The organism is Acinetobacter sp. 766875, from assembly GCF_000582055.1.
GTDB classification, from domain to species: Bacteria; Pseudomonadota; Gammaproteobacteria; order Pseudomonadales; family Moraxellaceae; genus Acinetobacter; species Acinetobacter nosocomialis.
On record NZ_JEXX01000029.1, the window covers coordinates 1 to 50,803 of the forward strand.

General features: G+C 41.0%; 36 protein-coding genes and 1 pseudogene. 14 read left to right on the forward strand and 23 right to left on the reverse strand.

The window, feature by feature from the left end:
- Positions 1-254: 254 nt before the first annotated feature.
- Genes rimP through J576_RS17575 form a run of 4 tightly spaced genes read left to right on the forward strand, consistent with a single transcriptional unit; the run spans position 255 to position 5,412 of the window.
- Positions 255-779: a ribosome maturation factor RimP gene (rimP, locus tag J576_RS17560; RefSeq protein ID WP_002157009.1), complete on the forward strand. Its 525-nt coding sequence runs from the start codon at positions 255-257 to the stop codon at positions 777-779.
- A gap of 37 nt (positions 780-816) precedes the next feature.
- Positions 817-2,301 carry a transcription termination factor NusA gene (gene nusA, locus J576_RS17565; RefSeq protein WP_002156952.1) on the forward strand — a complete coding sequence of 495 codons (1,485 nt, stop codon included), beginning with the start codon at positions 817-819 and terminating at the stop codon, positions 2,299-2,301.
- Positions 2,302-2,311: 10 nt separating this feature from the next.
- Positions 2,312-5,011 (forward strand): translation initiation factor IF-2, encoded by a 2,700-nt coding sequence (infB, locus tag J576_RS17570; protein WP_002156968.1) that lies wholly within the window; start codon positions 2,312-2,314, stop codon positions 5,009-5,011.
- Positions 5,011-5,412, forward strand: a complete 402-nt coding sequence (locus J576_RS17575) for a ribosome-binding factor A (RefSeq protein ID WP_002157043.1) — start codon at positions 5,011-5,013, stop codon at positions 5,410-5,412. The genes infB and J576_RS17575 overlap by 1 nt, the downstream gene beginning before the upstream one ends.
- 56 nt (positions 5,413-5,468) lie before the next feature.
- Here J576_RS17575 and J576_RS17580 read toward each other — a convergent pair whose 3' ends face one another.
- The 14 genes from J576_RS17580 to J576_RS17645 form a co-directional block, all read right to left on the reverse strand.
- Entirely contained in the window at positions 5,469-5,873 is a 405-nt protein-coding gene (locus J576_RS17580; protein ID WP_002157026.1) for a Na+/H+ antiporter subunit G, read from the reverse strand.
- A 12-nt stretch (positions 5,874-5,885) separates the two neighbouring features.
- Entirely contained in the window at positions 5,886-6,161 is a 276-nt protein-coding gene (locus J576_RS17585; protein ID WP_033855711.1) for a monovalent cation/H+ antiporter subunit F, read from the reverse strand.
- Positions 6,158-6,685, reverse strand: a complete 528-nt coding sequence (locus J576_RS17590) for a Na+/H+ antiporter subunit E (RefSeq protein WP_002156972.1) — start codon at positions 6,683-6,685, stop codon at positions 6,158-6,160. The genes J576_RS17585 and J576_RS17590 overlap by 4 nt, the downstream gene beginning before the upstream one ends.
- 2 nt (positions 6,686-6,687) lie before the next feature.
- On the reverse strand, positions 6,688-8,499 hold the full coding sequence (locus J576_RS17595) for a monovalent cation/H+ antiporter subunit D (RefSeq protein ID WP_031959257.1): 1,812 nt from the start codon (positions 8,497-8,499) through the stop codon (positions 6,688-6,690).
- Complete coding sequence (locus J576_RS17600) at positions 8,499-8,867, reverse strand: Na+/H+ antiporter subunit C (RefSeq protein ID WP_000624229.1); 369 nt, start codon at positions 8,865-8,867, stop codon at positions 8,499-8,501. The genes J576_RS17595 and J576_RS17600 overlap by 1 nt, the downstream gene beginning before the upstream one ends.
- Entirely contained in the window at positions 8,864-11,713 is a 2,850-nt protein-coding gene (locus J576_RS17605) for a monovalent cation/H+ antiporter subunit A (RefSeq protein ID WP_033855712.1), read from the reverse strand. Before J576_RS17605 ends, J576_RS17600 begins: the two co-directional genes overlap by 4 nt.
- 314 nt (positions 11,714-12,027) lie before the next feature.
- Entirely contained in the window at positions 12,028-13,410 is a 1,383-nt protein-coding gene (locus J576_RS17610; RefSeq protein WP_002156924.1) for an AAA family ATPase, read from the reverse strand.
- Between the two features lie 23 nt (positions 13,411-13,433).
- The gene (locus J576_RS17615) at positions 13,434-14,936 is read right to left on the reverse strand and encodes a UvrD-helicase domain-containing protein (RefSeq protein WP_002156955.1); all 1,503 of its coding nucleotides are present in this window, start codon (positions 14,934-14,936) and stop codon (positions 13,434-13,436) included.
- 9 nt (positions 14,937-14,945) lie between these two features.
- Positions 14,946-15,719, reverse strand: coding sequence for a bifunctional phosphoribosyl-AMP cyclohydrolase/phosphoribosyl-ATP diphosphatase HisIE (gene hisIE, locus J576_RS17620; protein ID WP_002156965.1), 774 nt, complete (start codon positions 15,717-15,719; stop codon positions 14,946-14,948).
- A gap of 151 nt (positions 15,720-15,870) precedes the next feature.
- The gene (locus J576_RS17625; RefSeq protein ID WP_002156998.1) at positions 15,871-17,184 is read right to left on the reverse strand and encodes an FAD-dependent oxidoreductase; all 1,314 of its coding nucleotides are present in this window, start codon (positions 17,182-17,184) and stop codon (positions 15,871-15,873) included.
- 124 nt (positions 17,185-17,308) lie between these two features.
- Entirely contained in the window at positions 17,309-18,928 is a 1,620-nt protein-coding gene (locus tag J576_RS17630; protein WP_002156982.1) for an ABC1 kinase family protein, read from the reverse strand.
- 12 nt (positions 18,929-18,940) lie between these two features.
- Positions 18,941-19,609 (reverse strand): ubiquinone biosynthesis accessory factor UbiJ, encoded by a 669-nt coding sequence (locus tag J576_RS17635; RefSeq protein ID WP_002156948.1) that lies wholly within the window; start codon positions 19,607-19,609, stop codon positions 18,941-18,943.
- 11 nt (positions 19,610-19,620) lie between these two features.
- The gene (gene ubiE / locus J576_RS17640; RefSeq protein WP_002156970.1) at positions 19,621-20,568 is read right to left on the reverse strand and encodes a bifunctional demethylmenaquinone methyltransferase/2-methoxy-6-polyprenyl-1,4-benzoquinol methylase UbiE; all 948 of its coding nucleotides are present in this window, start codon (positions 20,566-20,568) and stop codon (positions 19,621-19,623) included.
- A gap of 148 nt (positions 20,569-20,716) precedes the next feature.
- Positions 20,717-21,424, reverse strand: a complete 708-nt coding sequence (locus J576_RS17645) for a DUF8198 family protein (RefSeq protein WP_002157018.1) — start codon at positions 21,422-21,424, stop codon at positions 20,717-20,719.
- A 209-nt stretch (positions 21,425-21,633) separates the two neighbouring features.
- Between J576_RS17645 and pap the strand changes: the two genes are divergently transcribed.
- Positions 21,634-23,052, forward strand: a complete 1,419-nt coding sequence (gene pap / locus J576_RS17650; protein WP_002157012.1) for a polyphosphate:AMP phosphotransferase — start codon at positions 21,634-21,636, stop codon at positions 23,050-23,052.
- Positions 23,053-23,075: 23 nt separating this feature from the next.
- Here the strand turns inward: pap and J576_RS17655 are convergent, their stop codons facing one another.
- A complete protein-coding gene (locus J576_RS17655; RefSeq protein ID WP_002157024.1) occupies positions 23,076-24,395 on the reverse strand; it encodes an MFS transporter in 1,320 nt (439 codons plus the stop codon).
- Positions 24,396-24,574: 179 nt separating this feature from the next.
- Positions 24,575-25,087 carry a hypothetical protein gene (locus tag J576_RS17660; RefSeq protein ID WP_002157034.1) on the reverse strand — a complete coding sequence of 171 codons (513 nt, stop codon included), beginning with the start codon at positions 25,085-25,087 and terminating at the stop codon, positions 24,575-24,577.
- A 170-nt stretch (positions 25,088-25,257) separates the two neighbouring features.
- On the opposite strand from J576_RS17660, the gene J576_RS17665 reads away from it, so the two are divergent.
- From J576_RS17665 to recD, 3 genes are all read left to right on the forward strand, one after another.
- Positions 25,258-28,893, forward strand: a complete 3,636-nt coding sequence (locus J576_RS17665) for an exodeoxyribonuclease V subunit gamma (RefSeq protein ID WP_002157019.1) — start codon at positions 25,258-25,260, stop codon at positions 28,891-28,893.
- Between the two features lie 3 nt (positions 28,894-28,896).
- Positions 28,897-32,595: a UvrD-helicase domain-containing protein gene (locus J576_RS17670; RefSeq protein ID WP_002156950.1), complete on the forward strand. Its 3,699-nt coding sequence runs from the start codon at positions 28,897-28,899 to the stop codon at positions 32,593-32,595.
- A 108-nt stretch (positions 32,596-32,703) separates the two neighbouring features.
- Positions 32,704-34,455: an exodeoxyribonuclease V subunit alpha gene (recD, locus tag J576_RS17675; RefSeq protein WP_002157036.1), complete on the forward strand. Its 1,752-nt coding sequence runs from the start codon at positions 32,704-32,706 to the stop codon at positions 34,453-34,455.
- 717 nt (positions 34,456-35,172) lie between these two features.
- Here recD and J576_RS17680 read toward each other — a convergent pair.
- Positions 35,173-36,471, reverse strand: coding sequence for an EstA family serine hydrolase (locus J576_RS17680; RefSeq protein WP_002156935.1), 1,299 nt, complete (start codon positions 36,469-36,471; stop codon positions 35,173-35,175).
- A gap of 212 nt (positions 36,472-36,683) precedes the next feature.
- Here J576_RS17680 and rpsO point away from each other — a divergent pair, with 212 nt between their 5' ends.
- From rpsO to J576_RS17695, 3 genes are all read left to right on the forward strand, one after another.
- Positions 36,684-36,953: a 30S ribosomal protein S15 gene (rpsO, locus tag J576_RS17685; RefSeq protein WP_001229357.1), complete on the forward strand. Its 270-nt coding sequence runs from the start codon at positions 36,684-36,686 to the stop codon at positions 36,951-36,953.
- 257 nt (positions 36,954-37,210) lie between these two features.
- Positions 37,211-39,298, forward strand: coding sequence for a polyribonucleotide nucleotidyltransferase (gene pnp / locus J576_RS17690; RefSeq protein ID WP_170318156.1), 2,088 nt, complete (start codon positions 37,211-37,213; stop codon positions 39,296-39,298).
- An 84-nt stretch (positions 39,299-39,382) separates the two neighbouring features.
- Positions 39,383-40,594, forward strand: a complete 1,212-nt coding sequence (locus J576_RS17695; protein ID WP_001198553.1) for a magnesium transporter CorA family protein — start codon at positions 39,383-39,385, stop codon at positions 40,592-40,594.
- 228 nt (positions 40,595-40,822) lie between these two features.
- Here J576_RS17695 and J576_RS17700 read toward each other — a convergent pair whose 3' ends face one another.
- From J576_RS17700 to J576_RS17725, 6 genes are all read right to left on the reverse strand, one after another.
- Complete coding sequence (locus J576_RS17700) at positions 40,823-41,152, reverse strand: chaperone modulator CbpM (protein WP_002157040.1); 330 nt, start codon at positions 41,150-41,152, stop codon at positions 40,823-40,825.
- An 11-nt stretch (positions 41,153-41,163) separates the two neighbouring features.
- A complete protein-coding gene (locus J576_RS17705) occupies positions 41,164-42,123 on the reverse strand; it encodes a DnaJ C-terminal domain-containing protein (protein WP_002156996.1) in 960 nt (319 codons plus the stop codon).
- 149 nt (positions 42,124-42,272) lie between these two features.
- Positions 42,273-42,884 (reverse strand): LysE family translocator, encoded by a 612-nt coding sequence (locus tag J576_RS17710; RefSeq protein ID WP_002157001.1) that lies wholly within the window; start codon positions 42,882-42,884, stop codon positions 42,273-42,275.
- Positions 42,885-43,020: 136 nt separating this feature from the next.
- Complete coding sequence (gene hslO / locus J576_RS17715; RefSeq protein WP_002157035.1) at positions 43,021-43,896, reverse strand: Hsp33 family molecular chaperone HslO; 876 nt, start codon at positions 43,894-43,896, stop codon at positions 43,021-43,023.
- Between the two features lie 165 nt (positions 43,897-44,061).
- Positions 44,062-45,903 carry a monovalent cation:proton antiporter-2 (CPA2) family protein gene (locus J576_RS17720; RefSeq protein WP_002156997.1) on the reverse strand — a complete coding sequence of 614 codons (1,842 nt, stop codon included), beginning with the start codon at positions 45,901-45,903 and terminating at the stop codon, positions 44,062-44,064.
- A 75-nt stretch (positions 45,904-45,978) separates the two neighbouring features.
- The gene (locus J576_RS17725) at positions 45,979-48,207 is read right to left on the reverse strand and encodes a primosomal protein N' (protein ID WP_002156988.1); all 2,229 of its coding nucleotides are present in this window, start codon (positions 48,205-48,207) and stop codon (positions 45,979-45,981) included.
- A gap of 148 nt (positions 48,208-48,355) precedes the next feature.
- Between J576_RS17725 and gspF the strand changes: the two genes are divergently transcribed.
- From gspF to J576_RS17740, 3 genes and pseudogenes are all read left to right on the forward strand, one after another.
- Positions 48,356-49,561: a type II secretion system inner membrane protein GspF gene (gene gspF / locus J576_RS17730; protein ID WP_002157042.1), complete on the forward strand. Its 1,206-nt coding sequence runs from the start codon at positions 48,356-48,358 to the stop codon at positions 49,559-49,561.
- 23 nt (positions 49,562-49,584) lie between these two features.
- A complete protein-coding gene (gene gspG, locus J576_RS17735; protein ID WP_002157033.1) occupies positions 49,585-50,166 on the forward strand; it encodes a type II secretion system major pseudopilin GspG in 582 nt (193 codons plus the stop codon).
- A 247-nt stretch (positions 50,167-50,413) separates the two neighbouring features.
- A pseudogene (locus tag J576_RS17740) lies at positions 50,414-50,803 on the forward strand (IS5-like element ISAba27 family transposase); the annotation flags it as partial.

Genomic DNA, 50,803 nt, shown 5'->3' on the forward strand with positions numbered 1-50,803 from the left:
ACCCGAAGGTCGTTGGTTCAAATCCAGCTCCCGCTACCAAGTTTCTTAAAAGAGGCTCACAGACAGGTGGGCCTTTTTGCACAGTGGACTATTGTTTTCTGTGCTACATAGGGGCGATTAACGCCCTTTTTTATTGGTTATCGTATCGCTATCGTGTAGTGTCGACATCAATTGGTCAAATAGTCATGCTTCACTATAGTAGGTCTGTGTCGGTTAAAACAACCGATTGAATCGCACGAGAATGACGAGAGTAAATGAAATTATCAAATAAATCCCAAGCATTGTATGACATGATTGCTCCAGCAGTGCAGGCATGTGGTGTTGACCTGTGGGGAATCGAATTCCTTCCACAAGGTAAACGTTCATTATTGCGTATTTATATCGATAGACCGGTTGATGAAAACGCTGAACCAGTGATTAATGAAGATGGTGAAGTAGAACAAGGTCGTGGTATTGGCGTACAAGATTGTGTACGTGTTACACAACAAGTCGGCGCGATGTTGGATGTTCATGATCCGATTTCAGGTGAATATTCTTTAGAAGTTTCTTCACCAGGTTGGGATCGCCCATTTTTTCAACTTGAACAGTTGCAAAGCTATATTGGACAACAAGTTGCTTTGCGTTTAATTGCAGCAGTAGAAAATCGCCGTAAATTTCAAGCAAAACTCCTTGCTGTAGACCTTGAAAATGAAGAGATTAAGGTTGAAGTTGAAGGAAAGCATGTGCTTGATATCGACAGCAACAATATCGATAAAGCAAACTTGATCTATCAAGATTAAATTTATTTAAATTATATAAGAAATCGGTAGGTGACTTATGGGCCGCGAAATTCTTACCGTTGTAGAAACGGTTAGTAATGAAAAAGGTGTTAGTCGTGAAGCGATCTTCGAGGCTTTAGAACAAGCTCTAGTTGCTGCAACGAAGAAAAGATTTTACGAAGGTACGCATGCTGAAGAAGCTCAGCTTCGTGTAGAGATTGATCGTAAAACTGGTGATTACCGTACATTCCGTCAATGGACTGTAGTGGCGGATGAAGATCATGAAATGCCAGCTTGCCAAGATGCGATCTCTGATGTTGATCCATCGAAATGGTCAATTGGTGATGTGCGTGAACTTGAAGTTGAATCTATCGAGTTTGGCCGTATTGCTGCGCAAATTGCAAAACAGGTTATCGTACAAAAAATCCGTGAAGCTGAGCGTGCTTTAGTTGCTGATGCATACGAATCTAAAGTGGGCGAGTTAATCTACGGTGAAGTGAAAAAACAAACCAAAGATGGTTTCATCATTGATTTAGGCGACAACGCAGAAGCTTATCTTGCTCGCGAAGAAATGATTCCTAAAGAAATTCTTCGTCCAAAGCAACGTGTAAACGCTATCTTATATAATGTTAACCGTGAAGGCCGCGGCGCTCAGTTATTGTTATCACGCGCTAAGCCTGAAATGTTAATCGCTTTAATGAAAAAAGAAATTCCTGAAATTTCTGAAGAGATTATCGAAATTAAAGCAGCGGCACGCCAACCAGGTGTCCGTGCTAAAATTGCAGTTAAAACAAATGATCACCGTATTGACCCTGTAGGTGCGTGTATTGGTATGCGTGGTACGCGTATTCAAGCTGTACAGCAGGAGTTAAATGGTGAACGTATTGATGTAGTGGTTTGGTCTGATGATCCAGCTCAATACATTGCTAGCGCATTAGAACCAGCTGATGTTTCAGGCATCGTGCTTGATGAAGATGCAAGAAGTGCCGATATTATTTTTGCAACCAGCGATCAATTAGCTCGTGCGATTGGCTCACAAGGTCAAAACGTTCGCTTAGCTTCTGATTTAACTGGCTACAAACTCGACATGATGCTTGAAGAAGAGTATCGTGCTCGTCAGCAAAATGAAGCTCAACAATATCTCGACATGTTTGTATCACGTTTAGATATTGAAGAAGATTTAGCAATGGCATTGGTAGAAATGGGCTTCACTTCTTTAGAAGAGATTGCTTATGTTCCTGCTGAAACTTTTGACGAAATTGAGCTTGATGCTGAATTGGTTGAGTTATTGCAAAGTCGTGCAAAAGAAGCAGCCCTTACTGATGCTTTGAAACAGCAAGAAAATATTCAAGAACCGAGCGCAGACCTTCTCACAATGGAAGGCATGACTTCTGAGATCGCTTACTCGCTTGCCGCTCGCGGTATTATTACCGTTGATGATTTGGCAGATCAGGCTACTGACGATATCTCTGATATTGAAGGTCTTGATCATGAAAAAGCAGGTCAATTGATCATGAAAGCTCGCGAATCATGGTTTAACTAGGAGATGAAATATGACGGACAAGTCGATTAAAGAGTTAGCTCTCAGTGTAGGACGTCCTGTTGAGAAGCTCCTAGAACAGGCTCGCGAAGCAGGGTTGCCTCAACGTACAGCAGACGACATTATTACCACTGAACAACAGGACACTTTAGTCAATCATTTGAAAAAAGTGCATGGTCAGGAAAGTGGTAACACAGGAAAAATTGCGTTGAAACGTAAAACAACCAGTACCGCTAAAGTTGCAAGTACTTCAGGTAAAGCAAAAACAATTAACGTAGAAGTACGTAAAAAACAGGTTTTTGCTAAACCAAACCCAGAACAAATTGCAGCAGAAGCTAAAGCGCGTGCAGAAGCAGAAGCTAAAGCACGTGCAGATCAACAAGCGCGTGAAACTGCAGAGCAAAAAGCGCGTCTTCAAACAGAGCAAAAAGCAAAAGCAACTTTAGATGCAATGCGTGCTGCTCATCAACAAGATAGCGCTGCACAGTCAGCTCCTAAAGCTGCCGTTGTAGTGAAAAAACGTGGTGGTGGTACAGTAAAACCTGCACCAAAACCAGCAGAAACATTAGAGCAAAAGAAAGCGCGTGAAGCTCAAACAGCTCAGTTAAAAGCAACTGAAGAAGCTGCACGTCGTAAAGCGGCTGAAGAAGCTCAGCAACGTACGCTTGAACAAATGCGCAAAATGGCATCTAAGTACTCAAATGACGATGCTACTACCACAATTCGTGTAATTGATGATTCTCCACTTGCTTCAGGTCTTGTTGGCCAAGCGTATGAAGATTCATTTAAGCAAGAAGACCGTGAAATTAAACGCGGTGGCGCAACTACTAACCCGCGTGCGGGTAAGAAAGGTGGTCGTCGTGGTCAAGAAGAGCAAAGCTTCGTTAACCATAACAAACGTGGTTTAAAATCAAGCCAAGCAAACAAGCATGGATTTGAAAAGCCAGTTAAAAAGCAAGTCTATGACGTAGAAATCGGTTCAAGTATTGTTGTTGCCGATCTTGCTCAAAAGATGGCGATTAAAGTACGTGAAGTTATCAAAACACTTATGAAAATGGGTGAGTTGGTTAATCAAGATCAAGCTATTGACCAAGATACAGCTGCACTTGTTGTAGAAGAAATGGGACACAACCCTGTTCTAGTTTCTGATACACAGGCGGAAGATAACTTGCTTGAAGCGGCTGAAGAAGCACGTGGTGAGCAAACAACTCGTCCACCAGTTGTTACGATTATGGGTCACGTTGACCATGGTAAAACATCATTGCTTGACCGTATCCGTCGTTCGAAAGTTGCGGCTGGTGAAGCAGGTGGTATTACCCAGCACATTGGTGCGTATCATGTTGAAACAGACAAAGGGATTATTACATTCCTTGATACACCGGGACATGCTGCGTTTACTTCAATGCGTGCACGTGGTGCTAAAGCAACAGATATCGTGGTATTGGTTGTTGCGGCAGATGACGGTGTAATGCCACAAACTGCAGAAGCAATTGACCATGCTCGTGCAGCAGGTACTCCAATTATTGTTGCAATCAACAAGATGGATAAAGAATCTGCTGATCCAGACCGTGTGTTAAATGAATTAACAACGAAACAAATCGTTCCAGAAGAATGGGGTGGTGATGTTCCGATTGCTAAAGTTTCAGCACATACTGGACAAGGTATTGATGAACTTCTTGATTTAATTCTTATTCAATCAGAATTGATGGAATTAAAAGCATCTGCTGAAGGTGCTGCGCAAGGTGTTGTTATTGAAGCGCGTGTTGATAAAGGCCGTGGTGCAGTAACTTCTATTCTTGTTCAAAACGGTACATTAAACATTGGTGACCTTGTTCTTGCAGGTTCATCTTATGGTCGTGTCCGTGCAATGTCTGATGAAAACGGTAAGCCAATTAAATCAGCAGGACCATCTATTCCGGTAGAAATTCTGGGTCTTCCAGATGCTCCAATGGCAGGTGACGAAGTTCTTGTTGTAAATGACGAGAAAAAAGCACGTGAAGTTGCCGATGCTCGTGCTGACCGTGAGCGTCAAAAACGTATTGAGCGTCAAAGTGCAATGCGTCTTGAAAATATCATGTCGTCAATGGGCAAAAAAGATGTTCCTACAGTGAACGTTGTTTTAAGAACTGACGTACGTGGTACTTTAGAAGCATTGAATGCAGCTTTATATGAACTCTCTACTGATGAAGTAAAAGTTCGTGTAATTAGTTCTGGTGTTGGTGCGATTACTGAATCTGATGTAATTCTTGCTGAATCTTCAGAAGCAGTATTGTTAGGCTTCAACGTTCGTGCTGATACAGCTGCGCGTCAGAGAAGTGACCAAGACGGTATCGATATTCGTTACTACAGCATCATCTATGAATTGATTGATGATGTGAAAGATGCCATGAGCGGTAAACTTGCTCCTGAACACCGTGAAACAATCTTGGGTGTTGCTGAAGTACGTGAAGTATTCCACTCAAGTAAGTTTGGTGCAGCAGCAGGCTGTATGGTACTTGAAGGTACATTACACCGTAATAAACCGATTCGCGTATTACGTGATGACGTGGTTGTGTTCCAAGGTGAACTTGAATCATTACGTCGTTATAAAGATGTAGTTGATGAAGTTCGTGCTGGTATGGAATGTGGTCTTGCGGTTAAAGGTTATAAAGACATCAAAGTACAAGATAAGATCGAAGTATATGATGTTCAATTGATTAAACGGAGTCTTTAATGGCGGGTAGCCAACGCTTAAAGCGAATGGCGGATTCAGTACAGCGTGAGCTGTCTGATCTAATCCGTCAGGAGTTAAAAGATCCGCGTCTGGGTGGTCTAGTGACCATCTCAGCCGTGAAAGTCAGTGCGGATATGGGATACGCTGAAGTTTACGTTACTGTTATGGGGCGTGAGCTAGGTGATGAGCAAAGTGAAGCAGCAAATAAAGAAACTTTAGATGTATTAAATAAAGCTTCTGGTTTCTTGCGTCATGAACTCAGTCGTCGTATCAAAACACGTATTACGCCTCGCTTACGTTTCCATTACGATAAGACGAATGCATATGGTAATTATATGTTTGGTCTTATTGAAAAAGCGGTACAAGATTTACCGGAACGTAAGTCAGATGATGAAGAGTAATTTATACTCAAAATAAAAAAGCCACCTTTGGGTGGCTTTTTTATTTGTTCACATTTTTATTCCTGAGGAGGCTCCATCGGAGGTTTGTTTTGTGAAAAGCGTTGTCCGATTTTATAGCGATCCCATGGTAATGGACGTTCGATTGCTTCAGGAACTTCACCACTTAATGAGCGTAAACGCAGATGTAGTGCTGCTTGTGCAATTAAATTGGCTGAAACAGGTGCCGTAATGAAAGCTAACAGAGTAATGAGAAGTTCGGCAAAGCCAAAACGACCTTGAAAAGCAAAAAAGATCATTGAAGCAATTAAAAAGCTACCTAGTCCTAAAGTACTCGATTTGGTAGGCGCATGTAGTCGCATAAATAAATCGGGTAGGCGTACCATGCCGATTGAACCAACTAACATAAAGAACGAACCAAAAACTAGAAAGATCGAAACAATAATTTCCATTGTAATTTGCATTTTGACCTCCCTCTAATCGATTACATGACCGGTTGTAAAATAACGAGCCAAAGCAGCTGTCGATACAAACCCTAGCATGGCAACTAATAATGCCCCTTCAAATAAAGAGGTGGTTGTCCAATAAATACCTAATACAACAATGAGACAAGTTGCATTTAGAAAAAGGGTATCAAGTGCTAAAAGGCGATCTACAATTGATGGTCCCATCACCATGCGAAACAGACAGAGCAACATAGAGATCGTGATGGCAAGCAAGCTAATGCCAAGTGCATAAGGTAGGATGGTCATGTGTTGTCCTCCGATTTGCTTTTCACATCAAAAATTTCCATGAGTGGAGCCTCATAGCGTTGTTTGATGTCTTGCACATCACTTTCAGTATTTTCTGTACTGAGCGAGTGTACCAAAATGTCACCACGCTCTTGATCAATACCAGCAGAGACCGTACCTGGTGTTGTGGTAATAATCATTGCGAGTAAAGAATTTACTTGTTCATGTTCTGTTTCTAATGGAACACGGTACCATTTGGGATGTAATTTTTTAGGTGACCCTAATACCAGTTTAGCAACGCGAAAATTGGAAACAATAATATCCCACAGTACAACAAAGCATAGTTTTACTGCTGGTTGCCAATGAATGTGCGGTGTTCTAGTAATAAAAGGTCGAACCAATCGAGGAATCACAAGCCCCAAAATTACAGCCATAAGCAGGTCACTTGCATCAAGACTATGCGAGAGCATTAACCAAAAAACGATAATTAAAAAAGAAACAAATGGATGCGGGAACCAGCGGTCAAGCAATTTAGATAGCTGCATTGTTATGGCTCCATAGGTTTCAGTTGACTTTCATCAGCAATGGTTGGCGTTTGCAATTTTTCTTGCTGCTGAATTTGGCGGTGTTTGTATTCGGAAATATGTACACCGTTGTATGTGTCTTTAGAAATAATGTCAGGTATCAGATAGGCATTATGATCTTCAACTTCTCCACCATATTTTGTTTCTGGTAAATAAGTTGAATCATAAGGCTGCACACTAATGATTTCGCCATTTTGATCAGTTTTAAGAATAGATTGCTGATATAAGGCGTGATTTTGAATTTGCTGAGCAGTGCTTGTGGTGTAGTGCAACACAGGTGAAGCAAATACGACATAAGCCACTAAACCTGCAAGCAAAATATAAATCACTGAATCATTACGTGGTGGTGCACGTTCAGGTAAAGCCCGATAAATAATATAAGCAGGATTGATCGGATCTTCTTCTGGTGCTGAGGCACGCCAGAATAAAATAAATCCGACACGTGTTAACGCAATAATGCTTAATAGACTGACCACAAGCACAATACCAATTACCCAGCCTTGATATGCTGTTTCAACAGTTGCTTGTAAAATAAACCCCTTTCCAAAGAAGCCACTAAAAGGTGGTAAACCAGCGAGCATCATGGCAATTAAGAAATAAGTCAGCATGGCTGCTTTTTCTTGCTTAATTCTTGGTGCGATTTTTAAGTGATCTTTGAAATCACCGCGTTGCGAAGTCATCCAACCACAGAACAAGTAAAATGCAGCACCGATCAGTGTACTGTGGACTAAATAGAATAGTGCCCCTGACCAAGCTTGCGTATTTGACATAGCAATTGCAGTCAATAATGTACCAATCGAAGACAGCACCATAAAACCAACAAAACGTCTAAGGCGATCTGCACCGATTGCTCCAACCACACCGTATAGAGACGTAATTAAGCCAATTGGAAGAAGCCAACTTTTAAAGATTTCTTGGCTAAGTACATCATTAAATACAGTCCCATTTACACGCAAAATGGCATAGATGCCCACTTTAGTCATAATGGTAAAGATCGCTGCGACAGGTGTACTTGCAACGGCATAAGTTTTTGGTAGCCAAAAACCCACTGGTAGCATGGCTGCTTTAATACCAAACACGACAAATAACAGTAGGGCACCAGCGACTGCTAATTTATGTTGATCTGCATCTAAAGTTGGTAAAAGGCGTGAAACGTCAGTCATATTTAGACTGCCTACACTGCCATAAATCATACCAAGGCCAATTAAGAATAGGGCAGAGGCTAAGAGATTGATAATGACATAGTGTACGCCAAGCTGAAAACGTGGTTTGCCTTGTCCATGCAACAGCAAAACATAGGACGCCATAAGCAAGATTTCAAAGAAAACGAACAGGTTGAATAAGTCACCTGTAAGAAATGCTCCGCATAGGCCCATTAAAAGAAAATGGAATATAGCATGGAAATAGCGACCTCTCGTATCCCAATTCTCACTTGCATACCATAAAACCGGGACTGCTAAGGCATAGGTTAAAACCAGCATAAATGCTGAAAGTCGATCAAGTACCAGCACAATACCAAATGGTGCTGACCACTCGCTCAACTGGTAAACAGTAATTTGGCCTGTATTAGCAACAATCAGATAACTAACAGCAGTGACTAAACCTGCGATTGCTGAGAGCAAGCTAATGCCACGTCGCCAAGGTTGACGCCAGTCTTCTTTTAATGCACCAGCGCCAGGATTGCCTAGAAGCAGTAAAATAAAACCAGTAAATGCCGGGATGAGGATGCTGAAAATTGGTGTATTTGCTTGCCAAAAAGATAAAAAATCAAACATCACGGCTCATCCTCACGTGGGTCGTATGTTGGAGAAATATCTTCTTTTGCATCAACGTGGTCACTACCTGATTCATAACGGCTGCGTAAAGCCAGTTGCACAATAAACGCTGTGGTTGCGAAACCGATAACGATCGCAGTTAAAACAAGCGCTTGTGGAAGCGGATCTGTAATATTGGTAGTCTCCGTTAGGATAGCTGGCGAGCTGACTTGCAGACGGCCCATCGCAAACAAAAATAAGTTAACCGCATAACCTAGTACGGCTAAACCCAACACAACAGGAAAGGTACGCGCACGCAAAATAAGATAGATGCCTGTAGCAACAAGTAGCCCAATGGCAGAGGCCAGTAAGAATTCTAAACTGATCATGATGATTTCTCCCCATGAGGTACAGGACCAGACATACTCGAGTGGCGAGAGTCTCCTAATACAGAAATGAGTAGCATAGTGGCACCTACCACCGTGATATACACACCCAAATCAAAGCTTGCTGCTGAAGCCAGATGTAGTTTTCCTAAAATTGGTAACTCAACATAGACATGAGCACTAGTTAAGAATGGACGTGCCCAGAACCATGCGGCAATACCAGTTAAGCCCGCAATTGTTAAACCAGAACCAATCCAGACTTCATAAAGGCGACCAGATTGTGCTTTTAACATTTGTTCTGCTTGATCTTGACCTAAAGCAATATATTGAATAATGAGTGCCATTGAGGTAATTAAACCTGCAATGAAGCCACCGCCAGGGTAGTTATGTCCGCGCATAAAGATATAGACACTTACCACTAACGCTAAAGGTAAAACCCAAGAGGCCGTAATACGGAACATAAGCGGAGATGGGTTAAAGCGGTAGGTCAGGCCTTGGGTCATGGTAGTACCGTGTACGCGCATGCCATCCATAAGACATAGCGCACCAATCGCAGCAATGCCTAATACGGTAATTTCACCAAAGGTATCGAAACCACGGAAGTCCACCAAAATAACATTCACGATGTTAGAACCACCGCCAAGTGGTAAAGATTGCTGAGCAAAGAACCATGAAATCGAATTATGGTCACGCGTTAAAATGAGCCACGTAATCCAGCCGATACCTAAGCCACCAATAATTGCTAAAAATGCATCTCTTAAACGTCTTGAGCGAGTAGATTCATAAGGTGTCAGCTGTGGTAGTAAAGACAAACTCATTAACAAAAGAACAGTCGTAACCACATCTACCGTAATTTGAGTAAGTGCTAAGTCAGGTGCAGACATGGTAACAAACACCATGGTCACCACGAGACCAATTGCACCGCTAATGAGTACAGCTTTGATGCGTTCATGGTGAAACCAGAGCATCATCCAGCAACCTGAGAATAAGGTTAGCCAAAGCACAACTGCAATCCATGGGGCATGAGTAAGCTCACGCGTACCTGTGGTAAGCCCTTGATTAAGCAAAGGCATGGTCACCATGATGGTGCTAAAAGCTATGATTAAAAACAGATAGCTTTGCAAAGAACCATTTTCGGTTTTTTGTTTGATTTTTCGGCTCGTTAATAATAAATGCTTTAAGAATAAATCAAATAAAATACGGCCTTGTAAGCGACCGAGTCTTGGGTCAAGGTCGATCTTACGAATCATGCCATCTTTTGCTAGGGCAAAATAAAAAAGCGTACCTCCAGCCAAGGCAATAATACTCATGACTAATGGCGCATTGAATCCATGCCAAATTGCAAGATGAGTTCCTGCAAAATCAGGCTGCATAAGACTTGCGCGTGTCACACTGTTAACTAAAGGCTCGACCAGTAGGGCAGGGAAAATACCGACCAAAATACATAGTGCCGCGAGCAATATAGCTGGTGCTCTCATGCCGATAGGTGGCTCGTGGGCATTTTTATTTGGAACTTGTTTACCCAATGGGCCATCAAAAAATACGCCGTGAACTAACCGAATTGAATAACTCACTGCAAAAATACCGGCAAGGGTCGCAATAATACTGGCAAAAATAACAGCCGATCCTGAAAGGTTCGCTAACAGTTCGGTAAAGAACATTTCTTTAGAAATAAAGCCATTGGTAAGAGGAACACCTGCCATTGAGGCTGCAGTGATCATAGTGAGCGTTGCGGTAAACGGTAGTAGCTGCCAAACACCACTTAATTTTCTAAGATCACGTGTACCTGTTTCATGGTCAATAATCCCTGCAATCATAAACAGGGCAGCTTTAAAGGTTGCGTGGTTAATAATATGAAAAATTGCAGCGGCAACCGCTAAAGGTGAACCAATACCTAACAAGCAGACAATAAGACCTAAATGACTAATAGTGGAATAGGCTAATAATCCTTTTAAATCTTCTTTGAAGATAGCAAAGCATGCCGCCATACAAAGCGTGAATAGGCCGACAAACGTGACAATGTTGTGATAAAGCGCCGCACCAATAAAGATAGGTGCAAGACGTGCTAATAAGAAAATACCTGCCTTAACCATAGTGGCAGAGTGCAAATAGGCTGACACCGGGGTGGGTGCTGCCATTGCATTGGGTAACCAAAAATGAAAAGGGAACTGAGCACTTTTAGTAAAAGCACCAAGTAGGATAAGCAAAAGCATCGGAACAAAAAGATGATGACTTTGAATGAGCTCTTTCATTCCGACAATATCATTAATTTCATAAGTACCGGTGATTTGCCCTAATAAGACAAATCCACCTAGCATGGCGAGTCCACCCATTCCTGTAATGGTAAGTGCCATGCGCGAGCCACGTTGAGCAGCTTCGTAATGACTCCAGTAACCCACTAATAAGAAAGATGAGATACTGGTAAGTTCCCAAAACACTAATAAAATAATTAAATTGTTTGAAAGCGAAATACCCAGCATTGCTGCCATAAACAGCATGAGTAATAAATATAATTTACTTAATGAATTTTTAGGGCCTAAATAATAATAGGCATAAATATAAATGAGTGTACCGATACCGGTAATAAGAAGAGAAAATAATAAACCAAGGGCATCAAGTCTAAAGCTCAGATTAATTCCTAATTGCGGTAACCAATCCCAACTTTGTTGAATGCTTGCACCACCAAGCACAGTTTTAGCCTGAGTCAGTAATAAACCAAAACTGGTTAAACTGACTCCGATCGCCCCTAAAGCCGTTACTCCACGTGAAAACCGTTGAAGCAATGAAACAAGGGTGGTGCCTAATATTAACGGTAATAAGATAATTATCGGTAGCACACTCGTATCCATATATAATTTAGACCGAAGCCTAAAGGTGAAATTTTCATTTCAGAATAGATAGGAATTCAAAGAGATTTCCAAAGCTTATATTCTGAAAACCCGACCAAATTAGAAAAATAAAGCGAGAAACAAGTTGTATTGCGCAACTTGAATAATAAAAACGCAAAATGAAATTTATTGTACACTAAAAAATCATTAAAAATCTGATGTTATTACATGTGGTAACAACATCTAGTGATTTTTCGGCTCAAAAAACAGATTTCATCGTATATTTAGCGAATCCGGTTTTTATTATAAAAATTGAGCTATATGGATAATAACGTCTACAGAGATGAGGTTTCTTCCGAAGTATCTCCTGCATGAATCATACGTAATAATTCATTTTTTTGTTGTTCATTTAAGTTTTGAATTTGTTGGTACAAATTATCGATCTGGGCTGTTGTAGGTTCAGTATCAGGTGGCAAAGTATCTATATGTGGTGATAAAGCTTCATCTCGATGCAAGAGGGTATAAAGGTGTTCGAGCTGCTGCTGAGTCGTATTTAAATCAAGTTGACCTACTTTGCCATGTTCTAATTTAAAACATTGATAAGCAGTCGCATGTTCAAGTAATTCTTCACGGCTCCCAGTCACTATGATTTGTAAATGCGGAAATGCTTGATGAAGTCGATTTAAAATTTCTGAACAATGTTGAGCATCTAGTTGTGAATCGATCTGGTCAATTAATAAAATTCCTTCGCCTTCAAGGCAAGGGTCTAAGCTGAGTGGGTTGAGCAAACAAAGTCTGCGTACAACATCCCCTACGAGTGCGATCCATGTTTTTGTGGTATTGGAAAGTTGTTGAAATGCTAAAGCTTCACCTTTGTAATGTACCATGAGTTGAAGCCGTGGATGATATTGTAGGTAAAGGTCTTCAAGTTCTGGAAATATAATCTTTAACGCTGATTTAAGCGCATATAGATTTGGTGAAGGAAGCTGTTTAGGTTGCCCTGCCAATTCGATTTGAAGCTGATGTAAAAGTTCTTCCTGATTTTGTGGATTAGATTGTTTTGAAATAATTCGTTGTACAACCTGCGCTGCTTGCGCATTTTCAATATCGCTAATTTCACGTAACCATTCAAAAAAGCGAGTAAAAGTTGTAAACGGGATTAAACTAATTTCATAAGCAGAAATAGACTGAGTAATACCTGGAAGGTTTTTATTGAGTAAATTTATATCGTTAACAAATCGTTCAGATGGGTAATAGGCAAGTAGAGGAAGTCCTTGAAGCGGGTCTTTTCTGGTGACTTGATGATAAAGCGTAACAGTTTGATCGAGCTGCTGAGTTTCAACTTGACTAATACCCACACCAGTTGCATTTAAGGTCTTAAATAGTTTCCAATTACAAACGGATGTGTCGGTTTGCTGTGCAGATGTAGTTTCAGGTAATTGCCCGAACTCTGAAGGAATATGGATACTCACTTCTATTTTAGATTGTAAACGAGAATGAGTAATGTCTTGATCGGGCATGACAACACCCGGTGTGCGGACATCTTTAAGACGCGCAGGAAACCACGTTAAAGCATGATAAATATGCTTAAGTAGCATACTTTTACCGGTTGCCTGCTCACCTAAAATTAAAGTAATCGGTTGCTTATCATATTGAAACTGGATCTTTAGGTCATGAAACAGAGCAACATGTTTAAATTGGATAGATTGAAGTCTCATAGGATCACCTAATTATGAGCGCTTCAACCAACCGACTTACGAAGACTTAAAGGCGCCCTTACTTTTAATTGTTGTATCAGATCATAAAGATGATGGATGTTTAGACTTACTTTAGCACGAGTACAGGCCACGTAAAGTAATCTTAATTCCTCATCTGTAATCTTGTGTTCTAAACCATTAATTTTAAATTGATAATCATCTTCAATATGGACGCGGTTCCACTCTAGTCCTTTTGCTTTATGGGCAGTCGAGATGACATAGTCAGCTTGCTCAAGTGGGGTAATCTTTGCAAGTGCTTTTTTCAGTGGATCGGTACCGTGATCATCCACCAGTTTAACCAATGGTTTAATATCACTTCCCTCATTGGTTTCACAGTATTCATGAACATCATGCCATGAGTTAAACCATGCTAACTCGGGGACGTCAGTAACTCGTTTTCCTTGCTTCAAGAGGCTTGCAGCATCTACAAAACGGTTTAATTTTTGATGATCTGCCTGCAAGCTTACTTTATCGCCGTGTACCAAGCCTGCCAATAACAGCTCCATTGCGCGAGCATTAGTACGACATAAAATCGCATCACGCATTTTTGTATGCGGTTTATTGACTACGCTTGATTTTTGGTTCGGATTACCAAGTAAAGGAACTGTCTCATTTAAGCCACCTAGCAAAGCATTGGCGACATCGGCAATTGCCTCTCCGAAACGGAAAGAAGTGGTGAGGCGAGACTCTGGCAAAGGCAGCTGTTGCATGGCATTTACTGCACCGCGCCACGCGTAGATTTGCTGATGTGCATCGCCTACATAAATAACCTGCGTACTTTTTTGACGAAGCAAAATACCCAACATTAAAGGGTCAGCATCCTGTGCCTCATCAAATAAGACATAATCTGCCGGAATGTTAGGTTCAGACAATGCCCAAAGCTTCAGATAAATATCGTGACCAATTCCTGCCTGATGATTTGGGTCGATGGACTCTAACCAGCGACGTTCTACAGCAGGGTAAAGGTGGGTCTGTAGCTCAGTAATATCGTCTGGATGTAACCAGTTTGGCGCCTGAATATGTCGAGGAGCAGGATATTGAGAACTCGTTGAACAAAAATAGCTCACCGCATTGGCAACAAGACTCGCCAGACGACTTGGCATTAAGACGTATTTTTCATAACGTCCACCCATCATGCGTCGTAACGTAATTGGTTCTAGTCGATATTCTTTGGCAATAAAGCTTGGACTTAAACGAGGTAAGCGTAATTTATCAGTCACACCACGTGGCACACTACGAAACGCGAGTGAGTGAAAAGTACGGCAGTCTACATTGCGATGAAATTTGTTCTGAGCTTCGCCTGCAATGGCTTTGTTAAATGCCAAATACATTCCACGCCGTTCAGGCATGGCATCACTAATCATTTGTAAGGTAGTAGTTTTACCTGTACCCGCATAGGCAATCACTTTAAATGATTGCCCAAGACGTGCGTTATCTATGGCAATTGCTTGCTCATAGGTGGCTTTAGGTTTTTCGATATTCGACACTGAGTGATTTTAAACCTTATTGCGGTTAGCTTTTTCAACTAAACCAGATAAACCCTGACGACGAGCTAATTCGTCAATAATAAGCTGTGGATTAAGATCGAAATAACCCAACATGACAATGCTATGGAACCACAAATCGGCAGTTTCATAAATCAAGTCATTTAAATTGCTTTCTGTATTTTGAGCAGCGTAGTCTTTTGCAGCAATAATAGTTTCTACGCTTTCTTCGCCAACTTTTTCTAAGATTTTATTAATGCCTTTTTTGTAGAGGCTTGCAACATATGAAGTGTCTGCTTCTGCTTGCTTACGCTCTTGCATCAATTGCCCTAAGTGAGCAAGCACATCCACTTGTTCAGTCGTGTGAGCATGATCGTGACTTTCAGTTTTAGCTTTGTCACCATAAATTGCAGTAGGGTCTTTTAATTGTGCATCGACAATTTCCCAGCCCTGTGGGGTAAGTTTACGGTAGAAACAAGACTCACGACCTGTATGGCACGCGATACCGCCGTGTTGCTCAACTTGTAATACGATTACATCACCATCGCAGTCCAGACGAATTTCATAAACTGTTTGGAAATGGCCTGATTCTTCGCCCTTGTGCCAGAGTTTTTGGCGAGAACGAGAGAAGTATACAGCCTGATTTTTTTCTGCTGTGAGCGCAAGTGATTCACGGTTCATCCACGCTACCATCAAAATACGTCCGGTTTGATGATGTTGAGCAATGGCAGGGATAAGACCTTGTTCGTTAAATTTTACTTCATCGAGCCATTGCGTGTTATTCATGAGGAATCACCAAAGAAATATGAACTATAAATTGATTTCTGTCAGATGCTAAAAATAGCTTGTATAGTGTACGGCATCAAAGCCACTTTGCGGAAAATTCTTTGTCCTTTTTGTCTCTCCCAGCGTAATGAGGAGCTTGTGCTCGGCTACTTTAAAAATCAGTCAGAGATTCACTTTTTAAATGAAACGCACTGCTTTTTTTAGGTGCTTGAGCGACTTGATCATATTCAAGATGGCGGAATGGCCCTGTTTTTAAGCCTGAAATTGTGATTGCCATTTCTTTTCGAAAATAAGAAATTTGATACATCCAAGGGAAAACTAGATCTCTTAAACTTCCCGCCCACCAATGGTCAGATTGATATAGTGGTGTTAGTAAGCGACTAAGAAATTGATAAAACTGGGTGGATGAACCGCGAAGCTGGTGATAATGCTGCCAGAGCAAGGACCAATCAATATTCTGGTTTTTTTGAGCATGTCGCAATGATTGAGAAAAAGCCCAAGCATCTAATAATGCCATATTTGCACCTTGTCCTAACTGAGGACTCATTGCATGAGCTGCATCTCCAATTACCCCAATTCGACCTTGACCAAATTGGGTCATGACGACATCACGATAGTTTGCAGATAACCATTTGGGCTGAGTTTGACTGCTATACAAAATTTCTTTGAGCCACTCTGCAACTTTTGGCCAACGCTCAGAGACTTGCTTTAACCAAGTCTGCTTAGCTTGTTCATCTTGCAAAAAGTTTTGTAATTGTGTGGTAGGTAAGCTCCAAAATATACTCGAAAGGCGCTGTTGAGGTTCAGTTGGAATAGCTCCTGTAGGAAGAATTCCCATCATAATTTTCGAGCGATCATAAAATTGATGCAGAATTTCAGAATCGAGGACTTGGCACTCGGGCACGATACTCCACGCAGCCCCCCAAGGATAAGCTTTGTCAACCTTTACCCATGCTTTGGGGCGTAACTGGCTACGTGCACCGTTGGCAATGAGTAGGCCATCAAAGCAAGCATCAAACTTTTGGTTTTGATGACTGCCGAATAGCCGAACTTCATCGTTATGTTCTTCAAATCTTTCAACAGAATGGTTCATATACCAAGTAATCTGGCTTGAATACTCGTTAAGTTTTTGAGTGAGAATGTGACACAAAGTGGCTCGGTGTATACCTAAACCATAAAGATCTGCTGATGCTTCGTGATAGTGACTGTTAACTAAAAGACGCTTGTCCGGAAGTTGCCCTTCTAGGCCTGTGACTTTCGCACCTAAGGTTAAGGCTTTGTCGAGTACACCTAAGTGCTCAAATACAGCTAAGCCCGCGGGTTGTAGTAATAACCCAGCACCTACTGGCGATAACTCATCAACTTGTTCAAAAATAGTAACGTGGTTGCCTTCACGGGCAAGCAAAATTGCGGTGGCTAAACCTGCCGTGCCTGCACCAATAATGGCAAAATGAGGTGTTTTCATTGTTTGTTCTTTTCAAGCGTTCATAAAGCTAAATTTAGCAATGAACGGATAATCGATCTATATTTTTTTAAGTTATAAGTTTTACCCATAAAAAAATCCCTTGCATGGGCAAGGGACTTGGACGTTATTTCAATACACGCCAAAGCGCCAATAAGCTGCTCAACACAATCAAAATAATAGATACAAACCAAGGGCTAATAATCGCAATGGTGAGCAAAATCAGCATAGTACTGCCAAACATCCAGCTACGACGCTGTTGATGTTCCATTTGCAAACGGAGTTGCTGAATTTCACGTAACTGACGGTCCTGCCAAGCAGATTGGTTCTTTAAACCATTTAAGCTATCAATAATTAAGCTTGGGAAATCTTGAGCGCCTAAAAGCAGGTCAGGTAATTGCTGGCCAAGTTCTTTTACATTTTTGACTGGGTTCATGTTGGACTTAACCCATTCTGTCAAAATTGGTTTTGCCAATTTCCAGATGTCGAGTTGCGGATAAAGGTCCGTACCTAAGCCTTCTACATGCACTAAAGTTTTGAGCAGCAGCATGAGCTGTGGTGGAATCTCAAGATGGAAGCGACGGGCAATGTCCATCACTTGAATTAAGATACCTGCAAAATCAAGTTGATCCATTGGTTTAGACACCATTGGCCCAACAGTACGGCGCATCTCACGTGCTAAAGCGTCTTGATCGGTACCCGGTGGAATCCAGCCAGCTTGATGCACAATTTGAATAAGCTGCATAAAGTTGCTATTCATTACGGCAAGCAACATGCGGGCAACCGTCATTTGGTCATGCTTAGAAAGCTCACCCATGATCGCACAATCCAGCGCAATAAAGCGTGGATTGCTTGGGTTGATGGTTTCTACAAAGACATTACCGGGATGCATGTCGGCATGGAAAAAGTTATCGCGGAATACTTGCGTAAAGAAAATCGTTAAGCCTTTTTCTGCAAGTTGTGCGCGGTCCATGCCTAAACGGTCAAAGGTTGCCGTGTCTGAAATAGGCACACCAGTAATACGTTCAGCCACCATAACATCTTTGGTGTCCATGTAGACTTCTGGCACATACATCATGGTCGAACCAGTGAAGTAATGGCGCATACGACGAGTGTTATCTGCCTCAATACTCAAGTCCAGCTCATTTAAAATGATCTGGCGGTAGTCTTGAATAATTTCAGATAAATGTAATGCACGAGCAGCTTCAAGGCGGCTTTCTAGTGTATTCCCTAGCCATGCCAAAATTTCAAAGTCTTGTAAAATCTGGCTACGAATATCTGGACGAGTGACTTTTACAACAACTTCACGACCATCATGCAATGCTGCTGTATGGACTTGTGCAATTGAGGCAGCAGCAAGGGGTTGGTCATCAAAGCGAGCAAATAGTGTATTTACGTCTGCTTTTAAAGAGTCTTGAATACGTTGTTTGGCAACATTGCTATCAAAAGGTTTCACCTGATCTTGAAGTAAAACCAATTGAGCGAGTATTTCAGGTGGAATTAGGTCGCGTCGAGTTGACAGTAACTGCCCAAGCTTAATTGCAAGTGGTCCCATGTCTTCTAAAGCTTCTTTAAGCTTTAAAGGATTCTTGCGCTCACGACTCGACCATGCTGCCGGATGCATTTTAATAATATTTAATGCATGTTTAGCTTTAACTGGTAGTTCATCCGCAGGGAACAACGTATCGAGTCTATAGTGCGCTGCAATACGCCAAAGTTCGAGTAAACGTGAAACGTGCGGAATCATATACGGTCTTACCTAGTCTTGAGTGGGTTGTAGTTGTGCATTGAGCTGCTGTAATTTAGCTTCTAGACGGTCAATATCTTGATTAAGCTTACGTGTAGCTTGATTTAAATCGTCCATTTCCCAACGTGGGGCAAATAAACCACTGTCTTCTTTTAAAGCATCTTCAGCGAAAAATAGATGGCTTTGAAGAGAGCGTTTTAGATGCTTGGGTGCAAGTTGAATCTTACCAATTTCATGAGCGAGTTGAGGGCCAACCCATTTTGATAAATGCGCAGCTAAATCAGGTTCAGTCTGCTGCATAATTTTTTGAATATCCTGTAATAGGTGATAGTCACCTTGTAGCGGGATATTACCAATCTGGTCGGGATCGCTCACCAATAGTTTGATGAGTTCAACAACATCTTTGACATGTAAAGTAGCTGTTGCTTCAGAAATTTTAAATTGCGGGTCAAAAGGGCGTTGTTCAAAAATAGAAGGTTTTTCGCTGTGCCCAGTTGCAGTAGGTTCAAGACGTACTTTTTCTTGGTCAAAGAATACATCGACAGAAAGCTGCGGGCTATCGATGACAACACGCAACATTTTGCCCTGTAACTGATTGAGCTGAATGCGGGTTAATGCATCCAGATCGATCAGATGATGAATGATACGTTCGACTGCACCGAGTGCTAGAATCGACCACATATCGCTATCCCTTACAGTTTGAAACCGCGGTGAACAGCAACAATACCGCCAGTCAGGTTGTGATAGTCACAGTTCTGGAAGCCAGCATTTTCCATCATGCCTTTTAAGGTACGTTGGTCTGGATGCATACGAATTGATTCAGCCAAATATTTATAACTTTCTGAGTCATTGGCAACCAATTTACCCATAATCGGTAAAGCGGTGAATGAGTAGAGGTCATAAAGTTTTGAAAAAGGCTCAAATACTGGTTTAGAAAACTCAAGAATCAGTAAACGACCACCTGGTTTAAGTACACGGAACATAGAGGCAAGCGCAGCATCTTTATCCGTTACGTTGCGTAGACCAAAGCTAATGGTAACAAGGTCAAAGCTGTTATCTGCAAAAGGTTCTAAAGTTTCAGCATTGGCAAGTACGAAATCGACATTGGTACAGCCTGCATCAATCAGACGGTCACGGCCAACATTCAGCATAGATTCGTTAATGTCTGAAAGTACCACATGACCTTGAGGACCAACTTCACGGCTAAATACTTTTGCTAAGTCGCCTGTACCACCAGCAATGTCTAACACGTGTTGACCACGGCGAACACCAGACATGTTAATTGCAAAGCGTTTCCATAAACGGTGAATACCAAATGACATCAAGTCATTCATAAGGTCATATTTGCTTGCAACCGAGTGAAAAACTTCAGCAACTTTTTGAGCTTTATCTTCGGTTCGAACTGTTGAGTAACCAAAGTGAGTTGTTTCACCAACATTGCCAGTGTTGCCTGCACCACGTGGTAAATTATATTTTGGTACAGAACCGCTAACAGGTGTATCTGTTAAGGTTTGCTGTAAAGTTTGTTGTTGCCCTTGAGGGGTACCTTGCGGTAAAGGTGAGCTTAGGAATGGGCTAACTTTGTCTGAACTTTGTGCCTGCTCAGTTGGAGATGTTGGCTTTTGGTTTTCGTTAGACATATTGTCTCTCCTAGACTCAAACTCAAGTGAAACGGAATAAGTTCTGCATGATGACAGATTTTGTCTATTTTTACAGGCATCATCATGCAAATATAATGAATAAAATCTCAACTTCGCGAGGTTGAGTTTTTTCTATGTGCCGACCTTATCACACTCTAAACGGATTCGGATGTCCTGAATGTACTTTTTCAACAATCTGACGTTCTTTTTCCGTAAAAGTCTTAATAAAAGCCTCTGCTGATTTTAATGGTTTCATTGCGGTAAAACCATCTTGAATAAAATCATACATCAATTCGAAGTGATATTTTTGTGCAATACCTTTACACATTTTAAAAGCAGTGAACATCATAAATGAACGCATGTATTTATCGAGTGCTATCCCTAAGTCATCAAGAAGGGCAAGCTGCTGGTAACGGGCTTCGGCCTGATCAAGCTTGATTAAGGTTAAACGCATGATCTCATCAGTGAGTACTGTATCTGCTGGATAGTCTTCAAGAAGCTGCATGGCCACTTGTTCATCAAGTTGCGTGGCAAGTACAGCCAAACTTACCGACTTTGTTCCTGTTTTAATTGCGTTTTCAGGTAGGACTTTTTCTGCTTTATGGGCATATTTCAATAGTCGTTCAATTTGTGCAGCAAGCGCATCAAACTCTGGGCCGCCATATAAACGGTTTAAAAAATACTCTGACATGAGCTTGTGCTCTGGCAGATTAAAAAAGTCGTGATGCGTTTCTTTCATCCGCTCTTTTAACCATGTTTGTACATCTTGCAAACGCTGGGCAAGCACTGGATTATCGTGATAATTAAATGTTTTATATTGTTGTAAAAGATCATCAAAAGCAGCGAGTTTAGACATTTAAGGCTCTAATATTGGGCTATTTGCAAAAAATCATAAAAGGCATTGTAACCTTCTACTATGGCGAGTAGATGTAAAAAAAATGATTTATGCGTCAATTTTTAGACAGAATTTTGCTGCAATGACATAATTTGTATAGCAATTCATCATCTAAGCGCATAAGTTAAATAACAACGAAATTAAACAATAAAAGATTAGAGCAGTGGACTATGAGTGAACAACAACCAAAATTTGAAATTCGAGACGAAGAACAGCTTTCGGTCGATTTGATTGAAGCACAATATGCTTTAAAAGATAGTCGCGGTAAAAAAAATGCTAAAAGTACGCTCATTTTAATGAGTGGCATCGAACTGGCCGGAAAAGGTGAGGCTGTTAAACAGCTTCGAGAATGGTTAGATCCGAGATATTTAAGGGTAAAAGCAGATGCACCGCGTGTGCTGACAGATACAGAAGCTTTTTGGCAGTCATATTCAGAGTTTATTCCGACTGAAGGCCAAATTGTGGTGATGTTTGGCAATTGGTATAGCGACTTGTTGGTTACCGCGACGCATGTGTCAGAGCCTTTGGATGAGGCACGTTTTGATGCATATGTGGAAAATATGCGTTCATTTGAACAAGACCTAAAAAATAATTATGTCGATGTTATTAAAGTCTGGTTTGATCTTTCTTGGAAATCATTGCAAAAACGTTTAGATAAAATAGACCCTTCTGAACAACATTGGCATAAACTCCACGGCCTAGACTGGCGTAATAAAAAACAATATGACACTTTGCAAAAGTTACGCCGCCGCTTCACTGACGATTGGTACATTATTGATGGGGAAGATGAAAAACAGCGCGATCAATTTTTTGCTCAGTATCTTTTACAACATATGCGTCAGCTACCTGAACATGAAAGTGAAGTCAAAGGGAAATGGCAGCAGGCCAAGATTCCCGAGAGTTTATTAAAACCTGCTCAAGAACAGCTTGATAAAGCTGAGTACAAAAAAGAGCTCGATAAACTCAGCAAAAAAATTGCCGATACCATGCGTTTTGATAAACGTAATTTTGTGATTGCTTTTGAAGGAATGGATGCTTCGGGCAAAGGGGGTGCCATTAAACGAATTGTGAAAAACTTAGACCCGCGTGAATATGATATTCATTGTATTGGAGCACCTGAACGTTTCGAAGCAAGGCATCCTTATTTGTGGCGTTTTTGGAACCGCATTAATGAAGCCGAAAAAATTACGATTTTTGACCGTACTTGGTATGGCCGAGTGCTAGTAGAACGTGTGGAAGGTTTTGCGTCACCTTTGGAATGGCAAAGGGCATACGACGAAATTAATCGCTTTGAAAAAGACTTATTTGATAGCCAAACGATTGTGGTAAAAATTTGGCTAGCGATTAGTAAAGATGAGCAAGAACAACGTTTTAAAGCCAGAGAAGAGACACCGCATAAACGCTTTAAAATTACCGCAGAAGACTGGCGTAATCGTGACAAATGGGATGATTATTTAAAAGCAGCAGCAGATATGTTTGAACGAACCAGTACCGAATATGCTCCTTGGCATATTGTTGCCACTGATGATAAATATACTGCGCGTTTAGAAGTGTTAAGAGCGATTTTAAAACAGTTAAAGGCAGACTAACGTCTCCTTTAACTGTTTGAATATTATTGAACTGTTGGTTGTACAAATTGATCCTCAATTGAAGAGGATTTTGTAGCAAGAGTTTGTCGATTGCGAAATACAATAAGCGTTGCAATCAAACTGATGATTGCGGCAAACATTAACCAGAAAGCAGGCATACTTTTGCTGCCAGATTCTTGTACAAGATATGTGGCAATCATAGGTGTTAACCCACCAAATATAGAAGTGGCAAGACTATACGCTACAGAAAAACCAGCAATTCTTACGGAGCTTGGCATCATTTCAGTTAGGGAAACAACCAATGCGCCGTTATAGAAACTATAGAGCAGAGATAGCCATAGTAGTGAAATTAACATGTGTGCCAAACTAATGTTCTGAGTTAGCCAACTTAATAAAGGATAAGCACTTACAAAAATTAAAATGGTTGTGGTGATTAATAATGGCTTTCGGCCAATTTTATCTGATAAATAACCACCAATAGGTAATAAAATAAAATTACTTGCTCCCACCATCACTGTTGCAAATAAGCTTTCTGTGCTTGTTAAGTGTAGGACTTCTTTTCCATAAGTTGGGGTATAAACTGTAATGAAATAGAACATGGTTGTGGTTGTTGCAACCATACACATTCCAACAACTACAATTTTCCAATTCGCTGCAAGTGTTGACATAATTTGTCTAGTAGTTGGATGCTCTTTTCGAGATGAAAAAGCTTCAGTTTCGGCTAAGGATTTACGTAACCAGAATATAAACGGAATAATTGCACAGCCGACAAAAAATGGAATACGCCAAGCCCAGGCATCAACTTGCGCTTTTGTAAAGGCTAGACTGACTAAATAGCCTAATGTAGCAGCAAAAATTACAGCAACTTGTTGGCTGGCAGATTGCCAACTGGTAATAAAACCACGGTTATGTGGTTCCGCAATTTCAGATAAGTAAACCGAAACACCACCTAACTCAACGCCAGCTGAGAAACCTTGGGCTAAACGGCCAACAAATATTAAGACAGTGGCTGCAAAGCCGATAGTGGCATATCCAGGTGTTAGTGCAATTAACAATGAGCCAATTGCCATAATACTTAAGGTGACCATCAATCCTTTCCGGCGTCCAATTCGATCGACATATGGACCTAAGACGAGTGCGCCAATTGGACGCATTAAAAAACTAACGGCAAATACCAAAAAAGTTTTCATTAGCGCGGCGTAGCTGCTATCAGAATGGAAAAAAGTTTCACCTATCGCTTTTGCATACAGACCGAAGAGAAAAAAGTCATATTGTTCTAGGAAGTTGCCACTGGTCACATTAAAAATGGCACGTAAACGGGATGTTGATTGTCCATATTCCACAATGGCTCTCCGTATTTCATTTGGCATTGTAAACTGAATAATAGACTTTTAAACTTTAGTAAAACTTAAAAAAATAAGTGAAGATTAAAGTTTTTAATATATCTTTTGTTTTATTGTGTAAATTTTAAAAGTAAAAAATAAGGCACAGTCATGTGCCTTAAAATTATGATAGGACTATATTAATGCTCAATTACTGCTGAGCTGCGTCCTTTTTGTTGGATACGTTTAGCAAGATTGTAGCTGTCATTTAAGTGAGTTTGGGCTATTTTTTTCATCATAAAATAACCTAAACTTGCTGCAACAATTTGTCCGCCTAGCGGAATAAATTTCGTCACCTGTTTCGTTACGATTTTGCCAAAGAAACCGTTAAAGGTTTTTTTAACGGTTGTACGCGCGACCACAAAACCTGAAAATTGAAAGCCACGTTTACGCAATTCATCCCAATGAATGGTTTTTGTTTTTGGATCATAGACGCTGACATGTTCAGACGCTAAACCAAAACGGGAATTAATATCGGGAATAAGCTGTGACAAAATTCCCAAATCTACTACCACGTCAAAAAAAGGAATGGGTACAATTGCTGCACCAGCAGAGACGTAAGCTCTTTTTTGAATGAGATCGTGGCACTCATCGCGAATTTGTTCCAGATTTAGGCTAGGATCAATATAGTCAGGAATGTTATCAATTTTCATAATGTTTACCTGTAATGGGTTCCTTAAAGGTGTCTTCCAAACACAAGGCAAGTGACACCTAAAGTTAGATTATGCTGTGTTTAAACCAACGTGACATAGTCGGATTCAGTTGTATAGTAATGAATGTTTATGATTTTGTGCATAAATTATGCGAGTAGGATATGAAATAAATGGGCATCCATGTTATTCAAAGTCAACGTATTGATGTGTTATTGCAGGGCGTACTAGCATCTACGTCCCAACCTTCAACGCATCCTTTACAGGTTTTGAAAGCCCAGCATTTTATTGTGCCAAGTCCTGCCATCGAGCAATGGCTGATACAAAAACTTGCAGAACAACAAGGAATGAGCGCCAACTACCAGTTCCACCAACGTGTGCGCGGGTTTCAGTGGTATGCCTATCAACAGGTCCTCACGGCGCATAAGGAACAGGTTCGTAAGGCCAATATTCCACGCTTGATTTTTAAATGGCGTGTACATCAAGCCTTACAAGAATTTATTCAGCCTGATGAGATCAGTATAGATGGCTCTCATCCACTGCATTCTATTGTTCAACGTATTTATGACAGCGCAGATCGACTCGAACAAGGTATTGAGAAGCAGCTAAAAAAACAAAAAATGTTGTATTGGGTTGCCGAGCAGGTTGCCGATTTATTTAGTAACTACATGGTCTATCGGGGACAGTGCCAGCGTGGTTGTGAAAATACCTGTACTTGTCCAAATAACTGGTTAGCAGCGTGGGGACAAGGTCGATCACTTGATATCGAAAAGTATATTGCGCAGAAAGATAAAGAAGTTTCGGCATTTACTTTACAGCAAACACAAGAGTTAGAGCGTTGGCAGCGCTGGTTATGGCAGCAGCATTTTCATGATGATTTTATGCAAATGCAGCAAATTGATGAGTTGTTTTGGCAAGAGTTAGAGCATCCTGAGCGCCAGAAGAAGGCATTGGCTCGTTTGCCGGAACAAATAGTTATTTTTACTTTGCTAGACTTACCGCCTAGCCAGCTTCAGTTTTTGCGCCGTTTAGGGCAATACATTGATGTGTTGATTTTGCACTATAACCCTTCGCAAGAATATTGGGCCGATAGTGTCGACCCACTCTGGAAACAGCGCTATGACTTAGGGGTAAAAGAGCGTTTTATAGCGAAGAATCCCCAAGCGACCGATGCGGAAATTGCCGATTTCTTTAATAAGTTTACGCTTAACTTTAATGCTGAGGCGCGTGAGTCAAGACATCCACTTTTAACCAGATTAGGGAAACAAGCCCGCGACCACTTCTCATTACTCTCAAACTTGTCTACAGGTGAAGAAGGTAAGTGGGTGGATGCCTTTGTAGATGATTTTCCAGAAAGTTTACTTGGTAAAGTTCAGTCAGATATTTTGCATTTGGTGGAGCCCCAAGCCAAGCAATATGAACTTGCCTCTAACGATGACTCAATTCAAATTCATGTTTGTCACTCGACATTACGGCAACTTGAAGTATTGAAAGAACAATTGATTGGCTGGTTGGCGAAACCGCATGAACAGCCGCGTCGTCCAAATGATATTTTGGTTTTAGTTCCTAATTTGGCTGAGGTAGAACCTTTAATACGAAGTGTTTTCCCTGCTACAGCAACTGAGCAAGGTGTGCATTTGCCAGTCAAAATAGCAGGTGTTGCCTCACTTGATGCACTCAATGCATGGCGTGCCGTAATTGGCCGAATTAACCTTATGCAAGGCCGATTTGGCTTTGATGACTTTGCTGACTGGCTTAGTTTGCATGCGACACAGCAGCGTTATGCACTTGAATATGCTCAAGTAGAGCGAATTTTAAATTTACTTGTTGATGCAGGGTTTAAACGTGGGCTTGATGCAGAGCATCTGAAACGTAGCTTATGTGACGGCGATGATGATTATCGATATAGCTTTAAATTTGCTTTAGAGCGGTTAGCGCTCGGTATAGCAATTCCTGAACACGCTACATTTAATCAGGTGCTGAGTTACGCTAAGGTCCAACCGAGTGATTTTGAGCTTATTGGTACGCTCATTCAGATTTATCAAGATTTAAATGAGCGCCGTGACTGGCTCATTATGCATGAGCAGAAAAAAAGTCATACGGTGGAATACTGGCTGCAAATACTCTCGCAAGATATTATCGAGTTTGAGCAGGCCGGTGTGGCTGCTTTAAAAACTGCGCGGGAAATTGTAAAAAAACAAGAGCGTATGTTAACGCTTGCAAGCTACTATGCCGAGACAGAAACAGGCGCCTTACGTAAAATCACCTTGCCTTTGCCTTATATTCTGGATGAGATTCAGCGAACTTTAGAAAATCAGACCGCCCAAGCTGAACCGACCGGACAGATTACCTTTGCCCAGATTGGACAAATTCGTCCCTTACCTTATCGCTTAATTGTGATGTTGAACCTTGATGCAGGGCAGTTTCCTAACCGTGATACCCACGTGCCATTTGATTTGATGGATGCCTTACGTCAACAATTAGGTGACCGTTCCCGTCTTGAGGATGATCAAGGTGCTTTCTTGGATGCCTTACTTTTAGCTCAAGAAAACTTATGGCTGTTTTATAACGGTTTTGATGTTAATGACGGTGAGGTGAGAGACCCTTCTAGTATTCTTCAAGAGTTCCGTGAGCATCTTGCGCTTATTGTAAAACCGGAGCCAAATGCACCTGACCGTGAAGTGATTGAAGGCATTGAAATTCCGTCTCAATTAAAACAGCTCTATCACTTACATTATTTACAGCCGTTTGACCCGAAGGGTTTTATGGCCGAGAAAAGTTATATTCGTTATCAAGATCACTGGTTTAATGTGGCGATGCAAATTCAGCAAGCTTCCGGTGTTCTTAAGCCTTGGGCGAATACATCTTATCCTTTAGAAATACCTGACATGCTGGTTTTAGATAGCCATCAGTGGATACAAGATGTGACTTTCCCGGCACGCCTTTATTTAAAAACCTTGGGTGTCGAAAATTTAGGAAGGATGGGGGAGTTAGATCAGAATGAACCTCTGCTTTTAGATGGTTTGGGTCGTTATACCATTCGACATTTTTTACAACAAAATGAACAGCAGGCACAGCCAGAAGCTCTACTTGATCAGTTGCCTATAGGCAAAGTTCAATACAGTGCATGGCAACAGGGCATTTTTGAACAGGAATGCTTGCTTGAGCGCCTTCATCATTACGCGCCAGCCGTGACACAAACGACTCAGCGTGTGTGGCGAATTGCTAAACAGCTACATATGAATATTACGGTGCCAAAATCTGAAACTCAGGATTGGGTCAGCATGGAAGCATCAAGTGCTCGGGCAAAAAGACGTGCAAAAGTCTGGTTAGAGTACCTGCTTTGGTTGGCCTATTTAAATGAAGGAAGTGCAGGAACTGAAAGACGCCGTATTGTGGTTTTTAGTGACCAAACTGTCATCTGTAAAGGTATTAGTTCGGAGCAAGCTCGGCAGTATTTACAACCGTGGTTTAAAATCTGGCGTTATGCTCAACAGCAGCCGCTCGTGTTACCAGCAGCTTTATTATTAAAACCACTTGAAAAAGCTAAGGCATATCAGTGGGAAACAACAAATCCGACAGAAAAAATAAAACTCGATGAGAAGAGCTATGCGGAGCTGTTAAAATACTGGAATGAAACGGGGACATTTACCTCTATCGATATGACACAAAATGAAGCGTGCAAGTTACATCAAGATTGGCGTTTCATTTTGCAAGAACAAGATGCACAAGCATTACTTCAACATGCTTGTGATGAGTTTGCCTATGACCTGTATCATCCGGTTTTTCAATTTCAACATTCGGAGTAAGGCATGAACTCAAGAGTACAGGTGTCTTATCAACCTATTATTGATATTGAATTTAGTGGACTGCATTTAATTGAGGCTTCGGCGGGTACTGGGAAAACCTATACACTGTCGAGTTTAATGGTTCGTATTTTTCTTGAGAAATATTTACCGGGCCAAGTCATTGCAACAACATTCACCCGTGCTGCTGCGGCTGAGTTAAAAAGCCGGATTCGTGCGCGTTTGATCGAAACCCACCGTTATTTAGATGCCAAGCGGAGCTTGACTGAAAAAGAGATCCTTTTGCAGGCCGAGCAAGAAACTGACTTATTACTCCAACATGTTCTCAAGCATTTTGCGACACGTATTGCCTATGCCTGTGAGCGTTTAAAGCTCGTTATCGATCAGTTGGATGAGCTGTTTGTTGGAACACTCGATAGCTTTAGCCAAAAGTTGTTACGTGAGTTTGCCTTTGAAAGTGGCAAAATTGAACGTGCTCAAATTACCGATGATGCCAAAACCTATAGCCGACAACTGATTCATGATGTTTTACGTGAATGGATACAGTCTCAGCCTCAAACCGTGATTGATGCGTTGTATCTGGCAGGTGAGTTAAAAAGTGTCGACAGTTTTGTCAAACTGGTCGAAGACTCACTGAATTTTAGTTCGGCTCATTTTAAACTTCCCGAAAAGCCTACCATTCAGTTTGAACAGCTTGCTCAGCTCAAACAGTTGGCAGCAGAAATTGATATCAGTTTTCTAGAACCGTATTACTCGCTTGATGGCGAACACTATAAACATGTAAGCGGCACAATATTTCGTAATGGGGCATTTAATAAGTTATTTAGTGAATGTTTGCCACAGCTATTACAAGTTTTAAAGCAAAGCGACAGTATTTTAGTTTTTGATGGGTCTCTGGCAGTACAACGGGAACTCGTTTTTAAGTTTTTAGGCCAGCTTGCCGATCAGAAAGTTTTCAAGAAATGTCCTGCTGAAATTTCAGATGGATTTTATCAGCATCCTTGTATTCAGCAGATTCAGCAGTTATTTGGTGTACTGAAAAACTATGCTGAACAGTTCGATCAGCTTCATATTTATTTAAAAGCCTATTTGTGTGTAGAGGTTAAAAAACGTTTACCACAGGTTTTACAAAACAAGGGCGAGACGACTTTTTCTCAGCAAATTCGCACTTTGTCAGAAGCTTTAAAGGGTGAGCAGGGGCAACGTTTCGCCGTATTTGTGCAGGCTCGATACCCCTTAATTTTGGTTGATGAGTTTCAAGACACCAACCAAGACCAAGATGACATGCTCGCCAGCATTTGGCGTCATCCAGAACGTTACCAAAAAGGTTGCATGATTATGGTGGGTGACCGTAAGCAGGCAATTTACGGTTTCCGTGGTGGGGATATGCTCACCTTCTTGAATGCCTACAAAGATATTCAGGCAAAGCATGGTCGTGAATATAAGTTAATTCATAACCACCGTTCAGTCGCTGACTTGGTTGAAGTGGTTGATGCCTTATTTCAAAGGCAAATCGACTTTGGTGAACAGGTTCAATATGACCCGATTCGGGCAGGGACTCGACCTCATCCAGTTTTAATCGATCAAAACCAGCCTAATCCGCATCCTTTACGTTGGCTCATGCTAAAAGACAAGGAAACGGAAGCACAGCAAGTCGCTTGGAAAATACGTGATTTACTCAATCAGTCACATGCAGGACAACTTTATTTTCAAAAAGATGCCCAGACTCAAATCTTAAATGAAGACGATATTGCAGTCTTGTCGCGTAATCATGATGGTCTTGATAAAGTTCAATTTGAATTAGAACGTTTAGGAATACGAGTTAACCGGCCATCAAAACGAAGTGTTTTTGATTGCACAATTGCTCAGGATGTTGGGGCCTTACTCACTGCGATTCTTCATCCTTACGATGAGGCCAAAGTGAAACGAGCTTTGATTAGCCGTTTATTTGCTATGGACCTTAAACAGCTGTTGCAACTCGAGCAAACGGCCGAAGGTTTAAGCCAGTTTATGACGGGTTTTGATGCTATTCGGGAATTGTGGTCAGCTCAGGGCTTTTTAGTAGCATGGCAGCAATGTTTAAACCAATTTGGCATTTGGAAAAATCTGGTTGCTGTCCAGAGTAAAGATAATGAGCGGGTTGTGGTGAACTTGCGTCATTTGACCGAAATTTTGAGCCAACATAGCGAGAAATATCAGGGCGCGCAAAATCTCTATCACTGGTATCTCAAGCAATTACAATCACCACTTGATCGTGAATGGGAGTTAGAGCGTAGATTGTCGAGTGAAGCTGGCGTACAGCTCATGACCATTCACCAGTCAAAAGGTCTTGAGTTTAAAATTGTCTTTTTGCTCGGGGCCGACAAGCCATTTCGGGAAAATAACAAAACACTTAACTTCTCGACCCAAGATATAACGGTTCCGGAGTCGACTCAAACTCTAACACAACGTGTTGTTGCGATTGCCGATAAGACATATTTAAACGAAACCGAGCTGAAGCAGCATGAAGAACGGGCTTTGGCGGAACAAAACCGTCTATGGTACGTTGCCTTAACTCGGGCAAGTCATCGTGTTTATGCGCTCTTACAAGATACGGATGGCAAGTCTGTTTCAGGTTTGGCATTTTGGAAAAACAGAGCTGAACCATTCCAGCACCGTTGTTGTACCGATGAAATAATTTTGGAGCAACCACCTGCTGCAAGACATTTAAATCAACACATCAATATTATTGAGATACAGGCACAGCATTTTCCTGATCAGCGCTTTTATTCAAGAGGCAAAACCAGTTTTAGTTATCTGGCACAGCATTTAAGACATAAAGTAGGTACAGATTTACTCGCGAGTCAGAGCCATGAAGCTGTTTTAGCCGAAGATGAACTCGATCAGGTTATTTCTGTTGAGACGGCCACAGCACAGCCCATTAGCTGGATCAAAAGCAATTTTCCAAGAGGGACGCTCGCAGGTAATTTCTTACATGAAATTTTTGAGCATATTGATTTTCAATGTTCAGATGAGTGGGTAAGCGAAATACGCCGTCGTTTTAAAAATGACTACAGTAGTTTGTGGCAAGATTTATTAATCAAATACCAAGAAAGCTTTCCCGAAGAACAAGAAGCGGAATACTCGCTTTATCACGCTGTGGCCGAATGGTTGCAAGAGATTTTAAGCACGCCGTTATATCAAGGCTTTCGCCTAAATCGGTTACAGCCAGAGCACTATTTATCAGAGTGTCCTTTTTATTTGGCACTGTCGGATCGTGTGTTAGCCATGAAACGTATTCAGCAGCTGTTTGCTGAATATGGTATGGAAATGCCAGAGTTATTAGAGGCTCGTTCTGCACGCTATTTAAATGGTTCGATAGACTTGGTTTATTTTGATGGGCAGCGTTATCACATTGCTGACTATAAGAGTAACTACTTGGGTGAAAACCTTGCTGATTACAGTGTAGAAGGCATTGCACAAAGTATGTCTTTAGCCAGCTATTGGCTACAAGCGGGTCTATATTTGGTTGCGTTACATCGTTATTTAAAAGTCAAAATGCAGAATTATGATATTGAACAACACTTAGGTGGGGCGACTTATCTTTACTTGCGCGGTATGAATGGCGAAGCTGAGCAAGGTTATTATTATTGGCAGCCAAGTACAGAATTTGTTCTACGACTCGATGCTATTTTAGGGTACTTTGCTGAGGATAAAATTGCATAAAAAATGCTGATAAATGATCTAATTTTAGATTTAACAAATACTTGGGGTGTGGATAAGCCTGTCTATAACCATGTGGACAAGCGTGTGGAAAACTAGGTGGATAAGTGTGTGGACAATCTAAATAGCCCTGAACAAAGCGATTTAAGCTGGTTAATGACTTGGAGTACCTTTCTAAATCAAGCCCCGTTTACTGCACAGACACAAGCTCCAGAGGCAGCTTATTTTTTGCAGCAGCTAATTGAAGCGAGCTTGCAGGGTGACAGTTGTATTGAGATTAGCCCAGAGCAAATAGAAACACTTGGCCAACTGGTGATATCTGCTGAACAAGCAAAGTCTCAAGTTGCCCCTTGTGTCCACGACGGGCAGGGGTTGGCATTATACCGATATTGGAACCTAGAGCAACGTCTAGCTGAGCAAATTCGCCGATTAAAGCAACAACCAATTCAACCTGTTTCATGTGAAGAGCATTTAGACTTATTAACTGATCCTCATCAGCAAGCTGCTTTGCAAATGGTGACTCGGCAGAGCTTAAGTATTATTACAGGTGGACCGGGTACAGGTAAGACTTATACGCTGGCTCGTATTATTGCTGTGCTTAGTCAGGCAATTCCGCATATTCGTGTGGCAATGGCTGCTCCGACGGGTAAAGCTGCACAGCGTATGCAAGAAGCCTTACAAAACTCGTTTAATGATCCCAAACTGCTTGAGTCGGGGCTAATGAGTGATGAGCTAAGAAACCAAAGTACCCAAACTATCCATCGGTTATTAGGTATGGGGCATAGTCAAACTCCACGGTTTAATCAAAAACAGCCGTTGCCTTATGACGTTATTGTGGTGGATGAAGCCTCTATGCTGGATTTAAATCTGGCAACGTTATTATTTGAAGCTGTCCCTGAGTCTTGTCGAATTATTTTATTAGGCGATGCCAACCAGCTTGCTTCAGTAGATGTTGGAGCAGTACTTGCAGATTTACAGCAAATCGAGACGTTGTCTGAAAACCGTGTTCACCTTCAAACCAGCCGTCGTTTTGCGGAAGGGGCTTTGATTGGTCAGGTTGCCCGATTTATTCAAATGCAAACCAGTCAAATCAACCATGAGCAAGTTTTACAACAATTTGAAGTCGATATTGTTCAAGTTTCAGAGTTACGTTCAATACCTTTAGAAGCCGACATGCCCGATGTGGTTCAGCTTGAATACTTACCCGCAGAGTCATCTCTAGCACTAGAAACTTACTACCAAAAATTGATGGTGGGTTTTCAAGGCTATGTGCAAAGCTTAAAAGCTTATTTACAAGATGATCGATCACTTGAGCATATTGAAAATATTGTTAAGTCATTCGATGACTACCGTATTTTAACGGCAGTTCGTCATGGGCCATTTGGCTTGCAGCAACTTAATCAATATGCCGAACGCTGGTTACAACAACAGCTAGGTATTGTGACTTTAGGAGGATGGTATGTAGGCCGTCCGGTCATGATGACTTATAACGATTATCAGCTTGGTATTTCAAATGGTGACATTGGTTTATGTTTTGAACACAGAACCCAGCCTCAACAGTTTGAAGTCTATTTCCCAAGTTTAAATAAGTGGGTTGCTGCAAACCGATTACCTAAAAGTATTCAAAGTGCATTTACTTTAACCATTCACAAATCGCAAGGGTCTGAATTTACACATACTGCTGTTGTTCTCGATCAGGCTGCCAAGAATTTGTTAAGCCAAGAGTTAATTTACACTGCGATTACACGAGCGAAAAAAGTGGTCAGTCTGTTGGTTCATCCAGAGGCTTTATTACAATCTTTTACAGTTCGTACGACCAGAAAAAGCGGTTTAGTTGAAAAAGTTAATCGGTTAGTTCGTTAAGGCAAACTTAATATTTTTACCCTTGTAAGAAAAAGCTTACATGGATTCGAGATATTTGCTGCTAGAGAACATACCCTGTTTTTGAGATTATAAACGCACAACGAGCTTGGCAAGGAATGTCGGGCAAAATCGCACAATAATAACAACTTAAGTCGAGAGACTGCGAACTTACAATGAAGTAGGTGAATAAAGAGGAAACTTACAGCCGCTAAGCCTTGTAGTTTTGGGAGAGACTACAGGGCTTTTTTATATTCTGAGTTTTTATCACGTTAAATAAATTAAATAACCCCTGGTTTGCGTCGTGCTATTTCTTATTCTGATTATCAATAATTTAACTCAAGCATATTAATATATTTATTTGTAATATGATTCTTAAATGGGCATTTTTCGCGTGAATTGTTAAGTTAAATGTTATACAGAACCGTACGTTATTTAGCTGTTACAGATAAACGCTAAATATTAGACAGACCTGTGCGTTTTCGCTTACATGATGATAAGAAAAATACTACTTTTCTTCATAATTGGATATGACAAAATACATCACATAAGGAAATAGAAATAAAAATAACGGAAGTGAGTAAAACGAGAAGAAGGATGTGGAAAGCATCTCACACATAACAATAAGAACAGCGATAAACACGATAAACAAGAACTACAGCGCCAAAAACCCAAGCAGAAATGCTTGGGTTTTTTATTTTAGCGCTAAGTTATTACGATTTAGACTAGATCTGTTTCATGTGAATCGCTACCAAACAATGAGCGACGCTGATCTCTAGGAATTCGTGGGCATTGGCTAGAAATTTGATAGAGCAAGTTGGCTAGAGCCGGAAGGTGAGTGCCTACTACGGACTTTCCAGTGGTTAACAGTGAAACGCTAATATCTCGCTCTGGGTCGGCCCAACATAAAATATTAGAAAAGCCGAGATGACCAAAAGCTTGTCCAGTCATTGGACCAAATAAACCTACTGGATTACTACCGAGCATGGGACCTAGTGCATAACGCATAGGTATTAATAAGGTTCGATCAATGTTAACTCCTGTGGTCGGTAGAGTTGCTCTAAAAATTGTTTTCTCACTTAAAATTTGTTTGCCTTGGTAGCTTCCCCCACTTAAAAGCATTTCAAAGAAGCGTCCAGCTTGTTCGGCACTGGTATAAATGTTGCCAGCAGGGCAGATGGTATCCATAAAGCGGCTATCATTGGTCACATCTACAGCGAGTTGTAAGCCGCCACCTAGTACATGATTTAAATAATGATCTGTTCCTAAGCGAGGATGTAAACCTGTTGCACAATTGAGTGCAACTTTGGAGCGATACTCTGGCTTCAAACCATAGTTGAAATAAGGCATGTCCATCGGCTTCTCGATGGTCTCATGCACAAATTGGCGAAGGTCTTGCCCTGTGACTCGCTCAATAATTTCACCTAAAATATACCCTGCCGTTACTGCATGATAGGCGAGGTGATTTCCTGCTGGAGAAACAGGTCTTGCTGCATATAGGCGCTTTAAAATTTCATCTTTATCAAAAAGCAGTTCAGGAGTGACTTCTCCATCAACATAAGGAATGCCTCCCCGATGTGCTAACAAATGAAAGATGGTCGCACGGCGCTTCCCATTTACACCATATTCAGGAATGTAATAACTGACGGGGTCAAGTAAGTTGATTTCACCTTTTTCATCTAAAAGATGAATCAACATAGCAGTAATCATTTTGGATGCTGAAAATAAGCAAACAGGAGTATCCGGCGTTGCGATGAGGGCATTATTTTGCAAACCTTCTGGAGAGTTCCCTTGAGCATAGCCAATGCTTCGATTTAATAAAATTTTCCCCTGTCTACGTAAACAAAAAGTAATGAGCGGATAGTTCCCGGTTTTATAGAGTGACTCAATACTTTTCCAGATCTTTTGAACCTGACGTTCACTCATTCCACCTTGTTCGGCAGGTACCTCATCTTTGTGATGAATGACCGATCCAATATCGTCTGGTACTGGACAGGTGTTGGTCGAAAATATTTTCACACGTCCCTCGCGTTTCTTTCTTTTTATTGACGTTCAAGTGTGCAGGGTTCGGATGCGTATGTCAGTGTCTAAAATGACAGGTAACTGAAAACAATTTTGCAATCCATATATAGATACCTTAAAATAGGCAACTTGCTGTAGTGATGCACGGCAGTCAGTTGCGCTCAACTGATTCATATCATTTTATTTTTTAAGCATCTCGGAGAAATCGAATGGCTTTAACTAATGCAGACCGCGCAGAGATCATTGCTAAATTTGCTCGCGCTGAAAACGACACTGGTTCACCAGAAGTACAAGTAGCTTTATTGACTGCTCAAATCAATGATTTACAAGGTCACTTTAAAGCTCACAAACACGACCACCATAGCCGTCGCGGTTTGATCCGTATGGTTAACCAACGTCGTAAATTACTTGACTACTTAAATGGTAAAGACCACGAGCGTTACACTGCTTTGATCGGTGCTTTAGGTCTACGTCGTTAATTCGATTTTGCTTTGTTTTCGGTTTATCGCATGTTGCTATGCTTTGTTTCTGGAAAGAAAGTTTCGCCTAATCAATCGTTAGGCGATTTATAGAAGGGGCGCTTGTGCGCTCCTTCTTTGCGTTTAATATTATTTAAAAGTTTTGGTCTAGTGTGATGGCTTCTAAGCTTTGTCATTTATCTACCAATAGTTGTAGTCTGAATGCCAAACCTTAGGGGTCTCACTAGAATAAAATTAGGAAAATACAATACATGTCAATGTTTAACATCGTTCGTAAAGAATTCCAGTTCGGTCAACATCAAGTCGTTTTAGAAACGGGTCGCGTTGCACGTCAAGCAAATACAGTTTTAATTACAATGGGCGGCGTAACTGTTTTAGTTGCAGTTGTTGCTCAATCTAAAGCAAAAGCGGGTCAAGACTTTTTCCCGTTAACAGTTAACTATCAAGAAAAACAATATGCAGCTGGTCGTATCCCTGGTGGTTACGGTAAGCGTGAAGGTCGTGCTTCTGAAGCTGAAACTTTAATTTCACGTCTTATTGACCGTCCAATTCGTCCATTGTTCCCAGAAGGTTACTTCAACGAAATTCAAGTAACAGCAACAGTTGTTTCTTCTGACAAAACTATGGAAGCTGATATTGCTGCAATGTTAGGTACTTCTGCTGCATTAGCAATTGCAGGTACACCATTCCGTGGCCCAATCGGTGCAGCACGTGTTGGTTTAATTAACGGCGAATATGTTTTAAACCCGAATTTTGAACAAATGGCTCAGTCTGACCTTGACCTTGTGGTTGCTGGTACAGAAGCGGCTGTATTAATGGTTGAATCTGAAGCAAAAGAACTTTCAGAAGACCAAATGCTTGGTGCTGTGCTTTTCGGTCATGACGAAATGCAAATCGCGATTCAAGCAATTAAAGAATTTGCTGCTGCTGCCGGTGCAGTGGAATCAACTTGGGTTGCTCCAGCTAAAAATGAAACACTTCGTGAGCAATTAAAAGCAGCTTTCGAAGCTAAAATTTCTGAAGCGTATACGATTGCGGTTAAACAAGATCGTTATGCAGCATTAGATGCACTTTATGCAGAAGCTGTAGCTCAGTTCGTTCCTGAAAATGACGAAACTGGTCTTGCTGACGAAGTAAACGAATTATTTGAAGACCTTAAATACCGTACAGTACGTGACAACATCTTGTCTGGTAAGCCACGTATTGATGGTCGTGATACTAAAACTGTTCGTGCGATCGACGTTCAAGTTGGCGTATTAGATCGTGCACACGGTTCTGCATTATTTACACGTGGTGAAACTCAGGCGTTAGTAACAACAACTTTGGGTAATACTCGTGATGCGTTAATGGTTGATACGCTTTCTGGTACTAAAACTGACAACTTCATGTTGCACTACAACTTCCCTGCATACTCTGTAGGTGAAACAGGTCGTGAGTCTGGTCCTAAGCGTCGTGAAATTGGCCATGGTCGTTTAGCACGTCGTGGTGTTCAAGCTGTTCTTCCTGCTGCTGACCGCTTCCCATACGTTATTCGTATTGTATCTGATATTACTGAATCTAACGGTTCATCTTCAATGGCTTCTGTATGTGGTGCGTCATTATCTCTTATGGATGCAGGTGTTCCACTTAAAGCACCAGTTGCGGGTATCGCAATGGGCTTAGTGAAAGAAGGCGATCGTTTTGCGGTACTTTCAGACATCTTAGGTGACGAAGACCACCTTGGTGACATGGACTTTAAAGTAGCAGGTTCTGCAAACGGTATTACTGCACTTCAAATGGACATCAAGATCGAAGGTATTACTGAAGAAATTATGGAAGTTGCGTTAAACCAAGCATTTGCTGGTCGTATGCACATCCTTAATGAAATGAACAAAGTAATTTCACGCGCTCGTCCTGAAATTTCAATGCATGCTCCAACATTCGAAGTAATTACAATTAATCCGGACAAGATTCGTGATGTAATTGGTAAAGGTGGTGCAACAATCCGCCAAATTACTGAAGAAACTAAAGCTGCTATTGATATTGAAGATAACGGTACAGTTCGCGTATTTGGTGAAACTAAAGCTGCTGCTAAAGCTGCAATTGCAAAAATCCAAGCGATTACTGCTGAAGTTGAACCAGGTAAAATCTACGACGGTAAAGTTATCCGTATTGTAGAATTTGGTGCATTCGTAAACATTATGCCAGGTACTGATGGTCTTCTTCATATTTCGCAAATCTCTAATGAGCGTATTGCGAACGTAACTGATGTTCTTAAAGAAGGTCAGGAAGTGAAAGTACAAGTTGCTGATGTTGACAACCGTGGTCGTATCAAATTGACTATGAAAGATATTGAGCAAGCATAATTGCTTAACTCACTAAAAAAGTCCGCTTGATGCGGGCTTTTTTTATGGCATGATGCAAGTAATACACCAATAGATCGACATGGTATGCAGGTTTATTATTTTTATCGTCATCAAAGCGACGGCTATGTTTTTTTAAGCCGTGAAAAGCACACTGAACATATTCTGGAGTTTTTCTGGATTGATAGTGTGAGATCGGATGTTGTGAGTCAGAATGAAGAATGGCAACAAAAAATTCAGCAACTTGCAGATGTATCCATTAATGAGTTTCATATGCGAGATATTGCGAATATCGAACATCCTTGTGCATTTGATACGCTTGAAGAATACGACCTGCTTATTTTTAGAAAGCTCGTAACGCCGGATGATGAAATTAAAAATGGCGAATCACATGAGAGTGTATTTGGTTTAGCTACCACACCGATCAGTTTTATTTTTACGCCTAAAGTACTCATTAGCGTACGTGAGCAGGGCAACAAGTCGATTGAAAATTATATTCAGCGCCTTGAAAATATTTTATGTAAAACTCTCGAAGAGCAAAATAAAACCCGTAAGCTGCCTAATTCACCTGTAGATCTATGTTTACGCCTGCTCAATAGTATGGTGGATGGCTATCTTGATATTCGTTCACCTTTGACTAGAAGGGTCGAGCATTGGCAACAACAGCTATTACAAGGGAATCGGCGTTTTAAACAGTGGCATCAACTGTTTCATGAAAATATGGCGTTTCAGCAGGTCGAAAACTTGTGTGAAGAACAAATCGAAACCCTACAAGAGTTTCGTGATGAAATTGTAGAAAACTATCATCATGTTATTGGTGAGAAGACGCATAGTTCTCAAGACCTTTTATTAGTGCGTCTAAATGATTTAATGAGTCATGTTGAACGTATTCAAAAACATACCTTGCGTTTACGTAGTGCGATTCAATCGGCAATAGATTTGCATTTCTCGGCAATTGCTAACCAGACCAATGAGAACATGCGTATTCTTGCCATTATTACTGCTGTGTTTGCGCCGCTTACGCTTTTAACTGGTATTTACGGGATGAACTTTGAGTTTATTCCGGGGCTTAAATCGCCAGTAGGTTTTTGGATTATGCTTGGAGTTATGCTGCTCAGTACCATTTTATTGCTCTATTATTTTTATCGACAGCATTTAGTAGGGCGCGGTGAAAAAAGTGTGATTGATTTACTGGCGCAGCAGCATCGCCAAGATCGTATGAATTTGTTTTGGTTTTTGGAATATGAACCGATTAAGCAGACTTTGAAGGAAGTGGAAAAGATTACTCGGTTAAAGTAATAAAGACTTCCAAAAATGACAAAGTTGTTTGGTTAGCATTGCCTCAACTATAGGGTCTAATTAGATATTTTTTTATATAGGCATTTTTACTTTTGACTGGGCAAAAGTAACAAAACCCCTTTATTGGACTGACGGTACATCCCTGTTACCGCAGTCCAAAAGGCGGCATCCATGCCGCCCATCACGTTAGTTCATACCTACTTTAAAGATTATTTAGAAGAAAAAATCTTAATGGAAATGCTTCAACTGTTTTCTAAGTTGTTGCACTTCATCAATCAAATCTAACATCACCGCAACTGCTGCCAAACTTGCATCAAAGTCACGTTGCAAACGATACGCTTTACGAGCACGAATAACATCTTCACCCAAAAACTGATGTTTTTCAGGTGGAGTATCAATCGCTAAAATATCGTACTCAATGAGCTCTAGAATCCAGTCCGGGCTTTGACCACAGGCTTGAGCAAATTGTTGCAGATCAAATGTACATTGTTCATCAACGACTTCAGCACTAAAGGTGTGGCCGTCACATACAATTTCTCGATAATGGATGGTTGTCATGATCTTGCTCCCTAATGAGATGAACGAGGTTCGAATGAAGCAAAGGCTTCTGCCAATTGCTGATAGGCTTCTTTTTCTTTTTCAGAATGCACAGGTGGGAATACAATATTTAAAATTAAATAAAGATGGCCTGGCGTTTTATTTGGTATCCCTTTGTCTTTTAAACGTAGCTGTTGTCCCTGTTTTGCATTTTTTGGTAAATTGACATGTAAAGGTCCTGCAGGTGTTTTTACTTCAATACCTTGACCTAATGCGGCCTCCCAAGGCGCTACATCTACAGTTAAATATACATCACTGCCTTCCACATGAACACGATCTGTATCTTTATATTGAATCTCGATATAAAGATCGCCGTTGGCACCACCATTGATGCCACTTTGCCCTTGTCCGCTTAGACGAATTTGTTGGCCTTCCTTCATCCCTTTAGGTATTTTCACCTGTAGGGTTTTGCGCTGTACCTCAGGCTCACCATAAACATTCACAGTCGGAATTTGCAAGGTAATCTGTTGTGTTGACCCATGATAGGCAATATCAAGATCGACCTCTATGCTGGCATGTTGATCTTCACCCCGATAACTACGTTGTTGCCTTTGGTATTGTTGCTGTCCACCACCAAAGCCTGCACCAAAACGACCAAATAAGTCTTCAAAGCCGCTAAAGTCAGCTTGTTCACCGCCGCCTGAGAAGCCTTGACGATAAAAGCGTGCACCATCAAATCCCCCTTGAGCTGCACCTTGGCCAAAGCCGTTGAAACCTTGTGGGTGGTCTAACATTTGGTCATATTCAGCCTTTTTTTCGGCATTACTTAAGGTGTCGTAGGCGACGTTAATAGCCTGCATCTTTTCTTCTGCATCTTTTTCTTTGCTGATATCGGGGTGATATTTACGAGCTAATTTGCGATATGCTTTTTTAATTTCATCAGCAGAGGCTTCTCGTTTAACCCCTAATTCTTCATAATAATTTTTGGCCATAATGTTTTATCACGATGGTGTTATTTATTTCATTATGAAACAATTTTTAAGGCTTTCAATGAGCTAGATTGTATAAGAGTTGTTCTCTTACAAAAATGGGAGACTAGGTGGAAGAGACATAAGTCAATTAGGACTATGCCTCTCATTCTTTATATGAAAGTTTGATATAAACCGTATAGGGCAATTAATAAAAGCAATAGGCCGCATAAGCCGAGTATTTTAGGGTATAAGTGGCTGTTAGAAAGGCGACGGAAGAATACATAAACTAAAGATAGGGTTAAAAAATCTAAAACAATCCATGTCAGTGTAAGAAGGGTCAAACTGAAATTTAGGTTAGGTGAAATAGAGACAAATTGAGGAAAGAAAGCTGAAAAGAAAATAATATCTTTAGGGTTTGAAATACCCACTAAAAAGCCTTTTTTAAAACCACCATTTTGGGCAGAAACGGTTTGTATTGCTTCCGGATGAGGGGCTTGGATGACTTCTTTGAGAATATTAAGTCCTAAATAGCCAATATAGAGACAGCCTAAAATACGAATAATATTTAAATAGCTTTCATTAATACCGAGTACTCCTTTAAGTACGAGTACCGAAATAAAAATTAAAACCAGTGAGGCGAGATTTGTACCAAAAATGGTTTCCAGTGCTTTTTTATATCCGCCTTTCAGTCCGGCGCTTGCCACCAAAATCATGACTGGGCCAGGGGTCGCAATCATAATAATGACACTGAAAATAAAGAGAAAATAATCAAAATAATTCATGAAATATAAGCATCTTATTTATTGGGTTATAAAGTAAGCTCATATTAACTGATTTAAAATAACATGCTGAAAATTCTCATCAAAAATTATAGATAAATAAAAAGGCGGTTTGACCGCCTTTTTATAAATTAAGGGATTAACTCAAGTGTTCACCAAATAAACCCAATGCTTCTTCGGCAGTGAATTCATAACGAGTATTACAGAACTGGCAATCCATTTGAATCGGGTTTTGTGCTTCCAATGTTTCATGAACAGCATCAACACCAATTTGAATGAGTGCTTTAGCACAGCGCTCTTTAGAGCAAGTACAGCCAAATTTTAAGTGTTCAACTTCTGGCAAGCGTACTTCTTCTTCATTATAAAGACGATACAAAATTTCATTCGCTGAAAGCTCAGTTAGTTCTTCAGGCTTGAGCGTTTCAGTCAGCATGGTTAAACGTGGCCATAAATCTTCATCAACCAGTTTTTGCTCTTCCTCATCATGACGAGGTAATAACTGAATGAGTAAACCACCAGAGCGTTTAGCTGTACTTGCCAATACAATACGAGTTGGAATTTGAGCAGATAAATCATAATACTGCATCAAACAGCCCGCTAAGTTTGTTTGGTCAAGAGGTACGATCCCTTGATAACGCTCGCCATGCTCAGGTTCGATGTTAATAAATAAAATTGGATTAACTAAAGCGCCAAGGACTGTACTGCTGTCAGTTGCTTCAACAAAACGTGGATCTGTTTCGTAGTCTGCTAAAGCACGAACTTCACCTAAGTGATTACATTCAGCCATGGCCCATTTGAAAGAGCCGCTAGCCTGGATTTGCAAGCTGATACGGCCTTTGATTTTTAAAGTACTTGCAAGTAATGCAGTCGCGCTCAACATCTCGCCTAATAGAATCTTAACCGCATGCATGTAGTCGCGTTGAGCTAAAATAGTTTGTAATGCTTCTTCCAGATGAACTACTTCACCGCGAACAGGAAAGTCCTCTATATAAAAGCGTTGGCGTAAATCAGACATAATATTCTCCAGGGCCCTAAGCAGATTATAACAACTTCGGTTTAATCAAGCTTAGGGAATGCAGCGTGGCTGCAAGCAGGACATCGGCAACTCTTGTACCGATTGTCGCAATCATTTAGGCAATGTGAATAAGTCCTTAATATAGCCATTTTGCGAAATCTCAAGTTATTCTTCGTGATCTCGTGTAATGTCGATACGATTTGGTTGTAAATGACGCTTTAAATTCACGTCATGTCTTGATGTGGCTTGCTGTGCATCGCTTTCAAATAGGTGCTCAAGTTCAGCCAGCGCATTACGATGAGTTTCAAAAACCTTTTGTTCATCGGTATAAATGCTTTGCTGTTGTATGAGTAATTTCTCATCATAATCTCGAAAGATTTCGATATTGTTATAAGCTTGTTCATCGGAAATACCGAGTTCACGTAAAGCGCGATAAGCCATACCTAATGATGATAAATAGGTTTCACGCCAAATATGTTCAACACCTAAATCTCTTAGCAGGTGTACATGATGGCGGTCACGAGCGCGTGCTAGAAGCTTTATGTGTGGATAGTTTAATCTCAGGTGTCGTGCAACATTCATAGAGTCTTCGACATCATCAATTGCCAGAATAAATACTTGGGCTTTTTCAATGCCTGCTGAGCGAAGTAAATCGGGCTGGGTCACATCGCCATAATAGAGTTTGCCGCCGTATCGACGCACAAAGTCCACTTGGTGAAGGTTGTTGTCGATAGCAGTAAAGCCTAAGTGCTGCAAGCGGGCAATACGCGCAATAATTTGTCCAAAGCGTCCAAACCCAGCAATGATAATTGGATTATCTTGCTGAGGAATTTCATCATATTCAGGTGGACGTTCTTTATTAAACAAAGGAATGATTTTAGTTGCCATAATCCAGTAAATCACTGGTGTCAGGACCATCGACAACGTCACAATTAGCGTAACAGGCTCTAATAAAGCATCGGTTAAAATCTTTTCACTTTTCGCAAGACTTAAAATGACAAAAGCAAATTCACCACCTTGAGCCAAGCAAGTTCCAAGCAGCAGGCTATTGTTCCAACTGTATTTTTTATAGCGGGCAATGGCAGTCAACACGAGGGTTTTGATGACGAGTAGGCCAATCGCTCCACCAATAATGAGCCAAGGCATTTCAATCAGTAACGACAGTTGCGTGGTCATACCTACGGTCATAAAGAACAAACCAAGTAATAGTCCTTTAAATGGAGCAATACTTGCTTCAAGTTCATGACGGAATTCTGAGTCGGCCAAAAGTACGCCAGTGAGAAAAGCGCCTAGAGTTGTGCTAATGCCTAAAGTATCCATGAGTAGCACAACAGCAAGAATAATAAATAACCCTACTGCGGTAATCAGTTCAGTTGCACCACTTTTTGCAACGAAACGGAAAAATGGACGCATCACGTAACGACTAAATAGGAACAGACCACTGAATGTCGCGATGATGGCCGCAAAATAAGCAATACCATGATGAGTAGATTCGGTTCCTGCTAACAGTGGAATGACTGCCAATAAAGGAATCGCTGCAATATCTTGGAAAAGCAAAATTGAAAACGATTGCTGACCGTAGGTGGTGTTGAGCTGTTGTTTTTCGGTCAGTAGTTGTAATACAAAGGCTGTAGAAGACAGCGCAAGTGCAAAACCAATGACAAAGCTAGCAGCAAGTTGTTGCTGAAATAGTAGCAATACGGTGAGCATGAGAATTGCGCCCGTAATCACCACTTGTAAACTTCCCATCACGAAAATGGAATCACGCATTTCCCATAACCGTTGTGGACGTAACTCTAGTCCAATTAAGAACATAAGTAAGATTACGCCGAACTCAGCCAGTTCCATAATGGCTTCAGGGTCATGAGCAATATTTAAAACACTCGGGCCAAGAAGGATGCCCGTAAATAAATAACCTAAAACTGTTGCAATCCCTAAGCGTTTACCCAAAGGGACTAAAATCAGAGAAGCTCCAAGAAAAATAGTTGCTTGCAGTAGGAATGACATTCATTACCCCGAATGTATTGATCTTTTTAAGTGTAAAGCCAAAAGGGCTTCTTCACACCATCATATTCAAATCATCTAACTAAATTCTTGTGGGTCAACATCAATAGAGAGTCTGAGTTGATGCTGTCTTGGTGCATGAACCAACTGAGCCCACCATTGTCTTAAGTAAAAATGCAGACGAGCACGGTCGGCAGACAAAATCACCATATGGGCGCGGTAACGTCCCGCTTTACGCTCCATTGGTGCTGGAATCGGCCCCCAGATATCAACAATATCACCTGCAATTTGACGAAGTTGTTCGGCAGCTTCATTTAAAAAATGCAAAGTATAGTCACGATCTTTCGATTCAGCACGAATTAAGACCGCATAACGATAAGGCGGCAGTAATGCAACTTTCCGTTCAGCTAATGTTTGTTTTGCGACTGCCCGATAATCCTTTTCGATGAGTGTGGTAAGTAAAGGATGATCTGGCCTTAAAGTCTGTAAATAAACATGGCCTTTGTGTTCTCCACGACCTGCACGACCAGCGACTTGTACAATCAGCTGCGCCGTACGTTCTGGCGCCCGAATATCGACACTGAGTAAACCCGCATCAATATCTAAAATGGCAACCAAAGTCACATGTGGAAAATGGTGACCCTTTGCCAACATTTGAGTACCGAGCAAAATTGTTGGTTTGTTTTGATGAATACGATCATAGATTTTTTGCCAGCTTCCGACACGACTGGTACTGTCACGATCGACTCGAATCACATCATGATCTGGAAATAGTTCTTGTAAGTGCTCTTCAACCTTAGCGGTTCCTGCACCTAAAGTTTTTAAGCTTTTTTGCTGACATTCAGGGCAATGATCGGGCAAGCGATGAACCGTGCCGCAGTGGTGGCAGTGTAAATAAGAATAAGGCTGAGTGTGCAACGTAAAATGTGCATCACAATGTGGACAATTTGCTTGCCATCCACAGCTTTCACACACCAATACAGGCGCATAGCCACGACGGTTTAAAAAGATTAAAACCTGTTCTTTTCTTGCTAGGGTATTTTTAATCTGCTCGATTAAAGGCTGACTAATACCATGCTGCTTTTTGACAATTTTAAGGTCAATCAAATGCATTTTAGGTAAAAGCGCATGGCCTGCACGTTGGTTAAGTTGCAGTGAAGTTAACTTGCCAGTTTCTACTAAGTAATAACTGTCGATACTTGGAGTCGCCGAACCTAAAATAACAGGGCAGCCTTGTAAGTGGCCCCGATAAAGCGCGACATCACGAGCATGATAACGGAAACCTTCTTGCTGCTTATAAGACAGGTCGTGTTCTTCATCTAAAATGATGAGGCCCAAACGTGGCAGTGGCGTATAAATAGCGGAACGAGTCCCTAAAATAATAGAGGCCTTTCCAGTCTGTGCCTGTTGCCATGCTTGTAAGCGTTTAGAGTCATTTAAGCCTGAATGTAATAAAGCAATGTCGCAGTTAAAACGAGACTTAAAGCGAGAAATAGTTTGAGGGGTTAAACCAATTTCAGGCACTAACACCAGTACTTGCTTACCTTGCTTTAGCACCTCATGCATGATGTGCAAATAAACTTCGGTTTTACCACTTCCAGTTAAGCCATCTAGTAAAAATGCTTGGTATTGATGCTGCACATTAATGACGTGCTGAGTTGCCTTCTTTTGATCATCATTTAACGTAAGTGGCATTTGAGCCAATTGCACAGGTGCTGGACTAAAGTCATGGGGCTCAAGTGTACAGTCTATCAGACCTTTCTTTTGAAGTGCTTTAAGCGTAGCCGTTTCTACACCACTTAAATTAAGAATATTTTCTGTTGTACCTGTAGGGTGCAATTTTAAAATTTGATATGCATCTTGTTGCTTAATGGAACGCTTTAACAAGGCTTCTACATTGTCACAAGGAATGATTTTCCATAGATGAAACAATACATCCATTGGTTTACCCTGACGCAATAACGCGGGTAGGGCCGTTTGCATCACTTCACCAATCGGAAATTGGTAATATTGGGCAGACCATGTCAATAAATTTAAAACTTGTTCATCTAAAATAGGTTCATCATCTAAAAGTTCAGAAATGGCTTTAAGTTGAAAGGTGCCTGTAAATGATTCTTGTGGGTCAACTTTTTCAGTAATGATACCAATCAGGTTCTGCCGTCCAAATGAAATTGCGACGCGGGAACCTACCTGAGCCCGTTCATATTGTGCTTTGGTGAGTGTATAGTCAAAAGTGTCGTACAGATGCACAGGTACGGCAACACGCACACGATAAACAACTGAATCAGGTTTTGGCGTTATGGTCATAGAGGCTCATTTCGTCAATTTTAAAAAACGGCATAGCGTCGTGAAGAGGACTTGGGTATTCTACACAGGCTATAGAATGAATATGAATGATTGCGTAGCATAGATGCAACAGCAGCGACTATTATTTTTGGAAAATTAGAACATTACCATGCCTGCATATCAATTTACTGCTATTGATGCTTCAGGGAAGCAGCAAAAGGGGGTGCTTGAGGGAGACTCAGCACGTCAGATTCGCCAACAATTACGCGATAAAGCATGGACTCCGATTAGCGTTGACCCTGTTGAACAAAAAGACAAGCATCAAAGCCACGGGTTATTCCAGAAAAAGTTTAGTGCTTATGATTTGGCACTGATGACCAGACAACTTTCAGTTTTGGTTGCTGCTGCAATTCCTCTAGAAGAAGCTTTACGCGCCGTGAGCAGACAAAGTGAAAAAGCCCATGTGCAAAACCTTTTACTCTCGGTTCGTTCAAGAGTCTTAGAAGGGCATTCACTTGCGCAAGGCATGCAACAGTCAGGTCGTTTTCCTGACCTTTATATTGCAACGGTTGCCGCAGGTGAACGTTCAGGTCATTTAGATCTGATTTTAGATCAGTTGTCCGACTACACCGAGAACCGTTTTGCCATGCAAAAGAAAGTTCAAGGTGCCATGATTTACCCCATCATTTTAATGCTGATGTCATTTGGTATTGTGATGGGATTAATGACCTATGTCGTCCCAGAGATTGTAAAAACCTTCGATCAAAGCAAAGATGCCTTACCATGGATTACAGTCGCTTTAATGAAAGCGAGTGATTTTATTCGCCATGCGTGGGTCTTTATTATCCTTTTTGCAGTTGTGGGTGTAGTTGCCTTTGTACGGTTTTTAAAAACAACGGCTGGTCATTATGCTTTTGATCGCTTAACACTCAAATTGCCATTATTCGGTAAACTGTCCCGTGGTATTAATGCTGCACGCTTTGCCAGTACCTTATCTATTTTGACTCGTTCGGGTGTGCCGTTGGTGGACGCTCTAAAAATTGGTGCTGCTGTGACCAATAACTGGGTGATCCGTGACTCAATTGCTCATGCTGCTGAACGGGTCACAGAAGGTGGTAACTTGGGTACGCAATTGGAGCGCAGTGGTTATTTCCCACCAATGATGGTACAAATGATCCGAAGTGGTGAGGCATCAGGTGAGCTTGACCGTATGCTAGAACGTGCGTCGACTATGCAAGACCGTGAGGTGACGACATTTATTTCAACCTTATTGGCATTACTTGAACCACTTATGCTGGTTCTAATGGCAAGCATTGTGCTGGTTATTGTAATCGCGGTTATGCTGCCAATCGTAAATATGAACAATATGATTTAATAACTTTGATATTAGAGATAATGATGAAAGTAAAAAATATTCAAAGCGAAACAGTGATGAAGCAACATAGTGAATCTGTGGTTTCAAATCAGCTTGAGCCAACGAGCCATTCCGAGCATAGCTCTGTATCAGATGTTTATTCCTCAAGCGTTTTCGGACTTGCGGCACGTTCGAATGGTGCTCGAATGAAACGTGTCTCAGGCTTTACCCTTATTGAAGTTATGGTTGTGATTGTGATTTTAGGGGTATTGGCTGCTTTAATCGTACCGAACGTCATGGGCCGTAGTGAAAAAGCTAAAATCGATACGACTCAAATTACCTTGAAGGGTGTAGCGGGTGCTTTAGATCAGTACAAGCTTGATAACGGGCATTTCCCAACCATGCAAGAAGGTGGTTTAGATGCCCTCATTAACCAGCCTGCTACCGCAAAAAACTGGATGCCAGGTGGTTATGTGAAAGGTGGTTACCCTAAAGACAGTTGGAAAAATGATATTCAATATGTCATTCCTGGAAAAGATGGCCATCCTTTTGACTTATATTCATTTGGTGCAGACGGTAAAGAAGGTGGTGAAGGTAACGATGCCGATATTTATTACCAGCCTTAATTAAAATGTAAGAGAGATTATCGATTTGTTTAAAAAGATAAAACGATAATGCGAATTGATAATCTTTCTTAATCACGAAAATATAATAACTGTTTGAAAATAAAATAATAAAGTTAATAGTTAGATTTGAGATTTAAAATAAGAATTATTCCCATATTTAATAGTTACAAGAAAGTTAAAATATAAGAGAAAATAAGCTATATATTAGACCTCTTGCGAAAGTAAAAACCACCTCAATCTAAATTTCATGAGATATCAGAAATTAAATCGTTTTTCAGATTCTGAATTCCAGCGCTTGGTTGGTGTACCTCGACCAGTTTTTAGTGAAATGATCGAAGTTTTAAAAGAAGTAGAATCACTTAAAAAGAAATCTGGGCGTCCTCATACTTTAGCTATAGAGGATCAATTATTATTAACACTCAATTACTTACGGAATTACAGCACTCAATTGGAGTTGGCTGCAAATTACCATATCGCTGAAAGTAATGTGAATCGAACCATTAAAAAGGTTGAAGATGCATTGATGAAATCAAGACGGTTTACTCTGCCAAAACGAAGCATTACCACAGCAGACGAACAGTTTAACTGGGTCATTATTGATGCGACAGAATGTTCAATAGAACGTCCGAAAAAAAAA

Excerpts from the sequence above, each read along its gene's own strand:
- nusA (WP_002156952.1), top strand. The coding sequence starts at position 817 with ATGGGCCGCGAAATTCTTACCGTTGTAGAAACGGTTAGTAATGAAAAA.
- J576_RS17695 (WP_001198553.1), top strand. The coding sequence starts at position 39,383 with ATGCAGGTTTATTATTTTTATCGTCATCAAAGCGACGGCTATGTTTTT.
- pnp (WP_170318156.1), top strand. The coding sequence starts at position 37,211 with ATGTTTAACATCGTTCGTAAAGAATTCCAGTTCGGTCAACATCAAGTC.
- J576_RS17665 (WP_002157019.1), top strand. The coding sequence starts at position 25,258 with ATGGGCATCCATGTTATTCAAAGTCAACGTATTGATGTGTTATTGCAG.
- infB (WP_002156968.1), top strand. The coding sequence starts at position 2,312 with ATGACGGACAAGTCGATTAAAGAGTTAGCTCTCAGTGTAGGACGTCCT.
- J576_RS17585 (WP_033855711.1), bottom strand. The coding sequence starts at position 6,161 with ATGACCATCCTACCTTATGCACTTGGCATTAGCTTGCTTGCCATCACG.
- J576_RS17710 (WP_002157001.1), bottom strand. The coding sequence starts at position 42,884 with ATGAATTATTTTGATTATTTTCTCTTTATTTTCAGTGTCATTATTATG.
- J576_RS17670 (WP_002156950.1), top strand. The coding sequence starts at position 28,897 with ATGAACTCAAGAGTACAGGTGTCTTATCAACCTATTATTGATATTGAA.
- J576_RS17700 (WP_002157040.1), bottom strand. The coding sequence starts at position 41,152 with ATGACAACCATCCATTATCGAGAAATTGTATGTGACGGCCACACCTTT.
- rimP (WP_002157009.1), top strand. The coding sequence starts at position 255 with ATGAAATTATCAAATAAATCCCAAGCATTGTATGACATGATTGCTCCA.
- J576_RS17610 (WP_002156924.1), bottom strand. The coding sequence starts at position 13,410 with ATGAGACTTCAATCTATCCAATTTAAACATGTTGCTCTGTTTCATGAC.
- J576_RS17605 (WP_033855712.1), bottom strand. The coding sequence starts at position 11,713 with ATGGATACGAGTGTGCTACCGATAATTATCTTATTACCGTTAATATTA.
- gspF (WP_002157042.1), top strand. The coding sequence starts at position 48,356 with ATGCCTGCATATCAATTTACTGCTATTGATGCTTCAGGGAAGCAGCAA.
- J576_RS17600 (WP_000624229.1), bottom strand. The coding sequence starts at position 8,867 with ATGATCAGTTTAGAATTCTTACTGGCCTCTGCCATTGGGCTACTTGTT.
- J576_RS17705 (WP_002156996.1), bottom strand. The coding sequence starts at position 42,123 with ATGGCCAAAAATTATTATGAAGAATTAGGGGTTAAACGAGAAGCCTCT.
- J576_RS17575 (WP_002157043.1), top strand. The coding sequence starts at position 5,011 with ATGGCGGGTAGCCAACGCTTAAAGCGAATGGCGGATTCAGTACAGCGT.
- J576_RS17630 (WP_002156982.1), bottom strand. The coding sequence starts at position 18,928 with ATGATTCCGCACGTTTCACGTTTACTCGAACTTTGGCGTATTGCAGCG.
- J576_RS17635 (WP_002156948.1), bottom strand. The coding sequence starts at position 19,609 with ATGTGGTCGATTCTAGCACTCGGTGCAGTCGAACGTATCATTCATCAT.
- gspG (WP_002157033.1), top strand. The coding sequence starts at position 49,585 with ATGAAAGTAAAAAATATTCAAAGCGAAACAGTGATGAAGCAACATAGT.
- J576_RS17625 (WP_002156998.1), bottom strand. The coding sequence starts at position 17,184 with ATGAAAACACCTCATTTTGCCATTATTGGTGCAGGCACGGCAGGTTTA.
- pap (WP_002157012.1), top strand. The coding sequence starts at position 21,634 with ATGAGTGAACAACAACCAAAATTTGAAATTCGAGACGAAGAACAGCTT.
- J576_RS17595 (WP_031959257.1), bottom strand. The coding sequence starts at position 8,499 with ATGTTTGATTTTTTATCTTTTTGGCAAGCAAATACACCAATTTTCAGC.
- J576_RS17590 (WP_002156972.1), bottom strand. The coding sequence starts at position 6,685 with ATGCAGCTATCTAAATTGCTTGACCGCTGGTTCCCGCATCCATTTGTT.
- J576_RS17645 (WP_002157018.1), bottom strand. The coding sequence starts at position 21,424 with ATGTCTAAACTCGCTGCTTTTGATGATCTTTTACAACAATATAAAACA.
- J576_RS17580 (WP_002157026.1), bottom strand. The coding sequence starts at position 5,873 with ATGCAAATTACAATGGAAATTATTGTTTCGATCTTTCTAGTTTTTGGT.
- J576_RS17660 (WP_002157034.1), bottom strand. The coding sequence starts at position 25,087 with ATGAAAATTGATAACATTCCTGACTATATTGATCCTAGCCTAAATCTG.
- hslO (WP_002157035.1), bottom strand. The coding sequence starts at position 43,896 with ATGTCTGATTTACGCCAACGCTTTTATATAGAGGACTTTCCTGTTCGC.
- ubiE (WP_002156970.1), bottom strand. The coding sequence starts at position 20,568 with ATGTCTAACGAAAACCAAAAGCCAACATCTCCAACTGAGCAGGCACAA.
- hisIE (WP_002156965.1), bottom strand. The coding sequence starts at position 15,719 with ATGAATAACACGCAATGGCTCGATGAAGTAAAATTTAACGAACAAGGT.
- rpsO (WP_001229357.1), top strand. The coding sequence starts at position 36,684 with ATGGCTTTAACTAATGCAGACCGCGCAGAGATCATTGCTAAATTTGCT.
- J576_RS17720 (WP_002156997.1), bottom strand. The coding sequence starts at position 45,903 with ATGTCATTCCTACTGCAAGCAACTATTTTTCTTGGAGCTTCTCTGATT.
- J576_RS17725 (WP_002156988.1), bottom strand. The coding sequence starts at position 48,207 with ATGACCATAACGCCAAAACCTGATTCAGTTGTTTATCGTGTGCGTGTT.